Source organism: Pelagicoccus sp. SDUM812005 (assembly GCF_031127875.1).
Classification (GTDB): Bacteria; Verrucomicrobiota; Verrucomicrobiia; order Opitutales; family Opitutaceae; genus Pelagicoccus.
This window is the reverse complement of record NZ_JARXIA010000019.1, coordinates 115,343-159,386: the sequence shown is the minus strand read 5'-3', so window position 1 is coordinate 159,386 and position 44,044 is coordinate 115,343. Positions and strand designations below refer to the sequence as shown.

The 44,044-nt window shown below is 55.9% G+C and carries 30 protein-coding genes (1 of these 30 only partly in view); 20 read left to right on the top strand and 10 right to left on the bottom strand.

Annotated features, from left to right (window positions below):
* Positions 1 to 112 precede the first annotated feature (112 nt).
* From QEH57_RS19900 to QEH57_RS19890, 3 genes are all read left to right on the top strand, one after another.
* The gene (locus QEH57_RS19900; RefSeq protein WP_309008544.1) at positions 113 to 1,438 is read left to right on the top strand and encodes a hypothetical protein; all 1,326 of its coding nucleotides are present in this window, start codon (positions 113 to 115) and stop codon (positions 1,436 to 1,438) included.
* A 43-nt stretch (positions 1,439 to 1,481) separates the two neighbouring features.
* Positions 1,482 to 1,883: a hypothetical protein gene (locus QEH57_RS19895; RefSeq protein WP_309008543.1), complete on the top strand. Its 402-nt coding sequence runs from the start codon at positions 1,482 to 1,484 to the stop codon at positions 1,881 to 1,883.
* A 375-nt stretch (positions 1,884 to 2,258) separates the two neighbouring features.
* Positions 2,259 to 5,534, top strand: a complete 3,276-nt coding sequence (locus tag QEH57_RS19890) for an Ig-like domain-containing protein (protein ID WP_309008542.1) — start codon at positions 2,259 to 2,261, stop codon at positions 5,532 to 5,534.
* A 256-nt stretch (positions 5,535 to 5,790) separates the two neighbouring features.
* Here QEH57_RS19890 and QEH57_RS19885 read toward each other — a convergent pair whose 3' ends face one another.
* The gene (locus QEH57_RS19885; protein WP_309008541.1) at positions 5,791 to 8,169 is read right to left on the bottom strand and encodes a glycoside hydrolase family 95 protein; all 2,379 of its coding nucleotides are present in this window, start codon (positions 8,167 to 8,169) and stop codon (positions 5,791 to 5,793) included.
* A gap of 136 nt (positions 8,170 to 8,305) precedes the next feature.
* On the opposite strand from QEH57_RS19885, the gene QEH57_RS19880 reads away from it, so the two are divergent.
* On the top strand, positions 8,306 to 9,388 hold the full coding sequence (locus tag QEH57_RS19880) for a LacI family DNA-binding transcriptional regulator (RefSeq protein ID WP_309008540.1): 1,083 nt from the start codon (positions 8,306 to 8,308) through the stop codon (positions 9,386 to 9,388).
* 86 nt (positions 9,389 to 9,474) lie between these two features.
* Here QEH57_RS19880 and QEH57_RS19875 read toward each other — a convergent pair whose 3' ends face one another.
* Positions 9,475 to 12,060 carry a LamG-like jellyroll fold domain-containing protein gene (locus tag QEH57_RS19875; RefSeq protein WP_309008539.1) on the bottom strand — a complete coding sequence of 862 codons (2,586 nt, stop codon included), beginning with the start codon at positions 12,058 to 12,060 and terminating at the stop codon, positions 9,475 to 9,477.
* A gap of 538 nt (positions 12,061 to 12,598) precedes the next feature.
* Between QEH57_RS19875 and QEH57_RS19870 the strand changes: the two genes are divergently transcribed.
* The gene (locus tag QEH57_RS19870; protein ID WP_309008538.1) at positions 12,599 to 13,648 is read left to right on the top strand and encodes a LacI family DNA-binding transcriptional regulator; all 1,050 of its coding nucleotides are present in this window, start codon (positions 12,599 to 12,601) and stop codon (positions 13,646 to 13,648) included.
* Positions 13,649 to 13,657: 9 nt separating this feature from the next.
* Here QEH57_RS19870 and QEH57_RS19865 read toward each other — a convergent pair whose 3' ends face one another.
* Both QEH57_RS19865 and QEH57_RS19860 read right to left on the bottom strand, forming a co-directional pair.
* Complete coding sequence (locus tag QEH57_RS19865) at positions 13,658 to 15,052, bottom strand: ATP-binding protein (RefSeq protein ID WP_309008537.1); 1,395 nt, start codon at positions 15,050 to 15,052, stop codon at positions 13,658 to 13,660.
* 57 nt (positions 15,053 to 15,109) lie between these two features.
* Positions 15,110 to 15,778 (bottom strand): response regulator transcription factor, encoded by a 669-nt coding sequence (locus QEH57_RS19860; RefSeq protein ID WP_309008536.1) that lies wholly within the window; start codon positions 15,776 to 15,778, stop codon positions 15,110 to 15,112.
* A 120-nt stretch (positions 15,779 to 15,898) separates the two neighbouring features.
* Between QEH57_RS19860 and QEH57_RS19855 the strand changes: the two genes are divergently transcribed.
* On the top strand, positions 15,899 to 17,401 hold the full coding sequence (locus QEH57_RS19855) for a c-type cytochrome (RefSeq protein ID WP_309008535.1): 1,503 nt from the start codon (positions 15,899 to 15,901) through the stop codon (positions 17,399 to 17,401).
* Between the two features lie 40 nt (positions 17,402 to 17,441).
* Here the strand turns inward: QEH57_RS19855 and QEH57_RS19850 are convergent, their stop codons facing one another.
* The 3 genes from QEH57_RS19850 to QEH57_RS19840 are packed head-to-tail and all read right to left on the bottom strand — an operon-like array spanning position 17,442 to position 22,072.
* On the bottom strand, positions 17,442 to 18,917 hold the full coding sequence (locus QEH57_RS19850) for a sulfatase-like hydrolase/transferase (RefSeq protein ID WP_309008534.1): 1,476 nt from the start codon (positions 18,915 to 18,917) through the stop codon (positions 17,442 to 17,444).
* Positions 18,907 to 20,505 carry an arylsulfatase gene (locus tag QEH57_RS19845; protein ID WP_309008533.1) on the bottom strand — a complete coding sequence of 533 codons (1,599 nt, stop codon included), beginning with the start codon at positions 20,503 to 20,505 and terminating at the stop codon, positions 18,907 to 18,909. The genes QEH57_RS19850 and QEH57_RS19845 overlap by 11 nt, the downstream gene beginning before the upstream one ends.
* 22 nt (positions 20,506 to 20,527) lie before the next feature.
* Positions 20,528 to 22,072, bottom strand: coding sequence for a glycoside hydrolase family 172 protein (locus tag QEH57_RS19840; protein ID WP_343224822.1), 1,545 nt, complete (start codon positions 22,070 to 22,072; stop codon positions 20,528 to 20,530).
* 268 nt (positions 22,073 to 22,340) lie between these two features.
* On the opposite strand from QEH57_RS19840, the gene QEH57_RS19835 reads away from it, so the two are divergent.
* Positions 22,341 to 24,314, top strand: coding sequence for a histidine kinase (locus QEH57_RS19835; protein WP_309008531.1), 1,974 nt, complete (start codon positions 22,341 to 22,343; stop codon positions 24,312 to 24,314).
* Positions 24,315 to 24,327: 13 nt separating this feature from the next.
* Positions 24,328 to 24,984 (top strand): response regulator transcription factor, encoded by a 657-nt coding sequence (locus QEH57_RS19830; protein WP_309008530.1) that lies wholly within the window; start codon positions 24,328 to 24,330, stop codon positions 24,982 to 24,984.
* Positions 24,985 to 24,997: 13 nt separating this feature from the next.
* Here the strand turns inward: QEH57_RS19830 and QEH57_RS19825 are convergent, their stop codons facing one another.
* The 3 genes from QEH57_RS19825 to QEH57_RS19815 form a co-directional block, all read right to left on the bottom strand.
* Positions 24,998 to 25,771, bottom strand: coding sequence for an SDR family oxidoreductase (locus QEH57_RS19825; RefSeq protein WP_309008529.1), 774 nt, complete (start codon positions 25,769 to 25,771; stop codon positions 24,998 to 25,000).
* Positions 25,772 to 25,832: 61 nt separating this feature from the next.
* Positions 25,833 to 26,267: an RbsD/FucU family protein gene (locus tag QEH57_RS19820; RefSeq protein ID WP_309008528.1), complete on the bottom strand. Its 435-nt coding sequence runs from the start codon at positions 26,265 to 26,267 to the stop codon at positions 25,833 to 25,835.
* A 67-nt stretch (positions 26,268 to 26,334) separates the two neighbouring features.
* Positions 26,335 to 27,432: a GntR family transcriptional regulator gene (locus tag QEH57_RS19815; RefSeq protein ID WP_309008527.1), complete on the bottom strand. Its 1,098-nt coding sequence runs from the start codon at positions 27,430 to 27,432 to the stop codon at positions 26,335 to 26,337.
* Positions 27,433 to 27,582: 150 nt separating this feature from the next.
* On the opposite strand from QEH57_RS19815, the gene QEH57_RS19810 reads away from it, so the two are divergent.
* The 12 genes from QEH57_RS19810 to QEH57_RS19755 all read left to right on the top strand — a co-directional run.
* On the top strand, positions 27,583 to 28,476 hold the full coding sequence (locus QEH57_RS19810; protein ID WP_309008526.1) for a carbohydrate kinase: 894 nt from the start codon (positions 27,583 to 27,585) through the stop codon (positions 28,474 to 28,476).
* An 83-nt stretch (positions 28,477 to 28,559) separates the two neighbouring features.
* Positions 28,560 to 29,519 (top strand): sugar ABC transporter substrate-binding protein, encoded by a 960-nt coding sequence (locus tag QEH57_RS19805; protein WP_309008525.1) that lies wholly within the window; start codon positions 28,560 to 28,562, stop codon positions 29,517 to 29,519.
* 119 nt (positions 29,520 to 29,638) lie between these two features.
* On the top strand, positions 29,639 to 31,117 hold the full coding sequence (locus QEH57_RS19800; protein ID WP_309008524.1) for a sugar ABC transporter ATP-binding protein: 1,479 nt from the start codon (positions 29,639 to 29,641) through the stop codon (positions 31,115 to 31,117).
* 11 nt (positions 31,118 to 31,128) lie between these two features.
* Complete coding sequence (locus tag QEH57_RS19795; RefSeq protein ID WP_309008523.1) at positions 31,129 to 32,097, top strand: ABC transporter permease; 969 nt, start codon at positions 31,129 to 31,131, stop codon at positions 32,095 to 32,097.
* Positions 32,098 to 32,150: 53 nt separating this feature from the next.
* The gene (locus QEH57_RS19790) at positions 32,151 to 32,804 is read left to right on the top strand and encodes a cytidylate kinase-like family protein (protein ID WP_309008522.1); all 654 of its coding nucleotides are present in this window, start codon (positions 32,151 to 32,153) and stop codon (positions 32,802 to 32,804) included.
* Positions 32,805 to 32,841: 37 nt separating this feature from the next.
* A complete protein-coding gene (locus QEH57_RS19785) occupies positions 32,842 to 34,344 on the top strand; it encodes a mannitol dehydrogenase family protein (RefSeq protein WP_309008521.1) in 1,503 nt (500 codons plus the stop codon).
* Positions 34,345 to 34,482: 138 nt separating this feature from the next.
* Positions 34,483 to 35,883, top strand: coding sequence for a hypothetical protein (locus tag QEH57_RS19780; RefSeq protein WP_309008520.1), 1,401 nt, complete (start codon positions 34,483 to 34,485; stop codon positions 35,881 to 35,883).
* A gap of 254 nt (positions 35,884 to 36,137) precedes the next feature.
* On the top strand, positions 36,138 to 37,358 hold the full coding sequence (locus tag QEH57_RS19775) for a SpoIIE family protein phosphatase (protein WP_309008519.1): 1,221 nt from the start codon (positions 36,138 to 36,140) through the stop codon (positions 37,356 to 37,358).
* A gap of 105 nt (positions 37,359 to 37,463) precedes the next feature.
* The gene (locus QEH57_RS19770) at positions 37,464 to 38,237 is read left to right on the top strand and encodes a haloacid dehalogenase type II (RefSeq protein ID WP_343224821.1); all 774 of its coding nucleotides are present in this window, start codon (positions 37,464 to 37,466) and stop codon (positions 38,235 to 38,237) included.
* 148 nt (positions 38,238 to 38,385) lie between these two features.
* On the top strand, positions 38,386 to 41,892 hold the full coding sequence (locus QEH57_RS19765) for a hypothetical protein (RefSeq protein WP_309008517.1): 3,507 nt from the start codon (positions 38,386 to 38,388) through the stop codon (positions 41,890 to 41,892).
* 169 nt (positions 41,893 to 42,061) lie between these two features.
* Positions 42,062 to 43,492 (top strand): DUF1566 domain-containing protein, encoded by a 1,431-nt coding sequence (locus QEH57_RS19760; protein ID WP_309008516.1) that lies wholly within the window; start codon positions 42,062 to 42,064, stop codon positions 43,490 to 43,492.
* Positions 43,493 to 44,044, top strand: the 5' portion of a protein-coding gene (locus QEH57_RS19755) for a sulfatase (protein WP_309008515.1). It continues 825 nt past the right edge of the window; only the first 552 of its 1,377 coding nucleotides appear in the window; the start codon lies at positions 43,493 to 43,495; its stop codon lies beyond the right edge, outside the window. It abuts the gene before it with no gap.

Here is a 44,044-nt window from a genome sequence, read left to right as displayed (position 1 = left end):
CAAAAACGCTCGAAATCAGCTCGAAGCGTCGAAACGAAGAAGCAGCCAGGGATGCTCTCTTTCAAAACGACTGCCGTGAATTATTCAGGCTAGGGCTTTTTAAAAATATAAAATGATCACGGTTCGCTTCACTCCCTTCACCTGCCTCGCAATCAACATATTTTTATTCATCCAGACACTCACAGCAGGAGAACTCGCCAACCCCACTAAACAGGAACAACAAATCAAAATGCAAATTGGTGATATCCAGATCTCCAATTACATATACGAAAGAGAATTAAATCGATCATTCAAGAAAAAGCCTCGTCATGAGATAAGTGAAGACGAAGAGGAAAGCTGGAGAGCCGAATGGATTAACAAGTTGCTGTTAGTGTGCGAAGCCAAATCACAAGGTTACGACAAAGCCCATGACGTGATTAGAAGCACAGAGATCCTAACAAACCACATGCTAACAAACTCCCCGAACGGTCCCTATGCGAAATGGCTCTTTGCGAAGTTCGACGACGAAGCAAATCAAGACCCCAAAAAAATCCGCCAATTAATAATTGAAGACGGAAAAAAAATATTAACCGACTCAAAAAAAACAGAAAACATCGCAGCCATCCGAGAACTGCTCGCCAATTCACATCCTACACCCCAATTCGAACACCAATCAAAAGGACTGAGCAAAGCGTTATTTGAATACTATGAAGACGGCTTTCAGATAAAAGTAAAAGCAGAATCATTCTTAAATCATTATAACCGTTCCGTAATTAAAAAACCCTTAAACACCGTAAAAAACATATCATCCGAGATAGACTCCTTCATCATTCAAGAAAAAAGAAAAAAGCTCTCACTGTCACTAAAACTTGATCAATCCTGGCATTTCTCTGAAGAACGGGAAAACTTCAAGAACAACACGATATACAACAAATACCTTGAACTCGAAATACACCCAAGAATATCCACATCCGAAGATAAACTAAAAACCTTCTTCGAGGCTAACCGTACAAACTTCACAGCCCCTAAAACTATTAAATTCCTCATTTCGGAATCGAAGAACAAAAACGAAGCTAGACAATTCTTGTTGCACTACCTGCGCTCACACAAAAAAGAAAATCTTCAAACTCCCCAATACAACCAACTACAAGACGCATCCCAAGTACTGGAACGGAATATCCAAATTACAGATAATAATTTTTCGAAACACCGAGATCTCGGCCTTTTTTCTGCCAATACAGGAAACCTCACGAGAGCCACAATAAACGCAGACGGAAACTTCAATTACTGTTTTATTCTTGATAAAAGCGGTATATTCTATCCAAAATTCGAATCCGTAATTAAAGAGGTCCGCACTGCATTCAGAAAAGAATCAGAGAAAAAAGAGATCAGATCCACTCTTGAACAAATTTCAGAAAAATACAAAGTTTCTATAAATCTCACTACTGATAATCAGTAAAAACAAAAACACATACATAAACACCAGGAAACCAATATAAATCATGTATAAAACCCTAAAAAAGAACCTCATCACCGGATTCATCGCCTCATTCCTAATGGTTGCAGGTGCCTACGCCGGATTCGAGTCAATAGAAGCCTATAGTTACGAAAGCAATTCATTGGTTGTTCAAGTTCCGCAGGGAGCAACAGTGGAGATGTTTGCAGCAGTGAGTGTCGAAGACGCTTATGCCTATGCAGATATTGAAGGACCAAACGGATATGCCTCAGCATGGGCAGATGCGGCAAATACAGAGGATTACGACCCTGATTATGACTGGGATAATGGCAACGGTCTTAACGAGTACAATGAGGATAGCGATACCAACTGGGGCCCCGGAGGAACATACACGATGAATGTTGAAGTTTACGGCTGGGGCTACGCGTATGCAGAAATATCCTGGTAAAACCAGCATGTCTTAAAAACCAGCTCAAAGACTGTAAACTGGACGCATTCTATATGAATGCGTCCACTGCTTTTTACACAGCAACCTGACCTGATCCACGATGAGAAGATAGTTCCTCTCGGTCACTAAAATACGCGGCAACCCTTGCTGCCCGCAAAATAAAGTCAGCCTGAAAGGACGAGGTCACCTTCAAACGAATCAGAAAGAAGCATCGCTCCTATCGTCGCTAGATCCGCTTCGCGGCGATGATCCGACTGCGTCGGCAAGGACCAATGCGATAAACTCGAAAGCTCCGTGAGCTGCTAGACAGTGTAAACAGCGTTTCGTTTGGGCCAGAGGCGGAGCAACTCTTTTGTAGTTGCCTCGCCCCTACCCATGAAAACGATCCGTGCCATTCTCACGGGCTGCGCTTTGCTGTCTAGCTCCGCGCCGTTCGAAGCCGCAACCATAACCTGGCAAAACGTCCAAAACATTAGCTCCGCGAGCGATGTGTCTACCGAAGGCGACCTAGTCGAAGCCTTCAACGCCTGCGGAACGGATGCCAGCTTCAGCTCAACTATAAACGGAGTTCCCTTCGAGCCGATTACCTCCCTCCTCAGCGGCGACGCGTCGATACCCTTCTATTTCGACGACACTGGAGATTTTGGATACAACCAACTCCTCAACTCGCTCGACTACGGCAGCGAAACCAGCTTCCAAGTCGGCGCGGGGTCTCTGGAGATCGGAAAATCCTACCTCGTTCAACTTTGGTACCTCGACCAACGCGGGCCGCAAAACCATCGCCGCATGCAGTTTGGAGACGGCAACGGCAACTTAAGCGGCGCGGTTAACGACCAATACGTGATCGGTACCTTCAAAGCCGACGCCACTTCTCAAACCATTATCATCTCCGGACTGGATTCAGGCCCCCACTTCAACGCCTACCAACTGCGCAAACTCGAAACCGGCCCCATCCCAACCCTAAGCGCCACCGCTGGCGATTCCGTTTCCGGCAGCTTCGACATTTCCCTCAGCTTCACCAAAGAAGTAAGCGGTTTAGAACTCGGCGACTTCTCAGTCTCAAACGGAATTGTCTCCCAGCTCGACGGCTCCGGCTCCAACTGGACCGTCACCATTACCCCAACGGCCAACGGAGACGTTCTCGTCTACCTCCCAGCGGAGACCGTGCTCGACGCCTTCAACGAGCCAAACCCAGAATCCAACACGATTCGGACCACCTACGTCGCCCCGAGCAGCGACCAACCTCAACCCACTCTTACCACCGCCAGCGATTCGGTCGCCGATGCCTACCAAGTGCAGATCAACTTTAGCGAAGATGTGACAGGCCTCGCACTGGAGAATTTCGACATTACGGGCGGCACCCTATCAAACCTCGTCGGTTCCGGATCTAGCTATTCCATCACCGTTACACCGGGTCTCGACGTCGCGGTCACGCTCAGTCTCCCGCGTCATACCGTTACGGATACAGATGGCGACAATCTTCAGAACACTGACTCCAACGTACTGGTTAGCCAATACACAGGCGTGATTACCGTCGATTCGCTCGCAGCGTTGAAACCATTCCTATCCAAGAATAATGTCACGGTAAAACTGGCCCCCGGCACCTACCGCATCACCGGAGCGGACGTATTGAACGGACTCTACAGCGATTCGACGGCGATGCTCGGCCGAAACCACAAGATCCTCCTCAAGTTCTCTGGCAACGACAGTACCTACGATTTCACCGGAGTGACGCTTGAGGTCGATTCGTCCGTCTGGCGCCAGGACTACGGCAACAACGGGGTCTACCAAGTTCAAACCATCGGCAATTACAATGTCCTGAAAAACCTGACCATGGTCGACATCGGGACCGTGGACGACTTCCCGGTAGACGGTTGCGTCAACGTCGTCATGGACGGCGCCCACAACCGTATCGAAGGATTCCACATGACGATCAAAGGGTCCTATCCTTATGGATACGGCGACGTCTTCGGGAAAGGCGGCCCCTACACCATCAAGCATTTCAAGCACAGCGCATTCCTTATTCGCGGGGAATCCAACCATGCGAAGAACTGCACCCTCATCCATCGCTCCTACGGGCACGCCATGTTCATGCAGGCTGCCAACAATCCCATCATCGAAGGTTGCTACATCGAAGGCGAGATGCGCTCAACCGACGACATGCTAGCGGAAACCTCAGGGCCCGCCTTCGACATCGATTTCGAAACTGTCTGGGGATTCAGGCTTCCGCCTGGATACATGAAGAGCACCGGCGAAGGCGGCATCCGCGCCTACAACGCCGGCGAAACGATCGTCGACGGCGTAGAATACAGCAGAGGGACCACGAACCCAACCATCATAAACAATACCATCGTCAACATGCGCACCGGCGTAACCCTCACCCACGCGCGGGGAACGAAATACGTCGCAGGCTGCACGACCATCGGCTGCGAACGCGGTTACGCGATCGGTTCCGGCATCATCGAAAACTGCAGCTCCGACGCACAGTACGGCCCCGCCTTCGGAGTCGACTACGAATCGGATAGAGGCGTTACCGCCGACATCACTATTCTTCCGTATGAAGGAAAGCACTACAACGGAAGCCGCCATCTCGCCTACATCTACGGCAGCTACCACAACCTCACCTTCCGTGGATTGGAGGAATCGCCCGACCCAGAGCTTCAAATCAACGTCGGCGGCGACAAGCGCATCGAAAGCAGTTACCACGATGTCGAAAACCTCGCCGCGAACAATATCGTGATCAACAACCTAAGCGGCTATCCGATCGTCTTCGACGACAACGCCTCCGACAACCGCGGCAAATCGATAGGTCCGATCACGGACGCCGGAGCCAACAACGCCTTCGCGACAGCAAGCTGGGACCTAGTGAGCAATCTCGCGTTCTACGGCACCGCCAGCCAGAGCTCGACCTTCCTCAAGTCCATCGCCTCGCTCGCGACCGACCAAAGCACCAGCGGCGCCCTAGGCGACGGTTCCCTCTCGCAGACCGAGGACGAGGACCAGCCCTGGTGGAGGATCGACCTCGATGGCCGATCGAAGATCTCCGACATCCGCATCTGGGGCCGAACGGATTGCTGCTCCGAAATCCTCAGTAACTACGACGTAAGCGTACTCGACGAGCACGGCCAACCGGTTTGGACGAACTACCAGGCCAACCATCCCGCGCCCATGGTCGAACTCAGCCCCGAGGTGGTCGGACACGCTGTCTTGATACAGCTTCGGGGAAGCGGAAGCCTAAACCTCGCTGAAGTGGAAATCATCGGCAGCCCCTGGACCCGGCTGGACGAATGGCGCTTCGCGAACTTCGGAAGCTCCGAAAACGCGGGAATCGCCGCAGATGATTTCGACGCGGATTCCGACGGCATTCTAAACCTCTTGGAATACGCCACCGGATCCGATCCCAACGCTCCGCAAGGCTCCGTCATCGAAGTCGCTCGTCCCGCTGAGGGCACGGAACTTGAAGTCCGATTCAACCGCGTTCCGGATCCCGACCTCAACTACACGCTCGAAGGCACGGAAGACCTCGCCGCTCCCGACTGGCAAACGGTCTGGACTGGCACCGGCGCGGAAATCGAAACGGTTTCGATTCCAGAATCCCTATGGCCCGACTACGCCAGCAGCTACTTCCTGCGCCTCCGCGTAAATAGATAGACAGCACCGCATATTCCGCCTGCCTCCCTTTTGCTATTCGTAGCATGTAACGAATAATACAAGGCGCCCCTTCACCGTTCGATACTCTTCCAAAGCGCCGCGTAACGAATCCCCAAAAATCCCCGTCCAAAAGGACGGGGACAACCTACAAACAAACCAAAAATAAGCTATAGCATTTTTTCTCTGATCAGTCGCATCAGGTAGGGCGGGACCGCCGGGCACGCCGCTATTCCCTACTCTCGAAACGAAATTTACTCTAGTTACCGTTCCAATTGAACGAGCTTCCCTTATCAAGCTCCACTTCCTTGCGAACGTCCCCATAGCGAAGCTGCAGAGCCTCGCCGCTAAGCGAGCGAATGGTGGCTTCGGTCAATTCACCGTCCTTCCAGGCAATGTCCACCTCGAAGCCGCCGCGGGCCCGCAAGCCTTGCACGTATCCATCCGGCCAAGCGCTGGGAAGGGCCGGCAGCAAACGGACTTCTCCATCGTGGCTCTGCAGCAACATCTCGGCGATCGCCGCCGTGCCGCCGAAGTTGCCGTCGATCTGGAACGGCGGATGCGTATCGAAAAGATTGTCCAGAGTCCCCTTCTTGAGCAGGTTCGTCAGCAACACGTGAGCGTGATCGCCATCGTGGAAACGCGCCCAGAAGTTCACCTTCCAAGCCATGCTCCAGCCCGTACCGAAATCGCCGCGAGCGATCAGAGACTTGCGAGCCGCCTCGAAAAACTCGGGCGTACCGTTCTTGGTAATCTGCTGGCCGGGATGCACACCATAAAGGTGCGAAGTGTGACGGTGGCGAGGATCCCTTTCCTCGTAGTCCTCCACCCACTCCATCAAGCGGCCTGTCTTTTCGCTTATCTGCAGAGGCTGCAGGCGGTTCAAGGCGTCTTCCACCTTCTCGCGGAACCTGCGGTCGAACTTACCCTTGGGATCGATAATCTCGCTCGCTTCGACTACGCTGGTGAAGAGGTCATGAATGATCTGCAAGTCCATGGTCGCCGCGTAGGTAAACACCGACTCCGTGCCATCGGCCTTGATAAACGTATTTTCCGGAGAATGCCCCGGCGTCGGTACCAGATAGCCCGCCGCTAGCGTTCCTTCCGGTGCCTCCACCAGAAAATCGAGCATGAACTCCGCGGCGCCCTTGATAAGTGGATACGCCCGCTCCTCGAGGAACTCCTTGTCCCCGCCAAATCGATAGTACTCCATCAAATCGCGCACAGCCCAGGCCGCGCCCATCGGCCATACGCCATGCACCCCGTCCGCCGGAGCCGTCATGCCGTAGATGTCCGAAAGGTGATGCACCACCCAGCCGTCGGCTCCGTAGTGCACCTTGGCCGTCTTCTCCCCGAAGGGAACAAGGCTCTCCAAATAGTCGAAAAACGGCAGGTGCAGCTCCGAGAGATTGCAGGTCTGAGCCGGCCAGTAGTTCATCTGGAAGTTGATATTGAAATGGTAGTCGCTGTTCCACGGGGCCTTGTAGTGCTGGCACCATTTGCCCTGCAGGTTGGCCGGAAGGCCGCCGGGGCGAGAGCTGCCGATCAGCAAGTAACGCCCGAACTGGAAGTACAGCGTCTCCAGCTGCGGATCGTTCGCCCCTTCCTTGACCGACGCCAAGCGCTCGTCAGTCGGCAATCCGATCGCTTCCGTGGTCCCAAGGTCGAGCTTCACGCGATTGAAATAGCTCTGGTGATCGGCAATGTGCTCGGCTCGCATCTGCTCGTAGCGCTTGTCGCCAATCTTCTCCAAGTAGCTCTCGCAACGGGCCGTGGCGTCGCCTCCGATATCCGTGGCGCTGTTGTAGCTGGTGGCAGCCACGACGATCAGCGTCGCTTCGTTGGCGTCCTTCACCGTAAGCACGCCGTCCTTGGAAACCACGCTCCCGCCAACGACCCTCGGAAGCAGCTGCGCTTCGTAGTCGATCCCGAGCTTGCCGCGCAAAATCAAACGCTGGTCCGCCCCAGACTCTATCGTAGCGTCCTTGCGGCTGAATTGGACGGAGAAGTTAACCTTCCCCAGTCGATTGGCCTTGAGGTGGATCACGATCGCCTGATCCGGGGCGCTGGCGAAAACCTCGCGGCTGTACTCAACCCCGTCCACCGTGTAGCGAACGCTACTTGTCGCCGTAGTCAGATCCAGATCGCGACGGTAGCCCGCCACCGAATCCGTATCCGGAAAATCGAACAAAATTTCGCCCAGCGTCTGGTAGGACTTAATCCGGTAGGGACTGCCCATCATTTTGTCGCGGGCAAGCTTCGTCGCCTCCGCATTCTTGCCTTCGAAGAGCAAGCGACGCACCTCCGGCAAAGCCTCAAGGGCTTCCGGGTTATTGTAGTCAGTCGGCTCCCCGTCCCATACCGTTTCCTCGTTGAACTGGATACGCTCCGTGTTGATCCCGCCAAACACCATCGCCGCCAAGCGACCGTTGCCTACCGGCAGGGCTTCGTTTTCCCAATTCGTAGCGGGCTTGCGATACCAGAGCGTCAGCGGCTGCTCGGGCGCGGGAGCCTCGTCCAAGTAGTTAAAGGAAGCCGTCGGATTATGCGGTTCTTCCGGCGGGCGGTACTTCGCTTCAACGTTCGGGCTGACTGCTACCATTCCTAACAAAGCCATCGCGGCAAGTGATCTATACATCGGGCAAGTTTGAGTTCGTTTTCCAGGGGGATTCAAAAGCCGGCGATTCGTCATGGAACCGCCGAAGCATCACACAAGACGCGAATTAGGCTTCACCCAAGCCTCTGTTAGGCTAACCTGTTACTCTCGCAGCCAAATGCGCTTCCCGATCACCCGCCACGAATCTGACATGACCCAGGAAAACCGTCCCTCCGCCACCAGCTCGCCCCGCGTAACCTTGCGCGATATCGCGAACGAGATGGGTGTCTCCCATGTCACCGTTTCCAAGGCGTTGCGCGGTCTCTCCGGAGTGTCCGAATCCTTGCGAAAACGTATCCAACAGAAAGCGGAGCAGATGCAATACACGCCCGATCCCATGCTCGCCTCCCTCTCCCGCTACCGCTTCACCAAGCAAGATAACCCAATCCACTCCGAACTGGCATGGATCAACACCTGGAGGCATCCCGATCGAATCCAGGAACACAAGGAGTTCACCCTCTACTGGGAAGGAGCCAAGGAAGGAGCCCGGCGACTCGGATACCGTCTCCAAACGTTCCATACCGCTGAGGTTTCGCCTAAGCGACTGAAGGAGATCTTGGATACGCGGAACATAAGAGGCGTGCTCTTGCCGCCCGAGCGCGGGCAAAGCGAGGCGCTGCAACCCTTCAACTGGTCGGACTATGCCTTGGTGCGCTTTGGCCAAAGCCATAACAGGCCCAAGATCCACTCCGTCGGCAGCGCGCAGTTTTCCAACACCGTGCTCGCTTACGAAAAAGCCCGCGAGCTCGGCTATCGCCGTATCGGGTTCGTCTGCGAATACCGGCCCTTGCGGCTTTTCGGAGCAGGCTACGAATGGGCCCAAAAAACGGCGCCCAAGGGCCAACAAATTCCCTTACTCGCCTTTCCCCCGTCCGCTCCCTTCGAAAAGCAACAGGACGCCCTCCAAAAGTGGCTTACAAAAAACGGCCCCGACGCCATCCTAACCGACAATAGCGAAACGCTATCCATGCTGCAAAACCTCGGCTATCGCATTCCTCAAGATATCGGCCTGGCGACCACAAGCATTCACGATACCGTCATTGACACTGGAATCGACCAATGCCCCTACGAAATCGGCAGGGCTGCCGTGCGAATGCTTACCGCCCTGATCGCGGAGAAAAGCTTCGGAATTCCCAGCTCCCACAACGACAGCCTCATCGAAGGCAAATGGGTGCAAGGCGCCATGCTGCCGCCACGATAGGAGTCGTTGCTCCAAACGGAAAAGGTCTCCCCGCCCGCAGGCAGGGAGACCCTCGCAAACCATAAACGATACCTTAACTAAAAAAATCAGTAGCTATTGTAGAGCAAGCTAACATCCGAAGCGCTGAGCTCCGTCTTGAAGACCATTACCTCGTCCAGGCGGCCATCGTAGTAGTTGTTCGATATTCCGCTGCCGATAGACGCTGCTGAGATTCCTGTGATAGTCTTGGTTTTACCCATTCCACTGTGCCAAAGAGCGCCGTTCAGGTAGATATTCATATTACCTGTGGAAGCATTCTTGGTAAATACCCAGTGGTTCCATTGACCTTCAAACTCCGTGGAACTCGCTGTCTTATTAATGCGATCGTAGGAGCTACCCCCGTTGTTACCGGCATCCCAATAAACCTGGGAATTGCTCCAGGGCAGGTGAATGTTCAGGACACGATTACCAGAGGAGTTTTCAGCGTAAAAGACCGAGTCGTTGCGAGCTTGGGTGCTATCGCCAAAAACCCACATGGCTATTGAGATCTCGTTGAGAACATCGTCGAAGACGCTCGCCGGCACCGCCACCGTGTCGTCGACGCCATCAAAACGGAGCGCTGTGCCACCATTGACGCCGCTATCCACGGTCGCCCCCGCCACCAAAGCGGGATTGCTGTATCCAGAACTGTCCGGAACATGCGAACCGTACACGCCTCCGAAATCCCAGGAGCCTACCACGTCGCCTGCGTCCAAGGAAACGTTGCTGAACGTTCCCGTACAGAGGACACCGTCGTTGTGGGAAGTCACGCACAAGCCCATAGGGGCCGATTCATTCAGATCGATCGTAGCGCTAGCAAAGTTCGTCCAGCTCGTGCCATTGCTCGAGTAATAGCCTGTCACCGTGTTTCCACTACGCACAAGCCTCAGCCAGACAGCTCCCGTTATGGTAGTATCCTTAACGCTGGTCATCCCGCCGCTGTGCGTATCGCGCCACTGGAAGGAAATGCCCTGCGTGGGACGTCGAATGAAGGAGACCTGAGGTGATCCAGTACCCACGTGTTCGCGGATCATTACCCCGGCCTTGGCCCATCCGTTTGTGTTATCGACCGAGTCGACCTTTGCAGTGATGGTCGCATCCGAAGAGTTCACGTAGCGATAGGCGAACTGGAACTCGTCCGCGGAATTCCAGATATCGTTGCCCGAACCGACAACGGTGAAGACTCCGTTGGCGTAAGACGAGCTACCCGCAGCTCCAACGTCGCCAATGTCGTGGGCTGCCCAAGGCTCTGGCAGGGTTTGCAGACTAGCGCTGGTGATATTCGAACCGCTACCATTGTCGGTAAGCGGCCCTACCGACTGTCCTGTCGCTCCCGTGCTGTCGGAATGAATCACCAACGGGTAATGCGTAAGGTTATTAATTTCCACCGAGTTGGAGGTCAGGTTGTTCTGGGAAGGATTCGCGCCATTGAGCATACGAATCCCTTGGTAATCTCCTGAGACCATCACCTTCAGGTCAGGATTGTGCCTAAACTCGGTTCCCCGGAAGGTCAGATTGTGATTGCTTCCTCCGATATAGGCAACCGCTTGGGTACCGTTATAGAAATCCTCGCTCGGAGGTAGCAGCATAATGTCTGCAGTATAATTCTTGTCGGAGCTGTAAGCGTTCTTCAACAGCGGACCATAAACAATATCCGCTCCCGAAGTGCGGACAACCCCGGAACCGAGCGAAAAGCCATTTTCGCTGCCGATAACCATCGTACCCGAAACTTCTTTGGTACCGGTTGCATGAGCGAGAGTCACCCCGGTCCTCATGTTCTTAATCGTACAATCCCTCACCGTAACGTTGCTCGTCCCGCGTGAATATACGACGCCGTCGATCAAGGTCGTTCCGGCATTGTAAGCGCGAATCCCGCCTTCTCCTAGGCTCAACTTGTAGCCTGCGGGCAGGGTGTATCCCCATACGGTCTCGAAGGCGATATCGAACGCGGGGCCCGATGTTTCGGCCAACATATCGTCGGTCGTACGCATCTCCCCTTCTACATAACAGCCCTCGATAAGGGGTTCGTCTGCCGCCTGCATGAAAATGGCATGCCCGTAGGAGCGATGGATGATGATACAGTTCTTGATGTGGTTCTGGAATCCTCGAAGCAGCAAGGCGCTATGCTTGAAGTGCTTGATCGTATAGGGCCCACCTTTTCCGAAAACATCGCCATATCCATAGGGGTAGGATCCGCGCACCGTCATATGAAATCCTTCGATTAGATTCCCGGCGCCATCCACCACCAAACTAACGGCGCTTTTCTTAGGCCGAGTGTCTCCTAGGTCCTCCAAAGTCAGATTCTTCAATACGTTATTACTGCCGATCACCTGAATTTCGAAAACCTTTACGCTCCCGAAAGCCTGCAAGACATCCGTATCCATCTCGATCTTGGCATCGGTAAAATCATAGGTACTATTGTTACCGGAAAAGAGTAAAACCGCTGTCGACCCTAATTCGCTTACAGTATATCCGTAAGTCCCGTTGGTTATATCGGCGGCCGTGATCGAATAGGTTCCAGGAGCGAGCTTAACGTTCGCGTTATCGTCATCCAAGTACGGCAGCAAGGCTGGGAGCGAAGTTACCGTCGTCTGAGCGGCACCGGTTGCCGCTAGGCAAGAAACAGCCGCTACAAGCGACAGCTTCAGTCTCAAGTCATGAAGGAACGATTTCCTCCGAGGGGCACAGTTACAGTTTTTCATTTGGAGCAATGTACAATCTGCCGGCAAGTCCTGCGCAGTCCAATCGACAGCGACAGAGCCATGCCTAGGCGTATTCGTACTACGGCTACAGCGAGCTACGCCTCGTCGCAGTTCTCTTGCGACGGTCGCAGGCTGGCACGCAACCGCATTTATAGGGGGTTATGTTCTTTGGAGAAACGGGTGAACGTAGAGGGTATAAAACGGAATCAAACGCGGCAGCGAACAAAGTTCCCTGCGCCTTTCCGGATAATCAAAAGTGCATGCAACATCCTCACTTCTTCAACACCTATCGCCGTTACCCTGTTAAACCAAAAACGGAAGGTTCGGGTATCCAGTGTAAGCGCCTTTGTAGCTAACAATGCGCCGCCCTGCGTGCGACAACCTCATTGGTCCAACAGTCTCACGCTCTTCCCTCGCGCAAGCTCAAGATTCTCCCTTGGCCTCCCTAGCCTGCTAGCCACCCCGTCATACCCCAAACCTCAAAACAACTATGAAGGACACGCCTCCCAAACGCGTAACGCTTCGAGAAATCGCGCAAAAAGCAGGCTGCTCGCACGTCGCGGTATCCCTCGCCTTGAGAGATAGCCCCCGCATCTCGAAGAGCCGCAAGCTCCATATCCAAGACATCGCCGCGGAAATGGGATACCGGCCCGACCCCGTGCTGCGTCAACTCGTCAACTATCGCTACGCCGAAACCCGACAGCGCCTGCACTCCACCATCGGCTGGATCAACAATTGGGAGGACCCCAAGCACTTCTTCAAGTGCACCGAATTTCGCCGTTACTTCGAAGGAGCCCAGACAGCAGCCGAAAAGCTCGGCTACGATATAGAGCCCTTCAATATCCAAGAGCTCAAGGTCAGCTCGAAGCGACTGCGGGACATCATGCTGACCCGCGGAATACGCGGACTGATCGTGCCTCCCCAACCCTCCACCTTTCAAATACCGTCGGAAGGCTGGGACGATTTCTCGATCTTGCGCATCGGTTTCAACAGTCCGAACTCGAACCGGCATATCGTATGCACCGACCAATTCGAAGGTGGACGGATCGCAGCGCTCAGCATGCTGAAACACGGGTATAAGCGAATTGGATACATCGGATTCAAGGGAAAGGAAGAGCGCACGCGATACCATTTCCTCTCTGGATTCCAAACCCACCGAGACCTTCACGTTCCTAGCCACGATATCATTCCTCCACTTCTTCTCGAATCCGAAAACCCCGAACACGGGCGGGCGAGCTACCAGCAATGGCTCGAGCAAAACCGAATCGATGCCGTTTTCGTTTCGCACCCTTTGGTGCGGCAGTGGACTCAGGAGCTCGGCCTAGAGGTGGGCAAGCAGCTCGGCATGGCGGGAAGCAGCATCTACGACTCGGGCTTCGACTCCGGCCTTGACCAGCAGCCCTATGAGATCGGTGAAGTTGCGATGCAATTCCTATCCCGCCTCGTCGAGCACCAGGAATTCGGCGTACCCAAAATCCCACAACGTCTCCTTGTCTCTCCCACTTGGGTTAGCGGCTCCAGCTTGCAACGCGAAGCTTAGCCTCCCGCCTCACAAAACCACCTCGAACACCGTCCAGTCTCCGTCGGAACGCAGCAGAGCGAGTTCTCCGCCGTGCGCCTTTATAATCTCCCGCGTTAAGCTCAGCCCCAGTCCGGCTCCCTGCTGGCGCGAGCGATGGTGCGCATCCCTTCGATAGAAGCGATCGAAGATCCGTTCCCACTCCTCCTTCGGAATAGCCGGCCCTTCGTTGGCCACCCGCAGGCGACACTTTCCGTCCCTGCCCCTAGCGAGAGAAACCTCCACCGTGCCATCTTCCCATCCATACCTCAAGGCGTTCCCGCAAAGGTTCTGAACAGCTTGCTCGAGCAAGACGGGGTCGGCTGGCACCACGCATTCCGCTTCGGCTCGCAGGTGGATCCGTTCGCCGCCTGTAAGCGCGTTGCAGTCTTCAACCACGTTTGCCAGCATCTCATTCAAGCTGATCTCTTCGAGACCGAGCTGCAGACGACCGGCGTCCGACAAGGAAAGCAAAGTGAGCTTCTCCACGATCCCATTCAGCCGTCTCAGCTCGTCCAATATATTTGAATACGTAGCCTGCTCCTTCGATCCCGTTTTCGCTTCCTTGTGCGCCACCTCCAACTCCATCTGCAAGCGAGCCAAAGGCGTCTTCAATTCGTGCGAAGCATCCGCGCTGAACCGTCGGGCTTGCTCGAAGGAGGTTTCCAGGCGTGCCAGCATGTCGTTATAGATCCTCACCAATCGGCGAAACTCCTTCTCCTGTACATCTTCTTCAAGCCGCTGATCAAGCCCCTGGGCCGACAAGCCCTCCACTGCCGCCGTCAAGTCCTTTACGGGTTTCAGGGAGCGACTCGCCACGAGCCAAGCCCCCGAAAAGGCGAATAGGAGCGCCAAGGGAGCCACCCAGTAGTAACGCCGCTTCAATCCATCCATCCGGGCATCAAAGGAATCGATATCCACCGCTATCGCCAAGCTCCCATAATAATTGTCGAACATACCAAGCCGCCACCGCGCTCCATCCACGTATTCATCGCTGAATGACGACGCAACGACGGCCAAGGCTGGATTCTCGCTCGCAATCGGTTGCCCCTTATCCGGCAAGGGCGGAGCGTCCATCGACTCCTGCAGCGCATCCCAGTTCCGGAACTGCTCCGTCGGGTCCAAGGCCTCCGGCCAAGCGCTGGACACGTATCCATAGCGACCGCGTAATTGCATCCAGATACGAAAGCTTAAGGCGCTCTCGTCGTCCTTCGCCTGAAAACTAAGCGACTCGTCCAAGCGCTCCCAATGCGAGCGCCCGTAAACGCGTTGCAGGTTAGCCTGGGCGATCCGCAGCATATCGCGATCGAGACCATCCAACTGGAAACGGTAAGTGAGGTTCCAAAGAACCAAGCAGGAAGCTAGAACGATTCCCCCAGTGATCATCCCTGCGAGCGCCGCAATTTTAGTCCGGAACGAAAATGAAACTAGCGTATTCACTTTTCAACTCTCCTCCCGAATACGATACCCCACCCCGCGTACCGTTTCGATAATCTCGCCATCGCCAGCGAGCTTCTTACGCAACTTTTGAATATACACGTCGACGATATTGGTCCCCGGGTCGAAATGGTAATTCCAAACATGCTCGCAAATCTGCGCCCGCGAAAAAACACGCCCCGGCGAACGCATTAAGTACGAGAGCAAGGCGAACTCCCGCGCTGTCAATTCGATCGCCTCCTCACCGATCCGCACCTCGCGCGTCACAAGGTTCAAGCTCACTTCCCCATTGGACAAAATCGACTTACCGCTCCCTGTCGCACGACGCGTTACCACATGCAGGCGAGCCACCAACTCCTCCACATAAAACGGTTTCATCATGTAATCGTCCGCTCCGAGCTTCAGTCCATCGAGACGCTCGTTCAGACTGCCCCGGGCCGTCAGCACGATCACGGGCGTCCCGATATCCCTCTCGCGCAAGTTCCTCAAAATGCTCAAGCCATCACGTCCCGGCAGCATGATATCGAGCACCATCGCATCGTATTCCCGCGTCGTCGCCAAGGCATAACCGTCGTCCCCATCGCGACACAGGTCCACGACGAATCCCTCAGCCTCCAATCCCTTTTGGATAAAGCCCGACAGCTTCTCGTCATCTTCAACAACCAAGACCTTCATGCCCAGACCTTGAGCCAAGCCCAAACCGAGGCATCAGGCTAACCCAAAACCCCAAAATTAACGTTTATTAATTTAGACAAAGGGGCTGCTTTAACCCTTTGCCCCTAGCATACCCCAACTATGAAACTTATCCCTCTGCAGTTCGCGCTCCTCCTCCTTCTCAGCTCCTTGGCTCTGCAAGAATATTCCCTCTCCGCCCAAGAACGCGGCTTTAACGAGAACAGCCCCAAGCTCATGGGCCAAAGCAAGGGCAATGGCAAAGGAGGACGCAGCAACAACTGGAACGAGAGCGAGTACTCCGGCCGCCATTCCGCCAAGGACATCGAAATGGCCCTCTACTCCAAAGGTTTCGCTTGGCTCAGCGGCTCCCCCGCCGACAACGAAAAACTCTCCATCGGCAAGAACGCCCAATTCTTCGGCTTCGTCGCCGTACGCTACCAGAGCGGACGCGTCGCCAAACGCGGCGAACTGGGCCGCGCCTTCTATGAACTTGCCACTCCCGCGCAACGAGCCGTCATGCTAGAAGCCGTGAAGGCCGAAGCCGCTCCGCTCGCCGCCTGGTGGGAAACGCGCCGCAAGATCCTGCGCATGCTCGAGCATCATCTCTACACCGGCGAAGCGATCGACAGCGAAAAGACCGCCACTCTCGCTCGCGATTTCGGTTGGCTCAACGCAGAAGTCGCCCTGCACGAAGCTAGAGCCTATGCCGCCGTCGAAGACCTTCTGACCGAGGAGCAATGGAAAACCTTGCGGGCCCTACGCGAGGATCCCGCCCTCGCTGCGACAGCGAAGCGAGACAGAAGCCGCATCCGCGAGGAGGGTCTCGACCGCGAGCTCTCGGCCCAATACGAAGACTTGTTCGCCAAAGCCTTCACCTGGCTGACCGGAACAATGGCTGACAACGAAGTCATCCCCCTCGGACAACCCGCCCAATTCTTCGGCTTCGTATCCATCCGCCATAAAAGCGGCCACGGAGCCAATCGCGGCAAAATCTCCAAGCAGTTTCAGCAGGTCCTCAACGCCAAGCAGCAAAGCATCGTGCGGAAGGCCACTCAAGAACTCGTTCCCATCGTATCCGCCTTCAAGGCAAGGCGTCGCGAGCTGCTCCACGAAATGGACAAACTCCGCAAGGCCCCCGAAACCTTCAGCCTCGAGCGCTACAAATCGATAGCCACAGATCTTGGCCTGCTCGAGATCAAAGCTGCCATCGCTGAAGCCGAAGCCTACCAAAAGATTCGAGCTTCCCTGTCCGAAAAACAGGACAAGGCCATGATGGCCATCCGCTCCGAATACATCCTCGATTCAAAAACGATGGAAGCGATGGATACGCAGCAAAGAGGCGAAGCGCTCTACAACCTCTGCCAAAGCTGCCACGCCAATCCCCAGCTTGCCCCAACTTTGAAGAACATTTTCGACAGCCCGATCGCCAACCTTCGCGGCTACGACTATTCCGACGCCATGAAGCAGTCAGCCAAAGAGCACCGTAATTGGAACGAGGATACACTCGACGCGTTCCTCGCTGGTCCCAGCACGTTTACCCCCGGTACCAAGATGGGATTCCAAGGCCTTCTCAACGAAGCCGACCGCGACGCCATCATCGAATACCTTAAATCGCTCAACTAAACCTTGCCTCGACCGCGGCAGAACTGGTCTCTTACGCCGCTCACTCCGACTTCGCCTTGTAATGCTGGCTGCCGATCAACCAATCGTAGTCAGCATACTGATACGCATTCTTATCGGGAGTCTGCCACAGGTCCGGAGCATTTCCCTCGTTCCATTCCAACCACCGAGCAAGCATGGCCTGCACCCGCTCCGGTTGCGCTTCCGCAAGGTCGTTGGTTTCTGCCAAGTCTTCCCTAAGATGATATAACTCCGGTTTTCCCTTTTCTTTGATCAGCAGCTTGAAATCGCCCTCGCGCACCACTCCCTCAGGCCTCGCCCCTTTGGCCGTGTGCCAAAACCAGCGCTCATGCGGAGCCTCGCTCGTTTCTTGCATCAAGTACGGCCGGATGTCCTTGCCGTGAAGTCCGGAGGATTCCGGATCCCCGCCTGCCATGGCGAGCGAAGTGGCTCCGATATCCAAGGAAGTGACCATCTCTTCCAGCACTACGCCTTCGGCCGCCATGCCGGGCCACTTCACGATCATCGGAACCCGCAAGCCCCCTTCGTAGGCGTTGCCCTTGCTCCCTCTGAGCGGACGGTTGTCGCTAGTCCGCACCATGCCGCCGTTATCGCTCAAAAACCACACCACCGTGTTTTCGCTGAGCCCCAGCTCCTCGAGCTTCGCCAAGAGGTTCCCCACGCCTTGATCCAACTCATATACCATCGCGCCGTAAACCGAGCGCGCCTCCGGCTTGACCCCCGGTACCTTCGTCATCGATTCCGGCGGAAACTTTGCGATCGTCTCTACCGGAGCCTCCAGATCCAGATGCGGAGCATTGTAGGACATGAACAAGAAGAACGGCTTTTCCCGATTTTTCTCCAAAAAACGGATACCGGCAGCCGTCAGCTCGTGCGTCAGGTAACCCTCTCGCTTCACCGGTTCCCTGTTATGGATCAGTGGCAAGGTGTGGTGGATATCCCGCCACTTCGCGGGCCGTTCCAATGGATTATACTTTTCCTTGTAGGAAGGATGATCCAAGGGGAAATACATCAAACCGCCGCTCAAGAAACCAAACCAATCGTCGAAACCCATCGCATTCGGATGCTGCTCGTCCGTGGTGCCCATATGCCACTTGCCAACGCCTCCTGTCACATAGCCCTGCTTCTGCAATAAGCTAGCTATCGTCTCAATCTTAGGCAGTCCCTGATCCGGATCCAGCGGCGAGGTTTGATTCTTATAATACCCAAAAGTCGATTGATTCCTCCCGGTCAAGAACCCAGCCCGCGAGGGCCCGCACATCGGCCACGTCACATAGGCAGAGGTGAAACGCGCTCCTTCCTCCGCAAGCCGATCGATATTCGGAGTCGGAATATCCTCGCAGCCATAACTGCCCAAATCGCCATAGCCAAGGTCATCCGCCATGATGACGACGATGTTTGGCTTGCCTTCCTCGGCCTGGCCCGAAGCGGCAAGAAGCGCCCAGGCAAGCCAGCAAACGGTAAGCTTAAGTCCCAATGATTTGTGCCTAATTTTCATTCTTTTTCGGGTTCGAAGCAATCGGGTTGTACGTATCCAGAAGGGCAGACAATTGCCGGACTACCTCTGGATACTCATGGTAAAGGTTTTTCGTCTGCCCAAGGTCCTTCTCCAAGTCGTACAGTTGGGCGGAGGGCGCCGACTCCTTCACGAAGCCATCTAAGACATCCGAGTTCTCGTCTCCGGTAAACGGCAACGACCTCGGCCCCGACATAATATGGCTCCCTGGTTTACCGTTCCAACCCGAGGATCCTCGGCCGGCCAAATAAGCCCACTTGCCTTTCCGCAAAACGAGGAAATCCTTCTTCAAGGGAGTGCAAACGAGATGGTCACGGATCGGCTCCAGAGGATTTCCAGTCAAGGCCTCAGATATATCCACTCCATCAGCAAAGCCGTCCTGCGGCAGTTCCTCGCCGGTAATCGCAGCCAAAGTCGCCATCAAATCAATCGAACCAATCAACTGGTCCGAAACTGTATTCGCTGGGATATGACCCGGCCACTTCGCTAGGAACGGCACTCGATGCCCGCCTTCCCATCCATCGCTCTTGAAGCCCAACAAGGGCCCGTTCATGCGATGGCCAAACTCGCGGAACGCTTTTTGTCCAGTCGCGTTCAACATAGCGCCGTTGTCCGCCGTGAAAATAACCAGGGTATCGTCCTCCAAGCCCTCCGCTTCCAGCTTATCCAGAATCATGCCGACAATGTGATCCAGCTCGTGAAGAAAGTCGCCATAGACTCCGGCCTCGCTGCTCCCCTGAAATTGCGGGGCAGGCGTAAAGGGATGATGAATATGCGTCGACGAAAATATCAGAAAAAACGGATCCTCCTTACTCGCATCGATCCACTCGATCGCCTTCTCGGCCAAATGCAGGCCGACCTCGTGGTCCTTGTAGAGGGCGTGGGCCGACTTCGATCCGCCGATGTGATCCAGCCTCACTTTCTCAGGGTGCTTTTCCGTGTACCCCTGTTCCCCTGCGTCTTTATTATAGTCGAAGGGATCATAGTCCGGCGAATCCGCATCATACACATGCCCAACGACACGGTGGTTCTCTACGTAAACGAAAGGGGGATGACTGTTCACGGTCGGAACTCCATAATAGTAGTCGAAGCCAAGCTCAAGCGGTCCGGGTTTCAGCGGGGCATTCCAATCGACGGGCGCCTTGTCCTGAAAGCCGAGGTGCCATTTCCCAACGATCCCCGTTCGATATCCCGCTCCCTGCATCAGATCCGCGATCGTAAACCGATCCTCGGGAATAACGAGCGGGCTTCTTAGAAAAATGGGTGAATAGATATTCTTCCGAAACGGATACTCTCCCGTCATCAACGCGAATCGGGAGGGAGTGCAAACCGCTGAAGGAGAGTGAGCATCTGTAAACCTTCTGCCCTCGCTCGCCAAGCTGTCGATATTGGGCGTCCTTACCTTGGTGGCCCCATAGCAGCTGAGATCCCCGTAGCCAAGGTCATCCGCGTAGATGATGACAACATTCGGCAGCCGAGGGGAATCTTGATTCGTCCTCTCTTCCGCAAAGACAGCGCTCGCTGCGAACGACAGCAGCGCGCTGGCAGTTAAGAAACGGGGTAGCTTCATAATCAGGGTAGTTTGGATTCCATTATTTCATCTCGTCAGGAAGCGGAGGCACGTTGCGGACTTCTTGCGGCTCGGGCTTGCGGTTGGACGCCGTATCCGCAAATCCATACCAATAGACGCCTACGCCATAACCCATCTCGCAATCCGTACCTGACCAAACCTCCATATCGAGCTGGAGCGAACTGCCAAAGGGCATCGTATCAAGCATGCGGGTACGGGTTTCAACGCTGTAGCCCATGGTATTGCGCTCGTTGGAATCCGTCTTTCGGTTCAGCTTGTTATATTTGTGGGCCAACGGCTGAGCGTGGAAGGGGTGCTCGTAGAAGTCAGTGCTGCGACCGCCCCAGGAATACGCATAGTAGTCTTCCGTCCCCGTGCCGAAGATAGACGGAAAGTCCTCTCCATCGACGAATATCTTTTCATCCCCCTCTCCCCACCACTTCGCGACAGGATTCATAATCGTCAAGGTATCGCCCACATACACGCCTCGTCCCTCGGTCGTCACGTAGTTCCAATCGGAAAACGGACGCGTCGGTACCGGATACTGTCCCCGCCATTCCGCATGAAAGTACATGGAACGCTCGTCCCATTGCCAGTCGCCCACGGTCGCCTCCAGTTCTACGGATACCGCTTCGTCGCTAAGATTCACCACGCTGACCGTAGCGCTTTTCCGATAAGGCATCACCCAACGCGCCCTCAGGCTTCCGTCTTCCGCAACGGTGCGAAACCAACCTTGAAAAGGATTCAGCCCGATGCCCGAACCAAAGAAATCGCCCAGCGGACACCATACCGTATCCTTGCCATCGAAACTCATCTTGAGCACCACCTTTCGCATCACCTCAGGATCTTCGTAGCTGCCTAGCTTCACCGAAAGCTCTCGCACCGCAGCGACCCCGCGCGGTAGCTTGAGGCTCTTTTCCGCATCGGGAGCGAGCGTCTTGCGAAAGCGAACGGTCTTCCCGGAGGCTTCAGCCTTGGGATGCAGTAGCGTCTTGCAAACTTCCTCGACCAGCGGCGCCGCTGCCTCAAAGTCATCCATCGTGAAACTCTTAACCGCTACCTCGTCCTGATATTCCCGATACGTGAACTGATAGAAAAACGGCAGCTCGGAAACCGTCACCTTGCAGCTCTTAGCGTAGGGAATCGGGAAAAAGGAAACTGCTGACCGCAACGACTCATGGGCCAGCGGAAACGGAATCATCCCCTTGCCTTGAAACAGCTCGAACTGGTTGCCCTCGATCACCGGCTCCGACGCCCCATCCACGTAGATGCGCAATATTGTAGTCGTCTCTCCGGATTTTTGGTTTCGCCAAGGCATCCAGCTTCTCACGATGGCGCCCGGCCCCTCGTCTTCCATAATCACCCATTCGGTGCGGCCATCGTTCTCTTCCGTGCGAATGAAGCGCCCGGTTTGCTTCGATCCATTGTTAAAGTCCCGATTGGCAAACCAGCCCGTCGGCTCCATCTTCGGGGCCTCGGGCGTCACCGATTCCCGGTTGTAGCTGCTGTCTTGCTTCAAGCGAAAGTCATGCTGCGGAAACCTGGCAACCGCGTCTCGGTCCAGCATTTCTCGCAAAAGCGATTCAATGCTCACCGGCTCGCGCTCAGCGGCGTTCGTTAGGCTCGCTCCCGCGGCAAGGAGGGAAGCGAACAGGAGGATGACTTTCGATCGATTGGTTTTTCTCATATCCAAGGGGCTTTAAGGAAATAGGTTCGGAGCCGGCGAGTCCGCCGAGACGTTTTAAGTGGCAGTATACCCGACATCCGCCATCCTGTCTGTCTACCGTTTGATAGACAGACTCCTTTTCCCAAACGCTGTAAACTCTGCCTACCGAATGCGCCACACGCTCACACTCATCAAAATCCTCCTCCTGGCGGGATGGCTCACCTCCCCATCGACCGCCCAGCCGATCCATCAACGATCCCTCGGGCAACTGGAAGAGCGTTTGGCGAACATCGACTCCGAACGCTCCCAACTCGCCTACCTCACCCTACGCAGCGGCGTCGGCAGCCTGGGTTGGCAATCGCAACTCCATTCCGAGGCGGACCATACGGAGTGGGCCCGCATCGACTTCTCCCAGCCGCAGACCATCGAGCAAGTCACCCTCGTCCCCATCCTTTGGCGAAACACGCAAACCGGCATCCAAGCCGACGGCTTCCCTACCCGATTTCAAGTAGTCGCCGGCGATAGCGAGGAGTCGACCGGAACCGTCCTCGCCAGCTTCGACGACCCCAGCGAGCTCCTGCCTCGTACCGCGCCTCTCGTCATTCCCCTCCCTCCCACAACCGCCAAATGGATACGCGTCGAAGCAAGCGAACTGTCGCCCCGCGCCCTCGATGGGAAATTCCTTTTCCAATTGTCCGAAATCCTAGCATTCAGCGGCGAAGACAACGTAGCCCTCCACCAATCCGTCACCGTTTCCAGCTCGGAGAAGCGACGCGTCCAACGGTCGATTCCCGCGAAGACGCTCGTCGACGGCGTTACCCCTTACCTTATCAATTCCCCCCAGCTTCCGGGCAGCACCGCCTACGTCGCTTTCTACCACACCGGCCCCCAAGCAAGCCTCACCCTAGATCTCAAAAAATCCGTTCCCATAAATCGAATACACCTCCATGCCGCCGACCTCAGCGAAAACATTCCACAAGTCCATCACTCCGACTACGGCATTCCCAAACACCTCATAATCGAAGGCTCCACCCGTCCGGACTTCGCCGATCCAATTCCCCTAGTCGAGTACGAGCGCGATACGATCTACGACGGAGGGCCAACCCTGGCTTGGCGCTTCCCCGAAACGAACTGCCGGTATATCCGTATAACGGCTATCGATGGATACAAGGCTCCCGAGGCCCAAGAACGTTGGCGCTGCATAGGCTTCGCCGAAATCGAGGTCTTCTCCGGCGGCGCCAACGTAGCCCTCGGCACCCCCGTCCACCTCAACCTGCAGCCACCCAGCCAAGAAGGCTCGCTCGCGTCCCTTACCGACGGACGAAACCACTTCGGAACCATCCTCCCCGTGCGGGAGTGGATGGAACAACTCGCCCGCCGCCACGACCTCGAGAGAGAACGCCCCCTCGTCGAAGCGGAACGCGACAAACGCTACGCCCGCCAGAAGACCATGCTCAGAATTATGAGCTGGATCGCGGCCGCTCTCGCCGTCGCTATCGTCATCAGCATGCTCCTCAACCGTATCTTTCACCTGCGCCGAACCGCCCAGCTAAAGGAACGCTTCGCCGCTGACCTGCACGACGAACTCGGGGCAGACCTGCATACCATCGGACTGCTCAGCGACCTCGCCCAAAGCTCCCGAGACGATCCCCAGAAACTGGATACCTACCTTCAACAGATCCGTTCCGCGACCGAAGAAACGGGAACCGCCGTGCGTCACCTAGCCGACATGCAATCCGCGACCCCTTACCCCAATCTCGAAACCACCATGAAGCAGATAGCAAACCGCGTGGTCGTGCACCTTCAGCATGAGCTATCCATCCAGGGCGAAGATCAATTCGACCAACTTCCCGCAGGCGCGCGCTCCGACCTGATCCTTTTCTACAAAGAATGCCTCATCAACATCTGCCGCCACTCGGAAGCCACGAAACTAAGAACCACCCTAGCAGCCAAAGGCAGAACGATCCATCTCGCAATCAGCGATAACGGGCAAGGCATTACCGACAACGACTCCACCCAAGTTCCCAAGTCTCTGCAGCGTCGCGCTAAACTCCTCGGCGGCAAGGTAACCGTCGAAACCTCCGCCATCACTGGCACCACCATCCACCTAAAACTCCGCCAACGCAGATTCGGAATCCGTTAGACATTTTAGCTACATGAAAACTTCGACTAAGATCGTTCTCGTTGAAGACCATCCGCGCTACCGAAAGGTCATCGAAATGGCACTACAAGCAGAAGCGGACTTCGAACTCGTCAACATGTTCGGGGCAGCCGAGGTCGCTTTGCGAAACCTTGAAAAAGCCTTACCCACGGAGCACCCCGACATCATCCTCCTAGACCTAAACCTACCGGGCATGAACGGACTGGAAGCAATTCCCTACTTCAAGACCGCCACCCCGAAAACGAAAATCATCATCCTCACCCAATCCGACAAGCAGGAGGACGTCCTGCAGGCCATTCGCTTAGGAGCCTCCGGATACCTCCTCAAGTCCTCGACCGTCGGCCAAATCAAAGACGGTATCCAAACCGTCACCACAGGTGGAGCTTCCCTCGACGGCAAGATCGCTCAGTACATTCTCGGCGAGCTCAAGCAACAACCCGCCAAGCTCGAAATCGAAAAGCCCCTTTCCGACCGAGAGCTCGAAATCCTCACCCTACTAGCCGAAGGCCTCGTGAAAAAAGAAATCGGCGACAAGCTTGGCATCGCTTACGGCAGCGTCGCCACCTACATCCGCCGCATCTACGAAAAGCTCAACGTCCTCAACGCACCCGCCGCTGTCAACAAAGCCCATCGGCTCGGACTTTTCGAGTAATTCGGAAACACCCTCAAACCACCGCAGTCAAGCCGCCGTCGACAAAGATGGTCTGCCCGTTCACGTAGTTGGATGCTGGTGACGCTAAAAAGATGGCCAATCCCTTCAAATCGTCCGGCACTCCCCAACGTCCGCTTGGCGTCCGGTTCACCAGCCAATTATTGAACTCAGGGTTCTCGATCAAAGGCTTCGTCATTTCCGTATCGAAATATCCAGGACCAATACCGTTCGCCTGAATATTGTGCGTCGCCCATTCGGCTGTCATGGAACGGGTCAACATCTGGATGGCGCCCTTTGCCGCCGCGTAGTTGGCGATCGACTTGCGGGCGAGCTCGCTCATCAGCGAATGGATATTGATAATCTTTCCGCCCCCTTTCTCGATCATCCCAGGAGCCACCGCCTTGCCGAGCATGAAGGCAGCCGTCACGTTGGTATCGAGCACCAGCTTGAAATCCGAGGGCGGCATATCGAGCATCAGGTTGCGCCGATGAATGCCCGCGTTGTTGACGAGAATATCCACTCCGCCGTGATTTGCGGAAATGTCAGCGACCGCCTTGGTGATCGCGGTCTCGTCCATCACGTCAAATACAGCCGCATCCGCCTTCAATCCCTTTTCCTCAAAAGCTTGCACCGCCGCTTTCACGCCCGATTCGGAACGGCCATTCAGCACCACCAGCGCTCCCGCTTCCGCCAAGGCCTCCGCGATACTCAAGCCCAAGCCTCGGTATCCGCCTGTCACCAGAGCCACCTTACCTTCCAACGAAAACAGAGCTTTTAATGTATTCATACTTTCAACACGAACAGTAGACAGATATTTCCAATACCTTGCAGCGTGCTAGGTCTCGCTGTTAAAATCCGCTCTCTTCCGCCATCTTAACGACGCCGACCGTTAGGATAAGATTCGCAAATCGACGCTGCTCGCCGGTCTGGACAATCAAAGTCGTCGCGGGCTCGCGGATCTTGTCGTAGAAGGCCCAGCGCTCCATCTCCTCCCAGGTTACATCGCCGAGAAGCCGCTTGTATTCCTCATGGATCTCCGCGTTCGCCTCCGCAGGCTTCTGCATCACAGTAGCCCCTTGGATCGGGCAAACCGATAGGATTCCCTTCAGCACCGTGCAGGCATCGAGCAGCCCTGGCAGGAAGTTCATGTGAACCGTCGTCGAATTCGGCCCGTTCATGGCCCCCACCGGCAGATTGCCGTCAGCAATCACGACTTGCGCGAAATGCCCCGAGCGGGCCAAGGCTTCCAGAATTTGCGGATGTATAACAGGTGTCGTAAGCATGGTCCAAGCTCTAACACCCCAGCTCCACCAAACAATCAGAAAGCGCTGAATCCCTCGCTTCGCTTAACTATTTCTTAGCAGGGGCCGACGACGAACTGCGGACGATGATGCTTCCAGTGAGAGCGATGCGACAGTAGGGGCTTTGCGGGTTCTTAATGCGATTGAGCATCACCCGAGCAGCGACCTTGCCGATATCGACACAGGGTTGATGGTAGCTGGTCAAAGGTACCGAAAGCAGCGACGCGTACTTCACGTCGTCAAACCCGCAAACCTTAACCTTGGATGGGATCTCCGCCCCTAGGTCGATCAAAGCCCGCAACAAAGGAGCAGCCGTCACGTCATTAGCGCAGATCACGCCGTCAACCTTGTCTTTTATCAGCTGCTTAGCCGTTTTCTCAGGCTGGTCTACCACTAGATTAACGTCCTTTAAGTCCCGTCCTCTCCGACCATTGTGGACCAGAGCCTCACGGCTCCCGATGCGGCGCAGCTCCACCGTCATGGCCGCGTCCGGCGCCGACACGAATGCCAGATTCCGGCAGCCATTCTCGATCAAGTGCCCGCACATAACATAGCCCGCCTCGATGTTATCGATTCCAACCAAGTCATGGGGCGTCTGCCGCGGCCAAGCATAAACATCGCGATCCAACAAGACCACCTCGATCCCCTTTTCCCGCAGACGGCGAATGATCTTCAGGTTAAAATCCTGCTGACAAGGGATGTGCTCGATCGGAGTGAAGAAGACGCCGTGCACCTTTTCCTCGATGAAGCGTTCCGTCAAGGTCTCCGCCATCGTCCTCGGATCGAGCTTCAAGCTCAATTCCGTCGGTCGCACAATACGCATCGCCTCCATTCCAGCGCTCTCTATTAAACTCGCGCAGATCGGATCGAAGATCTCGATTTCCTGCAACTGCGGGATCAACAGCCCTACCTTTAGGGCAGACTTGCCCGGCCCGAGCACCTGAGTGCCAAAGCCGGAGCGGCGGTGGACCAGCTTTTCCTTCACCAGCAGATTGAGCGCTTTCGCTACGGTGGGCCGCGAAACCTTATACCTTTCGCACAGTTCCGCCTCCGTCGGTAACATATCCCCGGCAACGTATTGCTGCTTTCGAATGGAAGACGAAAGTTCCTCATAAAGCCGCAAGTACCTTGATTTAGAATGACTCATACACACTTTGTCATTTATTTGTAATCCTTTTGCAAGCGTTCTTTTGCCTTTTGGTTTCACTTTTTTAGCAGAACGGAGAGGCTTCAATCGTCGCTTCGCTCCAGCAAGCACCGCCCCCCCCAAGAAAACGCAGCCCCTTCCTTCCCCCCCATGCTCGAACAGTTTACAGTAGCCGGTATCGGAGAACTCCTTTGGGATATCTTTCCAAACCACAAGCGCCTCGGCGGCGCCCCGGCTAATTTCGCCCACCACACGCAACAACTGGGAGCAACCGCCTTTGCCGTGAGCTGTATCGGCATGGATGAGCTCGGCACGGAGATAAAGGCGCAACTTGAAAAACTCGGACTGGCCGGCGCCTACGTGAAGGAGAGCTCAAAGTACCCTACCGGCAAGGTCGATGTCGTACTAAAAGCCGGCAAACCAACCTACCAGATTCACGAACACGTCGCTTGGGACCACATCCCCTTCTCTCCCGAAATAAAAGATCTCGCCGGAAGTTTGCACGCCGCTTGTTTCGGCTCCCTCTCGCAAAGATCCTCTGTATCTAAAAAAACGATACATTCCTTCATTCGCCAAATGCGAGATGACAGCTTGCGCATTTTCGACGTCAACCTGCGCCCTCCGTTCTATTCCCAAGAAACGCTTTCCGAATCGCTAGACTTGGCTAACATCCTGAAGCTAAGCGACGAAGAGCTTCCCGTGCTAGCTGACTTGTTCGGCCTCCGTGGCAACGTAGAAAAACAGCTCCGACAACTGATCGAACGGTACGACCTGCGCCTTATCGCCTATACACGCGGCCCCCACGGCAGCCTATTGCTCGGACCAGGCGAAAGCAGCGACTTTGCAGGATGCGAAGGTCCCGTCCTCGACACTGTAGGCGCCGGCGATTCCTTTACGGCAACCCTATGCATGGGACTGCTCCTCGGCAAGCCACTCGACAAGGTCAACCAGTTCGCGAACGAAGTCGCAGCCTACGTATGCACCCAAATGGGAGCCACCCCAGAACTCCCGGCTAACCTGACCGGCAAGCGAGCCTTCGCTTAAACATACAATACCTCACTTTACCCCACGTTTTTAGAACTCTCTCCGCCGAGAGAGAAACAACGTTAAATATAACCGTATATAATATGAAAAATAAGATTATAGGACTATTGGTACTTCTAGCGGGATTCGCCTTCGTTGGCTGCAGTTCCAAGAGCGACGATTCCGCAGCGGGCGGAAGCAAGGTAAAAATCGGCATGACTGTCCAGGATTTGAGCAATCCAACATGGGCGGGCTACTGCCAAGCCATTGCCAAGGAGGTCAAAGCCCAGGGCGGAAGCATGAGCTTCGTCTCCTGCGAAAGCAACGCAGGGAAGCAAATCACCCAAATCGAAAACTTCATCTCGAGCGGAGTAGACGTGCTGATCGTCCACCCGGCCGATCCAGCCGGCGTCGAATTCGCCCTCAAGCAAGCTCGAGCCGCCGGCATCAAGGTCATCGCATGGGACGACAATCTCGAGAATGCCGACCTCGCGTGGCTTATCGACAACCACCACCTCGGCTACACCATCGGAGAGCACGCCGCGAAATGGATAAACGAAAAGCTCGGCGGCACTGCGGAAGTGGCCATCCTCAACTACCCGCAATTGCCGATTCTACTGGAACGCGGAAACGGCATTCGCGACGCCATCGTGAAGCTAGCCCCTAAGGCCAAGATCGTGGCGGAAACCAGCGCTATCAATCCTGCGGAAGGCATCTCCAAGATGGAAACGGTTTTCCAATCCCACCCCAACGTAAAGGTCGTCTGCTCTATCGGAGGCGGCGGATCAGTGGGGGCAAACGAGGCTGCCAAGGCCGCGAACAAGATCACCGACGACTTTGGAATCTTCGCCGCAGACGCCACCCAGCCCGAACTATCTGCCATGATAAATGGCGAAGGAGTCAGAATGAGTGTAACGGTTACCGGTACCAACAAGGACATCGCCGACGCCATCTGGGCAATGGTCACGAAACTAACCTCGGGAGAACCCATCGAGCAAAAGGAAATCTACCGTAAGCTCATTCCAGTGACCAAGGAAAACGTAACCGAATACCTAGGAAAATAGCTTAGCACCCTCAAGCCCCCCCTACTCACTCAAGCGCGACTTGACCGCTTCACTCATGCGGCGAGTCCCCTTATTATAAAGAACGTGACGCTGAACCTAACCCCTTAATCACCTCAAAAATGAATATTCTACAATTAAAGAATATCACGAAAAAATACCCGGGCGTCATCGCGCTCAACGACGTCAGCATCGACTTCGTCAAAGGAGAAGCCCACGCCTTGGTTGGTGAAAACGGGGCGGGAAAATCGACCTTAATCAAGAGCTGCACCGGAGCGGTCATCCCGGACGAAGGTTTGATAGCCGTCGAAGGCGAAGAGTTCTCCTCGCTCACTCCCCAACTCTCCGAACAGAAAGGGATCGGAGTAATCTATCAAGAGTTCAACCTAGTCGGAGAGCTTTCGGTCGCAGAAAACATTTTCCTCGGGCGGGCAATCCGCAAAGGGATCACTATCGATCGAAAGGCCATGGTTCGCGAATCCGCCAAGATATTCGAGCAATTCAATATCGACATCGATCCGAACGCCTTGGTCAGCAGCTTGACGGTCGGCTACCAGCAGCTCGTGGAGATTGCGAAGGCGCTGTCGCAAAACGCGAAGATCCTGATCATGGACGAACCCTCCGCTCCCCTCACCTCAGCGGAAGCGGAGCGCCTCTACGTGATGGTTGAGAAGCTAAAGAAGACCGGCGTAACCGTTATTTATATTTCGCACCGCATGGAGGAAATCTTCAGGCTCACCGAGCGCATCACCGTTCTCCGCGACGGACACAAGATCGCAACGGTAAAGACGAGCGATACCAACATGGACGACCTCGTAAAGCTCATGGTCGGACGAGAGCTGAAGGAAACGTATCCAGCGCGCAAGGACTGCATATCGGACGAGGTCCTGCTAGATGTGCAAAACCTATCGGGTAATGGCGTTCATGATACAAGCTTCCAAATCAGAAAGGGAGAGGTCCTCGGCTTCGCCGGCCTGATCGGGGCAGGACGAACGGAGACGGCCGAACTGCTCTTCGGAGCAGCCAGAAAGACCGGCGGAACCATCCGCCTGAACGGCAAGGAAATAAATCCGAAAACCCCGAGAGACGCGATCGACTCCGGAATCGCCCTCGTCCCCGAAGACAGAAAGGGAAAGGGCGCCCTGCTCGAAATGGACATCAGGACCAATACCAGCATGGCCATACTGGAAAGGATTTCCAAGTTCATGGTCGTCGACAAGAAGGAGGAAAAGCGAATCGCCAACTCCTACAGAGAATCGATTCGCATCAAGACTCCCTCTATTGAGCAGAAGATAAAGAACCTGAGCGGCGGCAACCAACAAAAAGTTATTATCGCTCGCTGGCTAGCCTCCGAGCCCGAACTGGTCATCTTCGACGAACCCACTCGCGGAATCGACGTCGGAGCCAAGTCGGAAATCTACACCCTCGTAAACTCCCTCGTCGAATCAGGTAAAGCGGTGCTGATGATATCATCGGAAATGGAGGAGGTCATGGGCATGTCGGATCGCATTATCGTGCTTTGCGAAGGCAAAATTTCGGGAGAACTGAACAGGAAAGATTTTAAACAGGAAACGATAATGAATTTCGCTTCACAGAAATAGGAGACTCAACAATGGAATATCTTGACAAACTAAAGGGAACCGCCAACGCGGTCGAATTCGCAAAGCGAAACGGAATCTACGTCGTACTTCTGCTACTCGTCTTTTTCTTCTCCATCGCCTCCGAAAACTTCTTAGTCAGCAACAACCTGCTCAACGTCGCCCGGCAAGTATCCATGCTCGGCATCGCAGCAGTTGGCTTCGCTTTCGTACTGCTGCTGGGCGGCATCGACCTGTCCGTGGGGTCCAATATAACTTTAGTCAATATTGTCGGAGGCTGGTGCATGGTCAATGCAGGTCTAAATCCCGTTCTGGCAATCGGCCTAGCCCTGAGCATGGCGACCTTCATCGGTTTCCTCAACGGATGGATCATCGCTAACATCAACATGCCACCGCTCATCGTAACCTTGGCAATGATGATCATCGTCGAAGGCCTAGCCTACCTCATTTGCAAAGGTCTACCGATCTACGGGTTCCCGGCGTCCTTCGCAATCATCGGGCAAGGCTACCTCGGCCCCATCCCCATTCCAGTCATCATCATGATCGTCATCCTGGCAATCGGGGCCTTCATCCTGAACAAAACCTATTTCGGACGCTACTTCTACGCGGTAGGCGGCAACGAGGAAGCAGCCAAGCTATCGGGCATCAAAGTCAAGAACGTCAAGTACCTCGTGTATTCGCTTTCTGGATTCTTCGCTGGTCTCGCTGGCATCGTGATCCTTTCGAGAACGAACTCCGCCCAGGTGCTAGCTGGAAAAGGCCTGGAGTTCGACATCCTAACAGCCTGCGTTCTCGGCGGCGTCAGCGTCACGGGCGGATTCGGACGAATCTCCAATGTCGTCGCGGGTGTCCTCATCCTAGGCGTCCTCAGCAACGGACTCGTCCTCATGAACGTCACGCAGTTTTCCCAGATGGTGATCAAAGGCGTGGTCCTCATGGTAGCGGTCGCCTTCGACTGCCTGCAGCACCGCAAGGCCCACTAGGGCTGCGCTCATCAGTCCACGCTTAGCAACAGCAAAACAAGGAGAGCAAACCTATGAAAACGATAGCGATATCTAGGCTTATCGGAAGCAACGCAGGCACGATCGCCAAACGGGTCGCGGAGAGACTGGGATACGACCTCGTAGACAAGTCCGTCCTGCAAGCGACCTTAGAACAGTATGGGCTTACCCGTTTCGGAAAGCTCTACACCTCCACCCCAAACATTTGGGACCTGGCAAATTCGAAAAACCTGCAGACCATCTCGATGATGAACGACACGATGAGCGCTCTCGCCCATCGAGGCCGCACCGTAATCCTTGCTCGAGGAGCCTACTCGGCCCTCAGCAAATACTCCGACGTAATGAAGGTACGGATACAAGCATCCTTCCCGACTCGCGTCCTGCGAATGATGGAACGCCAAGCAAGTTCACAACGCAAGGACATCGAAGCCTTCGTAGCAGACGACGACAAGGCGCGAATGAAGTTCGTGAAAATGTTCTACAACCAGAAATGCTGCGATGCGACTGACTTCGACCTAGTCGTGAACACCAGCATCCTTCCAGACGAAACCGCCGAAAATTGGATCCTCGAGACGGCGCGCTTATTCGAATCCGCGGACACCGCAAAAGACGGGAAGTCCGCTGCAACCATACAGGTAGACCCAACTCTGCTCGACGCGATAAACTACGCTTTGGAACGTCGGATCTAAATCGAAACAAGCCACCGAGCTTTCGAAAACAACCGCCATGACCCCCCATACACCCCTCCCCCTTAGCCAGGATAACCTGGGCAATCTGCCAGACTCGGTTATCCGTCCGACCTACGATCGCAAGCGGCTTAGGGCCGGCATCATGCACATCGGCGTGGGCGGGTTCCATCGCTCCCACCAAGCCTGGTATACCGACGAGCTCCTAGGATCCACCGGCGCCACCGATTGGGGAATATGCGGCGTGGGCCTGCGTCAAGCGGATCGCAAGATCGCAGACGTACTGAAGCTCCAAGACTACCTATATACGGTGATCGTAAAGCATCCGGGTGGACAGGTCGAAAATCGAGTCATCGGGTCCATTATAGACTTCATGCTCGGGTGCGACGATCCAGCCGCCGTAACCGACAGAATGGCGAGCAAGGAAACGAAGATCGTATCGCTCACCATCACCGAGGGCGGGTATAACTTCAATCCGGCGACCGGCGATTTCGATTTCAAGAATCCCGAGGTGAAGAAGGATCTGGCAAATCCTAGCGCCCCGCGCACCGTTTTCGGCTTCCTAACGGAAGGACTCAGGAAGTGCCGCGCCGCTGGCCTTCCGCCGTTCACGGTACAATCCTGCGACAATATCCAGCACAACGGGGACATGACCCGGAAAATGCTTCTGGCCTTCGCCCGAAAGCAAGACCCAACGCTCGCCGCATGGATAGAGGATGAAGTTTGCTTTCCCAACGCCATGGTAGACCGTATCACTCCTGTCACTACCGCAGCCGATATCGAAACGCTCAAAAGCGAAATCGGCGTCATCGACCAGTGGCCAGTCACCTGCGAACCCTTTTGCCAATGGGTCATCGAGGACACGTTCTCCGCGGGACGGCCACAATGGGAATCCGTGGGGGCCCAGTTCGTGAAGGACGTTTCGCCCTACGAGACGATGAAGCTGCGCCTGCTCAACGCGGGACATTCCGTGCTAGGCATGCTGGGCTCCCTCCATGGCCATAAAACTATAGACGGCTGCATCGCGGACCCGCTTTTCAAAGCCTACTTGCGGCGCTTCATGGATTTCGAGGTAACGCCCGTGCTCGACCCGGTACAGGGTATCGACCTCGACAAGTATAAAGACTCATTGATCGAACGATTCGGGAATCCTAATATCAAAGATAGCCTGGCCCGCATCTGCCTCGAGAGCTCATCGAAGCTGCCGAAGTTTATCATTCCCACGATCCACGAAAACCTGCAACGCGGCGGCAGTATCGAATACTCAGCCCTCGTAATCGCCGCGTGGTGCTTCTACTCCGACAAAGGTACCGATAGACAGGGCGAGGCACTTGAAATCGTAGACGCGATGCAGGAAGAGCTGCACAAGGCAGCATCGGCATCCTCCAAGAACAAGCTCTCTTTCCTCAAACTAAAACCCGTTTTTGGGGAGCTCGCCCAAAACGAAACCTTTACCGATGTATACAGTAAATTGCTGGGCGAACTCTACGAAAGCCCGGACATCGCCAGGCTAATGCAAGCCCAGCTCTTCGCCCGCGAATAACCCGCTTGCTCCCCCCCTTCCCGAACACCGCGACGCTACTCTGCAAGCGTAACGCTACCGCCATGCCTAAAGCCAACGATCGATACCCAATTTCCAACACGTAAAACCAACACACCCGCAACCTTAACAGATCGAAATATGACTACACAAAAAACACAGAACCATAAGAGCAAACTCGCCTACGCTACCGGACTGGCCGCAGTCCTAGCCGCCTCGGCTCCCTTCGGCCTACAGGCGGAAAAGCTAAGCAAATCAGCTCCTGCCTACGTACCGGCAGGGCAAGTCAACTCGTGGCTGGATGGTCGCGCCGAAATCAATTTCCTGGCTCTGCAAAACTACCAGGCGATCCAGGCCAAGGCCGGCGCCTTCCGTCCCGAGGACGAAGTCCAATCCGACGGCTTCGGGCGGCTAAGGCTCAACTTGCAACTCAAGTTCCATATCAACGAGCATATCACGGCAGACGTCGATATCGCCGAAGAACCGAACGACTTCGGCAACAACGGCGATCGCGACTTCGCTTTCCACCAGGATTTCGCAGGGATCGAGTTTGACCTCTTCGGCCTGACGAACTCCGAGCAGGACGACGCCGACCTTACCCTCCGCATCGGAAACATCGGCGCCGCCCCCTTCCAGTTCAAGGGCTTCCAAGACGGGGCCGACAATCAGGGCAACGCCCTCATCGGCAATGGCATGATCGACTACGCAACCGCGGAGAACGGCGTTCAGTTGAGCTACAGCAAGACGCTCGACGACGGCGGTCCCATTACCGGCTACAACTTGGCAGGACACGTCACGACCTCGAGCTTCGGCGAAGCCTTCCAGGACAATCGTGGCTACAACTACCGGCTTCAAGGTACGCTGGAGTTCGCCGGCGGCTTCAAGGCCGGCTTGAATATGTTCCAGGCCAACCAGGGCGACCAGCTGACCTTCGCTGGCGGCCTCGCGAGTCTCGCTGGTGTCACGACTACCAACTACCGTTTCGGCGATGGAGACAACTATAACTTTTCCGCATCCGGATCGAGCGAACGCGACACCCATATCGGAGCCTTGCCCGGACTCGACCAGTCGATCCTGCAGCTGAACCTGGCCTACCAGCCGACCCCGAACACCAGCCTCATCTTCATGATAGGCGAATCATCCGACGACTACACCTTCGCAGATACCGCGGGCAACGCCGTCCCTGGCATCACTTACTTCGGAACCGATGGAGTTGTAGATCCCAACGGGACCACCCATGACGCCATGTACGTGGTACGCGGGAACTCGTCCGTAGAATACTACATCTTAGAAGCCCAACAGTACCTGGTTCCGGAAAAGTTCTACGTTGCCGCTCGCTACGCCGAAGCTGAAAACACATCGGACCTTATTTCCCAATCAAACAATACCGCCGAGCGCCTCCAGGTCGCAGCGGGTTACTGGATCAATGACAGAACGCTCCTGAAGTTCGAATACGTGGACCAAGATGAAGGCGCCAACTCCGGCGGTCAAATCGGCAAAGGCTTCGACGGATTCACCTCGGAGCTTTCCGTAAAGTTCTAGTGTCATAGTTTTCCTGATACGAATCATAGCGATCGAGCAATTTAGCCCACGGACCCTTCTGGTAGCTTTATCGGAAGGGTCCGTTTCGTATCGATACAAAGGCTGGCAGCCTAGCGGCCATGGCAGCCAAGGATCCATTCCAAACCGCGCTACAACGTTGCGCAATTGCGACTCTGCCACTAAGCTTCGCAGAGTCGCTTTCGCAGAAATAACGGACGTTCCTGCCATCAGTTCCACCTCATCCTTCAACCGACATGACCCACGACAAACCGGAAGACAAAGGTGCCAACCACGAATTGACGGATGCCCGAGCTGGCATGCTATTCAGGGCCCTGCTCAAGCAAACCCAGGACCAAGTCTACTTCAAGGATCGTCAAAGCAGATTCGTTCGGGTAAGCGACGTAATGGCGTCAAAGTTCAAAGTCGCTTCGGTGGAAGACCTTTACGGCAAAAGCGACTACGACTACTTCACCCGCGAACACGCCCAGCAAACCTTTAAGGAGGAACAGGAGCTCATGAGCAAAAATCGCCAGCTCATCAATTACGTGGAGAAGGAAACCTGGCCGGATGGACGCGTCACCTACGTCAATTCGACGAAGATTCCGCTTCGCTTGGATTCGGGCGAGATCGTTGGCCTGATGGGCATCACTCGCGACATCACCGAACAGGTCAAAGCCCAGCTCGAACTGGAGGAAAGCCGCGAACTGCTGCGCGCGAAAAACGAAATCATGGAAAAGGACCTGCAAAACGCTCGCGCCGTGCAGCGAAAGGCCATTCCCGGGCCCACGCCTTCCGTACCCTTCGCGGAAGTAGCTGTCTCCATGACCAGCCTGAACGAAGTATCCGGCGACCTAGTCACCTTTCCTCTGCAAACGGACACACGACTGTCCTTCTTTCTTGGAGACATCAGCGGTCACGGCGTTTCCGCGGGGCTCTTCACCATGCTCGCGAAACACCTGGCTGACTTCCATATGAACAAGGATCCCTGCAATCCCGACGAAACGTTGCGGGAGCTCGACGTTCATTTGGAGGGACTCATCCCCGAAGGCTTTCTGGCAGCTATGGCAGGAACCCTGTATCAGGAAAACGATGACAGCTACCAGCTCGCGCTTGCCAATTCCTGCCAGCCGCCTCTCCTCTGGTACAAAGCCGAAACCGCAGACGTGCAAATCGTCGAGATACCAAGCCAGGGCGCCTTGGGATTGGGAATCTGCGAGAGTTTCGATCGCACCACCCTGCCAGTAAAGTCGGGCGACTGCCTGCTTTTCACAAGCGACGGGGCCACGGAGCTGGTCAACTCGAACGGCGTGCAGCTGGAAACGAGCGGACTAGCGGCAGCCTTCCAGAAATGCGGAACCAAACCCGTTCGCGAAATCACGCAATACCTGCTCGATCACCTCGAAACGCATGCCGAAAAAAACTTTCCGCAAGACGACACCACCCTACTGGTAATCCGCCTTGCGAGCCGCGCCTAGCTTCCGCGCCCAACTCAGCGACTCCCCCTTCGCTTTGCCCCTTCCACAGAAATCAGCTGAAATCAGCACGGCGAAGCGTCCGTTCCTCGCAACTGTAAACACGGGATGGTTACTATGAAAACACTTCTAAAAACAATCGCTGGGTGCCTCGCGCTCTCCTCTAGCTCCGCTCCTTTCGCAGCGGCCCAAAGCTCCGAGAGCAGCTTGCCTACGCCTAAAGTTATCTTCTTCGACGTCAACGAGACGCTGCTCGACCTCGAAGACCTACGCTCCTCCGTAGCCGAAGCCTTGGACGGCAGAGACGACCTGCTGGGCCTATGGTTCTCCACCATGCTGCACCACTCGCTCGTGGATACCGCAACGGAACGCTTCCACACCTTCGGAGAAATCGGAGTCTCAGCCCTGCTCATGGTCGCGGAAAGCAAGGGGATCGAGCTCACAGAGGAGGAAGCGCGCAAGGCCATCGTCACTCCGCTGCGTAGCCTCCCGCCCCATCCGGACGTCAAGAAAGGCCTCGCCCGCATCAAAGCCACCGGAATCACCCTGGCCAGTTTGACCAACTCCTCCAACCGCGGGGTACAAACCCAATTCGAGAACGCCGAACTCACCGAATATTTCGAACGCCGCCTGAGCGTGGAAGACATCAAGGTCTACAAACCGGACCTCCGAAGCTACCGCTGGGCCCTCGAGCAGATGGGCGTCAAGCCGGAAGAAGCCATGCTGGTAGCCGCCCACGGCTGGGATATAGCCGGAGCCAAAGCGGCAGGAATGCAGGCCGCCTTCATCACGCGCCCCGGCAAAACCCTCTACCCGCTCGCCATCAAGCCGGACTACGTCGTGAGCGACCTCTTCGAGTTAGCCGAGATTCTCGAGAAATAGAGGACTCTTGCAGAAGCGGCGGGCGGAATTGACGAGAGATTCGCGCGTCGCTATCCAGTGTAACTAGAAAGGCGGCTCGCAAGCGCTTTGGCCTCGCGAAGGCTTTAAACTTTGCGACCTACCGCCCCTTTTTAAGTTACGCTCTCTCATGAAATCATCGTTCTTCCTGCTCGCCCTCTTTCTGGCGCCTTTTCTAAGGGCCGAAGTCTTCCAACAGATCGGCGCCGCCGACTTCTCCGATTGGTCGGGCGTCCAAAAAGTCGAAAACGAGTCGGCAAACGTGCCGCCAAGCACGGTCCTCTCCTATACTTATTCCCAGCAGAACCGGGTCTACTACCCGGGCATCAAACGCGACTACTGGGGCGACTCCGCGGACTGGACGCCCTACTCCGGCATCGCCTTCGAATTGTATTCGCCCAGCAACGACAGCACCGAAGCCACCGTCGTCATGAAGGTGGATCCGCAGGACTACAACGAGAGCAATCCCGTCAGCACGGCCAAGGTCCGCATCGCCGGACAAGGCTGGCGCTCGGTCTACGTGCCATGGGAGCTCTTCGATATCGATGCCGGACAAAAATGGGGCACCCTCTTCGCCATCAGGCAGCTCGAGCTAAGCTTCGAATCTCCTGCCAAGGCATCCCATAAGCTACGCGACGTCCGCCTCGTGAAAGGCGCCGCAGTGGCCCTTGAGGCCCCTATTCGCGGCATTTCCTCCGCAGCCGGAACCGAGGTCACCTATCAACTCGAAGTCGGCAACACCACTCGAACTCCCCAGAGCGTTCAACTACGCATCGAAACCCTTGGCTGGGAATCCATGGCCGCCACCCTCGAGCCGAACGCCCTCGACCTCGCTCCCGGCGAAAGCCAAACGATCCAGGTCACCGTCGTCATCCCTGAGCACCTGCCAACCGGTATCCGCGAAAAACAGACAATCAAGGCCATCCCGAACGGAAACGGAGCCGCCACTGCCACCCTCGAACTGACAACCGCCGTTCGCGTCCCAACTCCCAACATCGTTTTCACCGCCGAAAAGTGGCAAGCCGTCCGCGACAAAGTCGACAACTACGACTGGGCTAAGGAAGGCCTCGAGGGCTACACCCGCCGAGCCGATCGGTGGCAGGTACCAGCTCCTCGTACGCGCAAACTCAAAGGAGAGGAGTCCCTCCTCGGCCAATCCGTATTCAGCACGGACGGACGCGAAATCTTCAACACCGCCATCGCCTACCAGCTGACAGGAAAAACCGAATACGCCGCCAAGTGCCTCGAGGTCCTTCGCCACGTTAGCGACCCGGACTACGGCTATCCCGCCACCCTCGTAGGCGGGAGCAACTCCTTCGTCGGCGAGGGCAAGTTTTGGCAAGCCACCGGCCGCGCCTACGACATGATCCGCGACAGCGAACTCGTCACCGCGGAAGACGCCGCCCAAATCGAAGCCACCTTCCGCCTCTTTGCCGAACGCACCATCCAAGGCAACACCCGCGGGGCCATCAGCAACTGGAACGTCGCCGAAATCACCGCCGCCCTCTACTGCGCCCTCAACCTCCAGGACTGGCACCTCATCGACCAGCTCCTGACATCGCCCACCGGCATCTACAAGCACCTCGAACACGGCATCATGAGCGACGGCTGGTGGTACGAGTGCGCCGTCGGCTACAACACTTGGGTCGCCTCCGAATTCTCCGAAATCGCCATCGCTCTCGAACCTTGGGGCATCAACTTCAAGGACATGACTTTCCCCATCGGAACCACCAAGCACTTCTCCCTGCTCGCAAGCCGCCGCGTCGGCGGCCAGTACGGCATGCAGTTCGAAAAGTGGGGCAAGATCGAAAAGAACCACGTCAGCATCAAGGACATGTGGGATGCCTCCATCCCTTTCCTCGACTTCCGCGGCGTCGTGCCTGCCATCAATGACGCGGTGGAAAGCATGGTATCCGGAAAGCCATACGAGCTCGCCTACTACCTGTATCGCGATCCCGAATACGCCGCCATCATCAACCGCGGCGACAAGCGCGACCTGCTCTACGGCGTCCCCGACCTGCCTGAGGTCACCTCGGAGAAAATGAAGGTCTCCGCCTATGCCGACAACATGGGCATCGTCCAGCTCCGCTCCCAAACGCCCGGCCGCCCCCAGAGCGAGCAGATTCAAGCCGCTCTCCACTACGGCTCCCACGGAGGCTACCATGGGCACTTCGACCGTACCAACCTCGTCAGCATGATGCGACACGGCCGCAGCTTCTGGGGCCCGCTCACCTACTGGTACGGCTACGGCAGCTACCTCTACAAGTTCCTCAAGCAAACCTCCACAACCAAGAACATGGTCGTGGTCGACGAGAAGCAGCAGGAGCCCGTGCCCAATCGCCGCACGCTTTTCCACAGCGGCGAGATGATGCAGGCCACCGTGGTGGAAACCGACTCCCGCTGGAGCTGGCCCCCCTACGGCGGTATCGTCTACGACAAGGAAGTCCCCTTTTCGGAAAAGATGTGGGAAGAAGGTCGCAGCATCCCCATTTCTGAAAACCCACCGGAATACGGAGCGGTCACCGGCTACACGGAACCCGTGCTGCAACGCCGCGCCATGCTCGTGATGGACGACTACATCCTGCTCGCCGACTACCTCAAAGGCGAAAAGGAGCACCAGTTCGACTGGATGTTCCAAGCGAAAGGATTCAAAGGTATCCAGTCCGACAATACAGCCATCCTCCGCCGCAGCAACCAGATGAGCGAAAATCCCATCGGCAGCGCCCAGTTCGTTACGGATTGCGTCTGGTACGAAACCGAAGGCACCGCTCACACCCGCTTCGAACAATGCTGGGGCGAAGGCTGCGACAACGAAGGCGTCCGCCTCCCGCACAGCCTCGACGGAGACCTGAAGATCAATGTATTCAACGCTTGGCCACGCCAAGCCGAAATCATGATCGGCACCGCTCCTGAATCCCATGGCGTCAATAAGAAGCTCTGGTACAGCGTGAGCGCCGACGGCGAAACCTTGCTCGACGGAAAAACCGGTGCCTGGATCCTCGGCAGCCAAAACATCGATCTCGACCTCTCCGGCAAGAAGCAGCTCGTGCTCCGGACCAAGGTCGACAACGACAAGAAGGACACCATTTTCTGGGGCAACCCCGTGCTGATCACCAAAGACGGCAGAACCCTTCCGCTCTTCGAACTCGCAGGGAAATTCGACAACACCCGCAAGCCCGAAGTCAGAGGCGAAGACTACTACGGCGGCCCGATCAAAATCGGCGGCGAAGCCATGCCTTTCTCGATACCGGGCATGCCGGCGAACATCGAAAAGGAAGCCGTCTTCACCCTCGATCTCGAAGGACTCGACGCCGTCCGCTTCCAGGCCAAGATCGGCGGAGACTTTCCGCTCGGCGACGAAAGTTCCCGCTTCAAGACCATAGCCGTGCGTACCCACGGCCGCGAAGCGCGATACCTCACGGTCATCGAACCCCATGAACGCGAATCCATGATCAAGGCCGTCACGGCTACCGGGCCCAACGAAATCATCGTCGAACTGGCCGACGGCCGCACCCAGGAAATCACGATCGAAGGCTTGGATAGCGAAGCTGGAGACGTGCAGATAACAGCCCATGAACTCAGCGGCGGAAAAACCATCCGCAGCGAGAAAGCCGGGCAAAGCGTATCCGCTCCTTAGGTTTGCCAGAGGCGGAGGCGTAATTAAGTTTTCGAGACGGGACTTGCTCCGATTCGGTCGAGTCCCGTTTTCCGCTAAGGCCAACCTGACAAACGAGTACTTCCCTGCAGGATTACAGTTCTGTAATCTTCAGGGCCGATTTCTCGCAATCCTGCTCTGGCTTACTCGCATGATGACTAGACTGCTCCCCTCGCTCTCCCTCGCTTTCGCAAGCCTCGCCTCCGACGGAGTCGAGTACCCCATCGTCGATACCGGACAGGTCCGAGCCTTCGACGAGCGAAGCGAAATCGAATTCCCGGAACCCGGCGACCGCTTCTTCGGACAGGACGCCCACTATGCCGGAAACCAACCCGGCTACCAAGATAACGGCGACGGCACCGTCTCCGACCTTGTGACGGGGCTCATGTGGACGCAGGATCCCGGCGAAAAGCTCAGCCTTGCCCAGGCTCGCAAGAAAGCGGACAAGCTCACAACCGGAGGACACGACGACTGGCGACTGCCGAGCATCAAAGAACTCTACTCCCTCATCCTTTTCAGCGGCAGGGATGTCGATCCCAACAGCAAGGCCAGCGGCGACCTCACGCCCTTCATCGATCCGATCTTCAATTTCCAGTACGGCGACACCCGCAAAGGCGAACGCATCATCGACGCCCAATACGTATCCAACACTGAATACGTAGGCACCACGATGGGAGGCTCGCAAACCGTCTTCGGGGTCAACTTCGCAGACGGACGCATCAAAGGCTACCCCATCGAAAGCCGCCGTGGCACCACCCAGTTCTTCGCCCTCTACGTGCGCGGAAACCCGAACTACGGAACCAACCGCTTCCAGGACAACGGCGACGGCACCATCACCGACCACGCCACCGGCCTCACCTGGATGAAGCAAGACAGCCAAACTGGCCTAGACTGGCCTTCCGCCCTTGAATACGCGGAAAACCTGGAACTCGCTGGCCACACCGACTGGCGCCTGCCCAACGCCAAGGAACTGCAAAGCATCCTCGACTACAGCCGCTCCCCGGACGCGACCCAATCCGCAGCCATCGACCCGATCTTCGAGAATACAGAAATCGTCAACGAAGGCGGCGAAAAAGACTTCGCCCACTACTGGACCAGCACCACCCACGCGAACTACCGCAACGCAAGCGCCGCCGTTTACCTCAACTTCGGCCGTTCCCTCGGCTTCATGCCCAACCGCCGCAGCGGTTCCACCGAACTCATGGACGTGCACGGAGCCGGCGCCCAGCGAAGCGATCCGAAGGTCGGCGATGCGTCGCGCTTCCCTCAAGGACGTGGACCGCAGGGCGACGTGATTCGTACCCAAAATTTAGTACGGGCCGTTCGAGGCGGAGTAGCTGAGCCGGTAAGCGAAGGCCCCGAGCTAGAAAAAAGCAAAGCCCCGATCCCCCGAGCACAAGAAAACGGCCGCCCGCAGCCAGGCGGCGACTTCTTGCAACGGGCAGACCGCAATGGCGACGGAAAGGTAAGCCGCCAGGAATTCAGAGGACCCGACGAACGCTTCGATCGCCTGGACAAAAATGGCGACGGCTTCGTCACCGCAGACGAAGCTCCCCAAGGCCGCCCCCGAGCAAACCGATAGATGAAAAAAACTTACGCCTTCCTCCTCGCCGCCCTCTCCCTCTTCGCGGCAAGCCACGCCGCCGAGCCCAATATCCTATTCATCCTCGTCGACGACATGGGCTGGACCGGGACATCGGTCCCGATGCGGGAAAACGATCCCAACTCCAAGAGCGATTTTTACCAAACGCCCCACCTGGAAACCCTCGCCGCCCAAGGCATGGTCTTCTCCAACGCCTATGCCCCCGCCGCTCTCTGCACGCCGAGCCGCGCCGCCATCCTCACCGGCAAGACGCCCGCCGAGCTGCAGATGACCACTCCAGGAGCCGGCCGTCCGCAGAGCTACCAAAAGCTCGCCTCGGCTCAGTTCGTCCGCTCTCTCCCCAGCAGCGAAATAACCCTAGCGGAGACCTTGAAAAGCAAAGGCTACTCCACCGCCCACTTCGGAAAATGGCACCTCGGCAAAGCCTCGCCCAGCGAGCACGGTTTCGCCGAACACGACGGAGCCACCGGCAACGACGCCCCCGCCAACAAGGACGGAAACAATCCCAAGGACATCTTCGGAATCACGGAC

Excerpts from the sequence above, each read along its gene's own strand:
- QEH57_RS19900 (WP_309008544.1), top strand. The coding sequence starts at position 113 with ATGATCACGGTTCGCTTCACTCCCTTCACCTGCCTCGCAATCAACATA.
- QEH57_RS19895 (WP_309008543.1), top strand. The coding sequence starts at position 1,482 with ATGTATAAAACCCTAAAAAAGAACCTCATCACCGGATTCATCGCCTCA.
- QEH57_RS19890 (WP_309008542.1), top strand. The coding sequence starts at position 2,259 with ATGAAAACGATCCGTGCCATTCTCACGGGCTGCGCTTTGCTGTCTAGC.
- QEH57_RS19885 (WP_309008541.1), bottom strand. The coding sequence starts at position 8,169 with ATGTATAGATCACTTGCCGCGATGGCTTTGTTAGGAATGGTAGCAGTC.
- QEH57_RS19880 (WP_309008540.1), top strand. The coding sequence starts at position 8,306 with ATGCGCTTCCCGATCACCCGCCACGAATCTGACATGACCCAGGAAAAC.
- QEH57_RS19870 (WP_309008538.1), top strand. The coding sequence starts at position 12,599 with ATGAAGGACACGCCTCCCAAACGCGTAACGCTTCGAGAAATCGCGCAA.
- QEH57_RS19865 (WP_309008537.1), bottom strand. The coding sequence starts at position 15,052 with ATGATCACTGGGGGAATCGTTCTAGCTTCCTGCTTGGTTCTTTGGAAC.
- QEH57_RS19860 (WP_309008536.1), bottom strand. The coding sequence starts at position 15,778 with ATGAAGGTCTTGGTTGTTGAAGATGACGAGAAGCTGTCGGGCTTTATC.
- QEH57_RS19855 (WP_309008535.1), top strand. The coding sequence starts at position 15,899 with ATGAAACTTATCCCTCTGCAGTTCGCGCTCCTCCTCCTTCTCAGCTCC.
- QEH57_RS19850 (WP_309008534.1), bottom strand. The coding sequence starts at position 18,917 with ATGAAAATTAGGCACAAATCATTGGGACTTAAGCTTACCGTTTGCTGG.
- QEH57_RS19845 (WP_309008533.1), bottom strand. The coding sequence starts at position 20,505 with ATGAAGCTACCCCGTTTCTTAACTGCCAGCGCGCTGCTGTCGTTCGCA.
- QEH57_RS19840 (WP_343224822.1), bottom strand. The coding sequence starts at position 22,072 with ATGCTGGACCGAGACGCGGTTGCCAGGTTTCCGCAGCATGACTTTCGC.
- QEH57_RS19835 (WP_309008531.1), top strand. The coding sequence starts at position 22,341 with ATGCGCCACACGCTCACACTCATCAAAATCCTCCTCCTGGCGGGATGG.
- QEH57_RS19830 (WP_309008530.1), top strand. The coding sequence starts at position 24,328 with ATGAAAACTTCGACTAAGATCGTTCTCGTTGAAGACCATCCGCGCTAC.
- QEH57_RS19825 (WP_309008529.1), bottom strand. The coding sequence starts at position 25,771 with ATGAATACATTAAAAGCTCTGTTTTCGTTGGAAGGTAAGGTGGCTCTG.
- QEH57_RS19820 (WP_309008528.1), bottom strand. The coding sequence starts at position 26,267 with ATGCTTACGACACCTGTTATACATCCGCAAATTCTGGAAGCCTTGGCC.
- QEH57_RS19815 (WP_309008527.1), bottom strand. The coding sequence starts at position 27,432 with ATGAGTCATTCTAAATCAAGGTACTTGCGGCTTTATGAGGAACTTTCG.
- QEH57_RS19810 (WP_309008526.1), top strand. The coding sequence starts at position 27,583 with ATGCTCGAACAGTTTACAGTAGCCGGTATCGGAGAACTCCTTTGGGAT.
- QEH57_RS19805 (WP_309008525.1), top strand. The coding sequence starts at position 28,560 with ATGAAAAATAAGATTATAGGACTATTGGTACTTCTAGCGGGATTCGCC.
- QEH57_RS19800 (WP_309008524.1), top strand. The coding sequence starts at position 29,639 with ATGAATATTCTACAATTAAAGAATATCACGAAAAAATACCCGGGCGTC.
- QEH57_RS19795 (WP_309008523.1), top strand. The coding sequence starts at position 31,129 with ATGGAATATCTTGACAAACTAAAGGGAACCGCCAACGCGGTCGAATTC.
- QEH57_RS19790 (WP_309008522.1), top strand. The coding sequence starts at position 32,151 with ATGAAAACGATAGCGATATCTAGGCTTATCGGAAGCAACGCAGGCACG.
- QEH57_RS19785 (WP_309008521.1), top strand. The coding sequence starts at position 32,842 with ATGACCCCCCATACACCCCTCCCCCTTAGCCAGGATAACCTGGGCAAT.
- QEH57_RS19780 (WP_309008520.1), top strand. The coding sequence starts at position 34,483 with ATGACTACACAAAAAACACAGAACCATAAGAGCAAACTCGCCTACGCT.
- QEH57_RS19775 (WP_309008519.1), top strand. The coding sequence starts at position 36,138 with ATGACCCACGACAAACCGGAAGACAAAGGTGCCAACCACGAATTGACG.
- QEH57_RS19770 (WP_343224821.1), top strand. The coding sequence starts at position 37,464 with ATGGTTACTATGAAAACACTTCTAAAAACAATCGCTGGGTGCCTCGCG.
- QEH57_RS19765 (WP_309008517.1), top strand. The coding sequence starts at position 38,386 with ATGAAATCATCGTTCTTCCTGCTCGCCCTCTTTCTGGCGCCTTTTCTA.
- QEH57_RS19760 (WP_309008516.1), top strand. The coding sequence starts at position 42,062 with ATGATGACTAGACTGCTCCCCTCGCTCTCCCTCGCTTTCGCAAGCCTC.